This window comes from Kribbella sp. NPDC026596 (assembly GCF_040638415.1).
Lineage (GTDB): Bacteria > Actinomycetota > Actinomycetes > Propionibacteriales > Kribbellaceae > Kribbella.
Map to the genome: position 1 here is coordinate 1 of NZ_JBEZYF010000032.1, position 55432 is coordinate 55432.

The 55432-nt window shown below is 69.2% G+C and carries 57 protein-coding genes (1 of these 57 cut by a window edge); 20 read left to right on the forward strand and 37 right to left on the reverse strand.

The genetic code is table 11. The features are described from left to right. Positions 1-81 precede the first annotated feature (81 nt). A complete protein-coding gene (gene hisI, locus AB0E63_RS25165; protein ID WP_360370877.1) occupies positions 82-411 on the reverse strand; it encodes a phosphoribosyl-AMP cyclohydrolase in 330 nt (109 codons plus the stop codon). Between the two features lie 64 nt (positions 412-475). On the opposite strand from hisI, the gene AB0E63_RS25170 reads away from it, so the two are divergent. Further along, on the forward strand, positions 476-1570 hold the full coding sequence (locus tag AB0E63_RS25170) for a dipeptidase (protein ID WP_360370880.1): 1095 nt from the start codon (positions 476-478) through the stop codon (positions 1568-1570). On the opposite strand, the gene AB0E63_RS25175 is transcribed toward AB0E63_RS25170, so the two are convergent. Continuing rightward, positions 1567-2433 (reverse strand): GNAT family N-acetyltransferase, encoded by an 867-nt coding sequence (locus AB0E63_RS25175; RefSeq protein WP_360370883.1) that lies wholly within the window; start codon positions 2431-2433, stop codon positions 1567-1569. The two genes, AB0E63_RS25170 and AB0E63_RS25175, sit on opposite strands and share 4 nt — an antisense overlap. 172 nt (positions 2434-2605) lie before the next feature. Between AB0E63_RS25175 and AB0E63_RS25180 the strand changes: the two genes are divergently transcribed. Together AB0E63_RS25180 and AB0E63_RS25185 are read left to right on the forward strand one after the other, a co-directional pair. Next, the gene (locus AB0E63_RS25180; RefSeq protein ID WP_360370885.1) at positions 2606-3613 is read left to right on the forward strand and encodes a hypothetical protein; all 1008 of its coding nucleotides are present in this window, start codon (positions 2606-2608) and stop codon (positions 3611-3613) included. A 156-nt stretch (positions 3614-3769) separates the two neighbouring features. Then, complete coding sequence (locus tag AB0E63_RS25185) at positions 3770-4090, forward strand: Fe-S cluster assembly protein HesB (protein ID WP_360370888.1); 321 nt, start codon at positions 3770-3772, stop codon at positions 4088-4090. Positions 4091-4154: 64 nt separating this feature from the next. Here the strand turns inward: AB0E63_RS25185 and AB0E63_RS25190 are convergent, their stop codons facing one another. Both AB0E63_RS25190 and AB0E63_RS25195 read right to left on the reverse strand, forming a co-directional pair. Beyond that, the gene (locus AB0E63_RS25190) at positions 4155-5954 is read right to left on the reverse strand and encodes an ABC transporter ATP-binding protein (protein WP_360370891.1); all 1800 of its coding nucleotides are present in this window, start codon (positions 5952-5954) and stop codon (positions 4155-4157) included. Further along, positions 5951-7798 carry an ABC transporter ATP-binding protein gene (locus AB0E63_RS25195; RefSeq protein ID WP_360370894.1) on the reverse strand — a complete coding sequence of 616 codons (1848 nt, stop codon included), beginning with the start codon at positions 7796-7798 and terminating at the stop codon, positions 5951-5953. Before AB0E63_RS25195 ends, AB0E63_RS25190 begins: the two co-directional genes overlap by 4 nt. A 166-nt stretch (positions 7799-7964) precedes the next feature. On the opposite strand from AB0E63_RS25195, the gene AB0E63_RS25200 reads away from it, so the two are divergent. After that, positions 7965-8606 (forward strand): TIGR03085 family metal-binding protein, encoded by a 642-nt coding sequence (locus tag AB0E63_RS25200; RefSeq protein WP_360370897.1) that lies wholly within the window; start codon positions 7965-7967, stop codon positions 8604-8606. On the opposite strand, the gene AB0E63_RS25205 is transcribed toward AB0E63_RS25200, so the two are convergent. Genes AB0E63_RS25205 through AB0E63_RS25215 form a run of 3 tightly spaced genes read right to left on the reverse strand, consistent with a single transcriptional unit; the run spans position 8592 to position 12068 of the window. Continuing rightward, on the reverse strand, positions 8592-9188 hold the full coding sequence (locus tag AB0E63_RS25205; protein WP_360370900.1) for a VTT domain-containing protein: 597 nt from the start codon (positions 9186-9188) through the stop codon (positions 8592-8594). The two genes, AB0E63_RS25200 and AB0E63_RS25205, sit on opposite strands and share 15 nt — an antisense overlap. After that, positions 9185-9949 carry an MBL fold metallo-hydrolase gene (locus AB0E63_RS25210; protein WP_360370903.1) on the reverse strand — a complete coding sequence of 255 codons (765 nt, stop codon included), beginning with the start codon at positions 9947-9949 and terminating at the stop codon, positions 9185-9187. Before AB0E63_RS25210 ends, AB0E63_RS25205 begins: the two co-directional genes overlap by 4 nt. A 4-nt stretch (positions 9950-9953) precedes the next feature. Then, entirely contained in the window at positions 9954-12068 is a 2115-nt protein-coding gene (locus AB0E63_RS25215; protein WP_360370906.1) for an alkaline phosphatase family protein, read from the reverse strand. Positions 12069-12291: 223 nt separating this feature from the next. On the opposite strand from AB0E63_RS25215, the gene dacB reads away from it, so the two are divergent. Genes dacB through AB0E63_RS25230 form a run of 3 tightly spaced genes read left to right on the forward strand, consistent with a single transcriptional unit; the run spans position 12292 to position 15794 of the window. Further along, positions 12292-13863 carry a D-alanyl-D-alanine carboxypeptidase/D-alanyl-D-alanine-endopeptidase gene (dacB, locus tag AB0E63_RS25220; RefSeq protein WP_360370909.1) on the forward strand — a complete coding sequence of 524 codons (1572 nt, stop codon included), beginning with the start codon at positions 12292-12294 and terminating at the stop codon, positions 13861-13863. Positions 13864-13908: 45 nt separating this feature from the next. Next, positions 13909-14859, forward strand: a complete 951-nt coding sequence (locus tag AB0E63_RS25225; protein ID WP_360370912.1) for a GNAT family N-acetyltransferase — start codon at positions 13909-13911, stop codon at positions 14857-14859. Next, positions 14856-15794: a GNAT family N-acetyltransferase gene (locus tag AB0E63_RS25230; RefSeq protein WP_360370915.1), complete on the forward strand. Its 939-nt coding sequence runs from the start codon at positions 14856-14858 to the stop codon at positions 15792-15794. The genes AB0E63_RS25225 and AB0E63_RS25230 overlap by 4 nt, the downstream gene beginning before the upstream one ends. Here the strand turns inward: AB0E63_RS25230 and AB0E63_RS25235 are convergent. Both AB0E63_RS25235 and AB0E63_RS25240 read right to left on the reverse strand, forming a co-directional pair. Next, positions 15757-16389 (reverse strand): hypothetical protein, encoded by a 633-nt coding sequence (locus AB0E63_RS25235; protein ID WP_360370918.1) that lies wholly within the window; start codon positions 16387-16389, stop codon positions 15757-15759. The genes AB0E63_RS25230 and AB0E63_RS25235 overlap by 38 nt on opposite strands. Then, positions 16382-16882, reverse strand: coding sequence for a sigma-70 family RNA polymerase sigma factor (locus AB0E63_RS25240; RefSeq protein ID WP_360370921.1), 501 nt, complete (start codon positions 16880-16882; stop codon positions 16382-16384). Before AB0E63_RS25240 ends, AB0E63_RS25235 begins: the two co-directional genes overlap by 8 nt. A gap of 89 nt (positions 16883-16971) precedes the next feature. Here AB0E63_RS25240 and AB0E63_RS25245 point away from each other — a divergent pair, with 89 nt between their 5' ends. Beyond that, entirely contained in the window at positions 16972-17556 is a 585-nt protein-coding gene (locus AB0E63_RS25245; protein ID WP_360370924.1) for a helix-turn-helix domain-containing protein, read from the forward strand. Between the two features lie 63 nt (positions 17557-17619). After that, positions 17620-18876, forward strand: a complete 1257-nt coding sequence (locus AB0E63_RS25250; RefSeq protein WP_360370927.1) for an MFS transporter — start codon at positions 17620-17622, stop codon at positions 18874-18876. Here AB0E63_RS25250 and AB0E63_RS25255 read toward each other — a convergent pair. Then, positions 18873-20489, reverse strand: coding sequence for an MFS transporter (locus tag AB0E63_RS25255; protein ID WP_360370929.1), 1617 nt, complete (start codon positions 20487-20489; stop codon positions 18873-18875). The genes AB0E63_RS25250 and AB0E63_RS25255 overlap by 4 nt on opposite strands. Next, positions 20489-20995: a MarR family winged helix-turn-helix transcriptional regulator gene (locus tag AB0E63_RS25260; RefSeq protein WP_360370932.1), complete on the reverse strand. Its 507-nt coding sequence runs from the start codon at positions 20993-20995 to the stop codon at positions 20489-20491. Before AB0E63_RS25260 ends, AB0E63_RS25255 begins: the two co-directional genes overlap by 1 nt. A 184-nt stretch (positions 20996-21179) precedes the next feature. On the opposite strand from AB0E63_RS25260, the gene AB0E63_RS25265 reads away from it, so the two are divergent. From AB0E63_RS25265 to AB0E63_RS25275, 3 genes are read left to right on the forward strand one after another with little or no spacing between them, the layout of a single operon-like run. Further along, positions 21180-22805: an AAA family ATPase gene (locus tag AB0E63_RS25265; RefSeq protein ID WP_360370935.1), complete on the forward strand. Its 1626-nt coding sequence runs from the start codon at positions 21180-21182 to the stop codon at positions 22803-22805. 6 nt (positions 22806-22811) lie between these two features. Then, positions 22812-24194, forward strand: a complete 1383-nt coding sequence (locus tag AB0E63_RS25270) for an O-antigen ligase family protein (RefSeq protein WP_360370938.1) — start codon at positions 22812-22814, stop codon at positions 24192-24194. Next, a complete protein-coding gene (locus AB0E63_RS25275) occupies positions 24191-25747 on the forward strand; it encodes a right-handed parallel beta-helix repeat-containing protein (RefSeq protein WP_360370940.1) in 1557 nt (518 codons plus the stop codon). The genes AB0E63_RS25270 and AB0E63_RS25275 overlap by 4 nt, the downstream gene beginning before the upstream one ends. 32 nt (positions 25748-25779) lie before the next feature. Here AB0E63_RS25275 and AB0E63_RS25280 read toward each other — a convergent pair whose 3' ends face one another. Both AB0E63_RS25280 and hisF read right to left on the reverse strand, forming a co-directional pair. Next, the gene (locus AB0E63_RS25280; RefSeq protein WP_360370943.1) at positions 25780-26256 is read right to left on the reverse strand and encodes a MarR family winged helix-turn-helix transcriptional regulator; all 477 of its coding nucleotides are present in this window, start codon (positions 26254-26256) and stop codon (positions 25780-25782) included. Further along, positions 26253-27014: an imidazole glycerol phosphate synthase subunit HisF gene (gene hisF / locus AB0E63_RS25285; RefSeq protein WP_360370946.1), complete on the reverse strand. Its 762-nt coding sequence runs from the start codon at positions 27012-27014 to the stop codon at positions 26253-26255. Before hisF ends, AB0E63_RS25280 begins: the two co-directional genes overlap by 4 nt. A gap of 90 nt (positions 27015-27104) precedes the next feature. On the opposite strand from hisF, the gene AB0E63_RS25290 reads away from it, so the two are divergent. Continuing rightward, on the forward strand, positions 27105-28298 hold the full coding sequence (locus tag AB0E63_RS25290) for an SGNH/GDSL hydrolase family protein (RefSeq protein WP_360370949.1): 1194 nt from the start codon (positions 27105-27107) through the stop codon (positions 28296-28298). Here the strand turns inward: AB0E63_RS25290 and AB0E63_RS25295 are convergent, their stop codons facing one another. From AB0E63_RS25295 to priA, 5 genes are all read right to left on the reverse strand, one after another. After that, complete coding sequence (locus AB0E63_RS25295; RefSeq protein ID WP_360370952.1) at positions 28299-29231, reverse strand: lysophospholipid acyltransferase family protein; 933 nt, start codon at positions 29229-29231, stop codon at positions 28299-28301. It abuts the gene before it with no gap. Further along, positions 29231-30784 carry a lactate racemase domain-containing protein gene (locus AB0E63_RS25300; RefSeq protein ID WP_360370954.1) on the reverse strand — a complete coding sequence of 518 codons (1554 nt, stop codon included), beginning with the start codon at positions 30782-30784 and terminating at the stop codon, positions 29231-29233. Before AB0E63_RS25300 ends, AB0E63_RS25295 begins: the two co-directional genes overlap by 1 nt. A 72-nt stretch (positions 30785-30856) precedes the next feature. Then, positions 30857-32056 (reverse strand): alcohol dehydrogenase catalytic domain-containing protein, encoded by a 1200-nt coding sequence (locus AB0E63_RS25305; RefSeq protein ID WP_360370957.1) that lies wholly within the window; start codon positions 32054-32056, stop codon positions 30857-30859. After that, positions 32053-34374: an HAD-IB family hydrolase gene (locus AB0E63_RS25310; protein ID WP_360370960.1), complete on the reverse strand. Its 2322-nt coding sequence runs from the start codon at positions 34372-34374 to the stop codon at positions 32053-32055. The genes AB0E63_RS25305 and AB0E63_RS25310 overlap by 4 nt, the downstream gene beginning before the upstream one ends. Beyond that, on the reverse strand, positions 34371-35108 hold the full coding sequence (gene priA, locus AB0E63_RS25315) for a bifunctional 1-(5-phosphoribosyl)-5-((5-phosphoribosylamino)methylideneamino)imidazole-4-carboxamide isomerase/phosphoribosylanthranilate isomerase PriA (protein WP_360370963.1): 738 nt from the start codon (positions 35106-35108) through the stop codon (positions 34371-34373). The genes AB0E63_RS25310 and priA overlap by 4 nt, the downstream gene beginning before the upstream one ends. A 123-nt stretch (positions 35109-35231) precedes the next feature. On the opposite strand from priA, the gene AB0E63_RS25320 reads away from it, so the two are divergent. Then, entirely contained in the window at positions 35232-36350 is a 1119-nt protein-coding gene (locus tag AB0E63_RS25320) for a cytochrome P450 (RefSeq protein WP_360370966.1), read from the forward strand. Here AB0E63_RS25320 and AB0E63_RS25325 read toward each other — a convergent pair. Genes AB0E63_RS25325 through AB0E63_RS25345 form a run of 5 tightly spaced genes read right to left on the reverse strand, consistent with a single transcriptional unit; the run spans position 36328 to position 40765 of the window. After that, positions 36328-37086, reverse strand: a complete 759-nt coding sequence (locus tag AB0E63_RS25325) for an SDR family NAD(P)-dependent oxidoreductase (protein ID WP_360370969.1) — start codon at positions 37084-37086, stop codon at positions 36328-36330. The genes AB0E63_RS25320 and AB0E63_RS25325 overlap by 23 nt on opposite strands. Next, a complete protein-coding gene (locus AB0E63_RS25330) occupies positions 37083-38321 on the reverse strand; it encodes a cyclopropane-fatty-acyl-phospholipid synthase family protein (protein WP_360370972.1) in 1239 nt (412 codons plus the stop codon). The genes AB0E63_RS25325 and AB0E63_RS25330 overlap by 4 nt, the downstream gene beginning before the upstream one ends. Continuing rightward, positions 38318-39070 (reverse strand): DUF1365 domain-containing protein, encoded by a 753-nt coding sequence (locus tag AB0E63_RS25335; protein WP_360370975.1) that lies wholly within the window; start codon positions 39068-39070, stop codon positions 38318-38320. The genes AB0E63_RS25330 and AB0E63_RS25335 overlap by 4 nt, the downstream gene beginning before the upstream one ends. Before the next feature lie 10 nt (positions 39071-39080). After that, complete coding sequence (locus AB0E63_RS25340) at positions 39081-40397, reverse strand: FAD-dependent oxidoreductase (protein ID WP_360370978.1); 1317 nt, start codon at positions 40395-40397, stop codon at positions 39081-39083. After that, positions 40394-40765, reverse strand: a complete 372-nt coding sequence (locus tag AB0E63_RS25345; RefSeq protein ID WP_360370981.1) for a hypothetical protein — start codon at positions 40763-40765, stop codon at positions 40394-40396. Before AB0E63_RS25345 ends, AB0E63_RS25340 begins: the two co-directional genes overlap by 4 nt. Positions 40766-40854: 89 nt before the next feature. Here AB0E63_RS25345 and AB0E63_RS25350 point away from each other — a divergent pair, with 89 nt between their 5' ends. Then, positions 40855-41757 carry a MerR family transcriptional regulator gene (locus AB0E63_RS25350; protein ID WP_360370984.1) on the forward strand — a complete coding sequence of 301 codons (903 nt, stop codon included), beginning with the start codon at positions 40855-40857 and terminating at the stop codon, positions 41755-41757. A 3-nt stretch (positions 41758-41760) separates the two neighbouring features. Here the strand turns inward: AB0E63_RS25350 and AB0E63_RS25355 are convergent, their stop codons facing one another. Beyond that, positions 41761-42522 carry a class I SAM-dependent methyltransferase gene (locus AB0E63_RS25355; RefSeq protein WP_360370987.1) on the reverse strand — a complete coding sequence of 254 codons (762 nt, stop codon included), beginning with the start codon at positions 42520-42522 and terminating at the stop codon, positions 41761-41763. A 45-nt stretch (positions 42523-42567) separates the two neighbouring features. Between AB0E63_RS25355 and AB0E63_RS25360 the strand changes: the two genes are divergently transcribed. Then, a complete protein-coding gene (locus AB0E63_RS25360; protein ID WP_360370989.1) occupies positions 42568-43053 on the forward strand; it encodes a GAF domain-containing protein in 486 nt (161 codons plus the stop codon). On the opposite strand, the gene AB0E63_RS25365 is transcribed toward AB0E63_RS25360, so the two are convergent. Beyond that, positions 43050-43826 (reverse strand): TSUP family transporter, encoded by a 777-nt coding sequence (locus AB0E63_RS25365; protein WP_360370992.1) that lies wholly within the window; start codon positions 43824-43826, stop codon positions 43050-43052. The genes AB0E63_RS25360 and AB0E63_RS25365 overlap by 4 nt on opposite strands. A gap of 107 nt (positions 43827-43933) precedes the next feature. Here AB0E63_RS25365 and AB0E63_RS25370 point away from each other — a divergent pair, with 107 nt between their 5' ends. Next, positions 43934-44734, forward strand: a complete 801-nt coding sequence (locus tag AB0E63_RS25370; protein ID WP_360370995.1) for a hypothetical protein — start codon at positions 43934-43936, stop codon at positions 44732-44734. Positions 44735-44790: 56 nt separating this feature from the next. On the opposite strand, the gene AB0E63_RS25375 is transcribed toward AB0E63_RS25370, so the two are convergent. From AB0E63_RS25375 to AB0E63_RS25400, 6 genes are all read right to left on the reverse strand, one after another. Beyond that, positions 44791-46554, reverse strand: a complete 1764-nt coding sequence (locus AB0E63_RS25375) for a proline--tRNA ligase (RefSeq protein WP_360370998.1) — start codon at positions 46552-46554, stop codon at positions 44791-44793. A 198-nt stretch (positions 46555-46752) separates the two neighbouring features. After that, the gene (locus tag AB0E63_RS25380) at positions 46753-47577 is read right to left on the reverse strand and encodes a GNAT family N-acetyltransferase (RefSeq protein WP_360371001.1); all 825 of its coding nucleotides are present in this window, start codon (positions 47575-47577) and stop codon (positions 46753-46755) included. 48 nt (positions 47578-47625) lie between these two features. Further along, positions 47626-48867: an MFS transporter gene (locus tag AB0E63_RS25385; RefSeq protein WP_360371004.1), complete on the reverse strand. Its 1242-nt coding sequence runs from the start codon at positions 48865-48867 to the stop codon at positions 47626-47628. A 17-nt stretch (positions 48868-48884) separates the two neighbouring features. Beyond that, a complete protein-coding gene (locus tag AB0E63_RS25390; protein WP_360371007.1) occupies positions 48885-49367 on the reverse strand; it encodes a GNAT family N-acetyltransferase in 483 nt (160 codons plus the stop codon). Further along, positions 49364-50008: a VOC family protein gene (locus AB0E63_RS25395; protein ID WP_360371009.1), complete on the reverse strand. Its 645-nt coding sequence runs from the start codon at positions 50006-50008 to the stop codon at positions 49364-49366. The genes AB0E63_RS25390 and AB0E63_RS25395 overlap by 4 nt, the downstream gene beginning before the upstream one ends. Next, positions 50005-50169 carry a CopG family transcriptional regulator gene (locus tag AB0E63_RS25400; protein ID WP_360371012.1) on the reverse strand — a complete coding sequence of 55 codons (165 nt, stop codon included), beginning with the start codon at positions 50167-50169 and terminating at the stop codon, positions 50005-50007. Before AB0E63_RS25400 ends, AB0E63_RS25395 begins: the two co-directional genes overlap by 4 nt. Positions 50170-50222: 53 nt before the next feature. Here AB0E63_RS25400 and AB0E63_RS25405 point away from each other — a divergent pair, with 53 nt between their 5' ends. Both AB0E63_RS25405 and AB0E63_RS25410 read left to right on the forward strand, forming a co-directional pair. Then, positions 50223-50591 carry a VOC family protein gene (locus tag AB0E63_RS25405; protein ID WP_360371015.1) on the forward strand — a complete coding sequence of 123 codons (369 nt, stop codon included), beginning with the start codon at positions 50223-50225 and terminating at the stop codon, positions 50589-50591. Next, positions 50588-50719: a hypothetical protein gene (locus tag AB0E63_RS25410; protein ID WP_360371018.1), complete on the forward strand. Its 132-nt coding sequence runs from the start codon at positions 50588-50590 to the stop codon at positions 50717-50719. The genes AB0E63_RS25405 and AB0E63_RS25410 overlap by 4 nt, the downstream gene beginning before the upstream one ends. An 18-nt stretch (positions 50720-50737) precedes the next feature. Here the strand turns inward: AB0E63_RS25410 and trxA are convergent, their stop codons facing one another. The 4 genes from trxA to AB0E63_RS25430 are packed head-to-tail and all read right to left on the reverse strand — an operon-like array spanning position 50738 to position 53884. Next, positions 50738-51073, reverse strand: coding sequence for a thioredoxin (trxA, locus tag AB0E63_RS25415; protein ID WP_360371021.1), 336 nt, complete (start codon positions 51071-51073; stop codon positions 50738-50740). Then, complete coding sequence (locus AB0E63_RS25420; protein WP_360371024.1) at positions 51070-51438, reverse strand: MerR family transcriptional regulator; 369 nt, start codon at positions 51436-51438, stop codon at positions 51070-51072. The genes trxA and AB0E63_RS25420 overlap by 4 nt, the downstream gene beginning before the upstream one ends. Before the next feature lie 59 nt (positions 51439-51497). Next, complete coding sequence (locus AB0E63_RS25425; protein WP_360371027.1) at positions 51498-53108, reverse strand: thiamine pyrophosphate-binding protein; 1611 nt, start codon at positions 53106-53108, stop codon at positions 51498-51500. Further along, entirely contained in the window at positions 53105-53884 is a 780-nt protein-coding gene (locus AB0E63_RS25430) for a cyclase family protein (protein WP_360371029.1), read from the reverse strand. The genes AB0E63_RS25425 and AB0E63_RS25430 overlap by 4 nt, the downstream gene beginning before the upstream one ends. A gap of 105 nt (positions 53885-53989) precedes the next feature. On the opposite strand from AB0E63_RS25430, the gene AB0E63_RS25435 reads away from it, so the two are divergent. Further along, positions 53990-54346 carry a hypothetical protein gene (locus AB0E63_RS25435; RefSeq protein WP_360371032.1) on the forward strand — a complete coding sequence of 119 codons (357 nt, stop codon included), beginning with the start codon at positions 53990-53992 and terminating at the stop codon, positions 54344-54346. On the opposite strand, the gene AB0E63_RS25440 is transcribed toward AB0E63_RS25435, so the two are convergent. Next, a complete protein-coding gene (locus tag AB0E63_RS25440; RefSeq protein WP_360371035.1) occupies positions 54327-54875 on the reverse strand; it encodes a nucleosidase in 549 nt (182 codons plus the stop codon). The genes AB0E63_RS25435 and AB0E63_RS25440 overlap by 20 nt on opposite strands. Before the next feature lie 8 nt (positions 54876-54883). Beyond that, positions 54884-55432 carry the 3' end of a flavodoxin-dependent (E)-4-hydroxy-3-methylbut-2-enyl-diphosphate synthase gene (ispG, locus tag AB0E63_RS25445; protein WP_360371037.1) on the reverse strand. Its footprint extends 594 nt past the window's final position, so 549 of the gene's 1143 nt are visible here — the last part of the coding sequence; its start codon lies beyond the right edge, outside the window; the stop codon is at positions 54884-54886.

Sequence of the window (55432 nt, forward strand, 5' to 3'; positions counted from 1 at the left end):
CAGGGAGCGCAGCGACTGGAGTGACGAGGGAAGGCCGGGAGCCAAGGCCCCATGACCCTGCCGGCGCCGAAGGCCCGGCCATCAGCTCAGGACCTCGATGTTGCCGTGCTCGAAGCAGGAGCGGGTGCCGGTGTGGCAGGCCGGGCCTTCCTGGTCGACGAGGACCAGCAGCGTGTCGGCGTCGCAGTCGACGAGGATCTGCTTGACGTGCTGTCGATGGCCGCTGGTCTCGCCCTTGACCCAGTACTCCTGCCGGCTGCGGGACCAGAACGTGCTCCGCTTGGTCTCCGCGGTCCGGCGGACCGCCTCGGCGTTCATCCAGCCCACCATCAGGACCTCGCGCGTGTCGTATTGCTGCACCACCGCCGGGATCAGCCCGGCCGCGTCGAAGGTCAGCTCGTCGATACTCACTCACCCATTGTCGCCGATCCCGGGTTGCCTTCTGACCACGCCCTCCAACTGCGAGGATGGCCCGATGACCCGGATCGACGAACTGTTACGTGACCACCCGGTGATCGACGGCCACAACGACCTGCCGATCGCGTTCTACGACCTGGCCAGGTACGACCTGGACGCGCACGACCTGAGCGGCTCGGTGCCCACGCTGAACACGGACCTCCCCCGGCTGAGGAAGGGTCACGTCGGCGCGCAGTTCTGGTCGCTCTGGGTGCCGCAGGACGACCACTCGGTACGGCGTACGTTCGAGCAGCTCGACTTCGTCCGGCGGCTCGTGGAGCGCTTCCCGGAGGATCTGCAGCTGACGTCGTCGGCCGACGAGGTGGAGGCCGCGATCAAGGCCGGGCGGATCGCGTCACTGATGGGCATGGAAGGCGGGCACTCGATCGGTGAGTCGCTGGGCGTGCTGCGGGTGATGCGCTCGCTGGGCGTGCGGTACATGACGCTGACGCACAACAACAACGTGTCCTGGGCGGACTCCGCCACCGATGAACCGGTGCTCGGCGGGCTGAACGACTTCGGCGAGGACGTCGTACGCGAGATGAACCGGATCGGCATGCTGGTCGACCTCTCACACGTCTCCGCGGACACCATGCGGCATGCGCTGCGGGTGACCAGCGCACCGGTGATCTTCAGCCATTCGTCGGCCCGCGCGATCTGCGACGTACCGCGGAACGCCCCGGACGACGTGCTCGAGACGCTGGCGCGGAACGACGGCGTCTGCATGGTGACGTTCGTGCCGTACTTCGTCTCCCAGGCGTACGTCGACTGGGTCGCCGCCGCCCGCGAGGCGGAGCCGGACCTGAATCCGCTCAGCCCGGAAGGCCAGGCCAAGCTGGTCGAGCTGACGGACCTGCCGAAGCCCCTGGCCACTCTGGAGGACGTGGTGGAGCACATCGAGCATGTCCGCGGGATCGCCGGCGTGGACCACATCGGGATCGGCGGTGACTACGACGGCTGCCCGGAGTTCCCCACGGGACTCGCGGACGTTGCGTCGTACCCGGTGCTGTTCGAGGCCCTCGCCGACCGCGGCTGGAACGACACCGAGCTGGCAAAGCTTGCCGGCGGCAACATCCTGCGCGTCCTCCGCGCAGCCGACGAGGTAGCCGCTTAGGCGTTGCGGACCAGGTCTCGGGTCTCGGATTGTGGTTCGAAGCCGGCGGACTGGTAGGTGGCGACGGCGCCGACGTTGAAGGCGGGTGTGCACACGACGGCGCTGGACGACCCCAGCTCCTGCAGGGCGCGGGCGGCGGCGATGGTGATCGCCTGGCCGTAGCCGCGACCGCGGTGCAGCCGGTGGACGCCCATCGGCTCCAGAAGCCCCGGCCTCCCCTCGCCCGCCGACCACACGGTCACGGCTGCCACGGACTCGCCCAGCTCGTTGCGGGCGACGAGACAGCGGGCGTCGGCGTACGGCTCACCGTCGGCCATCGCGTGCCAGCGTGCGTCCGTGAACGTCGACCCGTCGAACGACGCCCGCTGGACGTTGGTCCGCTCGTGCGCCTCCTCCGCGCCGATCACGTCGACCCGGACGCCGGGATCCCGCACCGGCTCGCTCAGATCGCGCCGCAGCGGCACCCACGGCTCGCCGGTCTCCCAGCCGTCCTTGGACAGCAGGTCCTGGACGAGCGCTCCCATCGGCGCCTCGACGTACACCTTGCCCTCGATCAGTACGCCGGTCTCCGGCGCGGACACGTCCTCCATCAGCCGCTGCGCCAACTCCTCATCACGCTGAGCCTCCGGAGCGATCGCGACCCGCAGCAGATCCGGCTCATCAAGCAGCCCGACCGCCAGAATCTCCCCGTCCCGGCTCCAGATCCGGGTAGCCGCCGCCGTCACCTCACCACCGAACCGCCAGAACCACCCCAGATCCCCCGGATGCAGCTGCACCGCCCCCTCATCGGACTGCCACTCCCGCAGCACCCGCACAACCGCCCCCAGCCCGCCAACCCCCGGTGTCACCAACCCAATAGCCATACCCCCGATCCCACACCACCCCACCGACACTCCGCACCCGACTTTCCGGCACTTTGAGCACCAACCAACCAAAATCCGCACCTTCTACTGGTTGACCCGTACCCAAGGTGGCTTTCCACAGGTGGGAGGAAGTGGGGTGCGGGTGTCGGTCGTGAGGCGGCAGGCTGGGGCAGTGGATCGACTCGAGGACGTCGTAAGCAAGCGGCTCGTGGCACTTGTGCAGACTCCGCAGCCTCGGGATGTGTTGCGCGGGCTCGGGGTGGGTGATGCCGATCTCCGACGGCTGGTTCGCCGGCATCACCTGCAGCACCACTACGGGCATTACGTCGACGGACGCATCGACGAGTACTTCGCGGTCGTCGCCTGTGCTCAGGCGGCGTACCCGGGATCGGTTGTCAGTCACTTCAGCGCAGCTCGGCTGGCCGGCCTTCGCCTGTGGACCGACACGGGCCGTTCGTCGGCTCCACCGATCGACGCGGCTTGGCTGACTCGCTCCCCCACCGCCCACCGCAACCAGCGGCGCCCGGACATCGTCGTACGGCGTGCCGGCCTGGCCACCGTCGATGTGTCACGCCACCTGTGGCTGCCGGTCACCAGTACCGCGAGGACGGTTGTCGATCTCGCCCGCGAGTTGCCCCTGCGCGAGGCGGCAGCCACTGTCGACCACGCCTTGCGGACCGGTACGACGCTGACCGAGATGCTCACCGTCGCCGAGCGCCAGCACCATTGGCCCGGAATCCGCGGAGCCTTGGCCGCGCTCGAGTTCGGCGATCCGGGATCGGAGTCGGTGCTTGAGTCGATCGCGCGGGTCCTGTTCGCCGCGGCCGGGTTGCCCGCGCCAGTGCTCCAGGCACAGTTCTTCGACGGCTTCGGCTGGATGCCCGAGCGTCTCGACTTCTGGTGGCCTCGGTTCCGGACCATCGGGGAAGCCGACGGACTGGCGAAGTACGAGGCGGACAGCCCTGAGGAGCGGCGGCGCCGGATCCGGATGCACCATCGCCGTGACCAGCGGCTGGGCGATCGAGGCGTCGAACTGGTGCATTTCGGCTGGGAAGACGTCGTCGCTCCCCGCTCCGATCTGGTCGCCCGTCTCCGAGCCGCCTTCGCCCGAGGCGAGTCGCGTCCCGCCGATCCCCCCACGTGGCGTGTCGCACCGCTCCCCTCCCACCGCGCCGCCTGACCTTGGGCACCCACCAACCACGGTGGCGCCGCTTTCGTGGTTGGTGGGTGCTCAAGGACGGCAGGCGGTACGGCCGGGGAACCGGGCGCGGGGTGTTTGGGCTGGGCGGGATCGGGCACGGGACGGGCTCGATGACACCGAACGTTTGGAGTGGTTGTGCTTACCCTGACTGAGAACGCGACGCTGGTGATCAAGAGCATCACTGGGGTCGAGGGTGCGCCGGAGGGGGCCGGGGTGCGGATCTCGCAGGAAAACCCGGCGGATCCGGCGCTCGCGGTGACGACGACGGAGGCGCCGCGGCCCGGTGACCAGGTGGTCGAGGAAGCCGGTGCGCGGGTTTTCCTCGAGCAGAACGCCGCGAACGCGCTGGACGACAAGATTCTGGACGCGGCGGTCGATGACAAGGGCGGTGTTGAGTTCCTGCTGGTGCCCCAGCCGGGTGCCGGGCATGAGAACGGTGCCGCCCCGACCGTCTGACAGGTGAACCGCGCGCGGCCGGGACCGCCCCTCCCTAGGTCCTGGCCGCCGCGCGCACCTCGCGCTAGACCGCGCTGCGCTGGGCTATCCAGCTGTCGTGGAGGCGGGTGTAGACGCCGCCGGCGCCGACCAGGTCGGCGTGCGGGCCGCGCTCGACGATCTCTCCGTTGTCGAAGACCAGCACCTCGTCGGCCGCTTCCGCGGTCGACAACCGGTGCGCGATGGTGACCGACGTACGCCCGGCCATCAGCCGCTCCAGGGCCGCGTTCACCCGGACCTCCGTGCCGGGGTCGACGGCCGACGTCGCCTCGTCCAGTACAAGCAGATCGGGGTCGGCGATGTTCGCCCGGACGAGCGCGACCAGCTGACGTTCGCCCGCGGACAGCGACTCCCCCCGCTGGCCGACCGGCGACTCCAAGCCGTCCGGCAGCGACTCCAGCCAGTCCGTCAGCCCGAGCGACTCGAACGCGTCGAGCAACTGCGTGTCTGTCACCTCCGGCCGCCCGAACCGCACGTTCTCGGCGAGCGACGAGTCGAACAGATACCCGTCCTGCGGCACCATCACGACCCGCTCCCGCAGCGACTCGAACGAGATCTCCCGCGCGTCCACCCCGTCCAGCCGGACCGAGCCGCCGGTCGGATCCATCAGCCGCGTCAGCAACTTCGCGAACGTCGTCTTGCCCGACCCGGTCTCGCCCACCACCGCGACCCGCCGGTGCGGCTCGAGTTGTACGTCGACATCGCGGAGAACCAGCTCGCCCTCCGGGTACGCGAAGTCCACGTCCGCGAACTCGACCGTGATCGGCCCGCGCGGCTGCTTCACGCCCGACTCCCCCGGGTCGACCACGTCGGCCGGCGTTGCGATCACGCCGAGCACCCGCCGCCACCCGGCGAACGCACTCTGAGCGTCGGTCAGCACCTGGGTCGCGATCTGGACCGGGTCCGAGAACAGCGCGACCAGGAACATGAACGCGAGGAGCTCCCCCAACGAGGCCTGCTTGTCGACACCGAGCAGTACACCGACCGACAGCACACCGGCGTTGGCCAGGCCCGCCGCCAGACCGCCGATCGAGAACGTCAGACCGGTGAGCGCCTGTGCCTTGGTCGCGGTCCGCCGGTAGTCCTCGATCGAGGCGTCGATGCGCTCCTGCGTCCGCTTCTCGACCGCGTACGCGCGGACCACCTGAGCGCCGACCACGGGCTCGGCGATCGCGGACAGCATCTCGCCGACCTTCGCGCGGACCACACCGTAGGCCTTGGACATCGCGCGCTGCAGGTACTTCAGGCTGGCGAACAGCGGGATGAAGCAGACCAGCACCACCAGCGCGAGCTGCCAGGAGTAGAAGAACATCACCACGGTCGCGAGCAGCATCTGCCCGATGCTGACCAGGAAGATGAACCCGCCGAACTGCAGGAACTGCGACACCGTGTCCACATCCGACGTGACCCGGCTGACCAGCGCGCCCCGGCGCTCGGTGCTCTGCGTCAGCACCGGCAGGTCGTGCACGTGGCGGAACGCCTTGATCCGCATCGTCGCGAGCCCGTTCTCGGAGTTGATCGCGAGCCGCACGGTCGTCAGGTACGACGCTCCCGCGGTGACCAGAATGCCGAGCGCGCAGACCAGGCACATCCAGGCGACGTACGACATGTCCGGCCCACCCGGCCCGGACAGGCCCTTGTCGATCGTCTGCTGAACAGCGATCGGTACGACGATCCGCCCACCAGTCATGGTCAACGCGAGCAGCCCGGTCACCAACCACCCGTTGGCCAACTCGGGCGACACCTTCAACCCTTGCCGCAGCGTCTCCAGACCACTCGCGTCGTCAGCGTGGTCCAACCGCGATGATGCCTCAGCCGTACTCACGCGGATGCTCCTTCTGCGTCCAGATCGTCAATTTCCGCGGCCAGCTCCGACTCTTCCTGGCGGCGCTCAGCGTCCTTCTCGTAGGCGTCGACCAGCTCCCGGTAGGCGGCCGACTTCTCCTGCAGCTCGGTGTGGGTGCCCTGTGCCGTGATCCGGCCCTCGTCGAGGAACAGCACCTCGTCGGCGAGCGAGATCGTCGCCTTGCGATACGCGATCACCAGGACGGTCGTGGCGGCTTCGGCCCCCTGAACGGCGGACCGCAGCCCGGCAAGGATCCGTGCCTCGACCTGCGGGTCGACCGCGCTGGTCGCGTCGTCCAGGATCAGCAAGCGGGGACGCCGTACCAGCGCGCGGGCCAGGGCGATGCGTTGCCGCTGACCACCGGACAGCGTCGTACCGCGCTCACCGACCTTGGTGTCCAGACCGTCCGGCAGGGCCTTCACGAAGCCGTCGCCCTGGGCGATCCGGAGCGCGTCCCAGACGTCCTCGTCGCCGAAGTCGGCCCCGAGCGTGATGTTGCCGCGGATCGTGTCGTCGAACAGGAACGCGGTCTGCGCCACCAGCGCGACCGAGTCGGCCAACTGGTCCCGGGCCAGGTCGCGCAGGTCAGTGCCGTCAACCTTGACGGCGCCCTTCTCCGGGTCGACGAGCCGGGTCAGCAGCGTGGTGATCGTGGACTTCCCGGCGCCGGTCGGCCCGACCATCGCGACGGTCCGCCCGGGCTCGATGGTGAAGTCGACCCCGGCCAGCACATCCCGCTCGGGCAGATAGCCGAACCGCACGTCCGACACCTGGAGCCGAGCGGCCTTGGTCGACGTCAGCTCGGCGTCGCCGTACTCCATCCCGCCCTCCGCGGTCAGGACCCGCTGGATTCGATCCCAGCCGACCACCGAACGCGGCAGCTCGCCGAGCACCCAGCCGAGCGCACGGATCGGGAAGCCGATCAGCGTGAACAGGAACGCCACCTGGACCACGTCACCCGCGTCGGCCGCGCCCGACCCCACCCGGGCGACACCGACCAGCAGCACCGCGAGCACACCCAGCCGGGGCAGGCCGTCGATCACCGGGTCGAACAGACCGCGGGCCTTGTTCACCGAGATGTTCGCGTCCCGCAGCGCGTATGTCGGGTCCCGGAAGCGCTCGGTCTCCGCGGCCTCGCGGCCCAGCGTCTTCACCACCAGCGCGCCGTCGAAGGACTCGTGCGCGACCTCGGAGACGTCGGCGCGGAGCTGCTGGGCCCGGGTCGCGAGCGGCTGCAGGTAGCGCTGGAAGATCACGTTCGCGACGAACACCAGCGGGAACACCAGGCAGCCGACCAGCGCGAGCGCGACGTCGGCCGCGAACATCGCGGCGGTCGCGAACCCCAGCATCGCGATCACGCCGATCGCCATCGGCAGCGGCGCGATCACGAACCAGGTCGACTCCACGTCCGCGTTGGCGTTCGACAGCAACATGCCGGTCGAGTGCTGGTGGTGCCACTCCAGCGGAAGCTTCAGGTACTGCCGGGTGACCCGGCGCCGGTACGTCGCCTGCAGCCGGAACTGCATGATGCCGGCCCCGATCCGCCGCCCGACGACGCCGATCGCGTTCAGGATCGCGATCCCGATGAACAGCCCGATCAGCGACGCGATCGCGCCGAAGGTGGTCTCACCGGTCTCGAAGGCCGGCCGGAGCACGTGGTCGGTCGCCCAGCCGAGCGCCCAGCCGCCGGCCACCGTCATCGCGCCGTAGAGCATGGCGGCCAGCACGGACAGGGCGAAGATCCACGGCTCCTCCCAGATCGCCACCCGCAGAACCGCGAACCCTCGCCGAGTGACGCTGCCCTTGTCGGGGACTTTGGGCATGGGCAAGACGCTCTCCAAGACAGTCAGGTGCGAACACCGGGCACAAGCATGACAACGATTGACATTCTGCCATTCCAGCGCCCCCTCCTGTTTTCTTTATTCCTTGCCTCCACCGGTGGAGGCAAGGAAGGGAAGGAAGGTTGGGTTCGCGATTACGATCGACTATGTGACCGACTACAGCCGGGTAGAACGACTCGCTCTGTGTGATCTGTTCGACCAGTTGGGGCCTGATCAGCCCACGCTGTGTGAAGGCTGGTCGACGTACGATCTCGCCGTTCATCTGTATGTCCGGGAGGCCGATCCGATGGCCGGGCCGGGCATCATGATCTCCGCCTTCGCCGACACCACCGAGCGGCGGATGCGGCGGGCCAAGGAGCGCTACAGCTTCGCCGAGGTGGTCGACAAGGTCCGCAACGGACCGCCCCCGGTCTCGATCTACGCACTCCCGAAGCTGGGTCACCAGCTCAACACGACCGAGTACTTCGTGCACCACGAGGACGTCCGGCGGGCGCAACCGTCGTACGACGTCCGCACCCTGCCGGACGACCAGCAGGCCGGCCTGTGGAAGGCGGTCCGGCTCGCCTCGAAGACGATGACCCGGAAGGCCCCGAGCGGTCTGGTGCTCAGGCTCCCGGACGGTACGACGTCCGTCGCGAAGCGGCCGACCGAGCTCGGATCGGTGACGGTGACCGGTGAGCCGGCCGAGCTGGTGCTGTTCTGCTTCGGCCGTCAGCAGGTGGCCGACGTTCGGTTGGAGGGCGACGCGGAGCTGATCGAGCGGCTCCGCAGCGCATCATTCGGCGTCTGACTTCCGGGTGGCCCGGGTGCGCCGGACACGCTGGACCAGGCTGCTGCTCACGGTCACGAGTACGACGAGCAGGACCGCGGCGAGCACGCCCTGCCACGGCTCGTCGAACAGCGCGTACCCGAGCAGCCCGATCGCCATGTAGACGGCGGCCCACAGCGACGATGCCGTCAGGTCGACCAGCGCGAACCGTTCCCACGGGTACCCGGCCAGGCCGGCCGCGAGCAGCACCGGCACCCGGCCGCCCGGGATCAGCCTGGAGGTCAGCAGGACGCCGATCTCGTGCTCGGACAGCCTGAGCCGCAGGGCGTCGAGGGACGCGTTGTCGCGCAACCACCCGACCCGCTTGGCCAGCCGTTCACCACCGAACCGGCAGCCGGCGTACACGATCAGGTCGCCGATGTACGCGCCGGCCGCGCCGGCGATCAACACCCCGAAGAGCCCGATCGGGTTGCTGTGCGACGCGAGTACGGCGCCCGCCGACACCGCGGCGCCGGTCGGCAGAACCGGCAGGACCGCGCCCAGCAGAACGGCGCCCGCGAGCGCGAAGAGGTACCAGAGGTCGAACCTCGTGTCGCCCGTCATGCGGCCACCTCGGTCGACTCGCCGGGCTGCAGGACCTCCACGTTCACCGCGGGAGCCACCTCGGCCATCGCGGCCTTGAAGCGGTCCCCTGGTGGCAGGAACAGTTCCGGCTTCAGCCAGTCGCACCCGATCGGCCAGAACGTCCCGAAATGGACCGGTATCGCCATCCGCGCACCGACGCGCCGAACCGCTTCCGCCGCGCGCTCCGGATCCAGGTGTCCCGGTCCGAGTGACGGACCCCAACCGCCGACCGGGATCAGCGCCAGGTCGACCGGACCGGCTTCCGCGGCCAAGCCGTCGAACAGATCGGTGTCGCCCGCGAACCACACGCTCGGCGAGCCCTCCACCCGGTACCCGAGGGCCGGGCCGGCGTGCGACGACCACGGCAGCCGGCGGCCGTCGTGATGGGCCGTGATCGCGGTGATGTCGAGCGAGCCGATCCGCACCTGGTTGCCCGGGGCAACCTCGATGCAGCGCTCCGAGACGGCGGCACCACTGTCCTGGTGGATCAACTTGGCGGCACCGCGCGGGACCACCAGCGCGGCCTCCGGATCGACCATCGGCAGCGAGGTCAGGTGCAGGTGGTCGGCGTGCATGTGCGAGATCAGGACGGCGTCACACTTCCCCGCCTCGGGCAGCGGGGACGGTCCGCGGCGGCGGCGCAGATGCGCGATCCGCGACGTCAGCACCGGATCCGTCAGGAGCCGCGTGCCGGCCGCTTCGATCGTGGTGGTGGCATGCCCCCACCAGGTGATCCGCACGCTTTCAGGCCTCCACACTCGACTCGACCGGTTTCCGCAGGTCCTTGCGGCGGCCCAGCTTTTCCAGCCAGCTGATCAGCAGTGCGTGGACCGCGTCGGAGCCTACGGGAGGCTCGTCCAGGACCCAACGACTCGGATGCACGAGGACCGCCTCGGTCTGCCAGCCGCCGATCCCGCCGTGGCAGCCGACCAGTTCCTCGAACGCCGCCACCTCGTGGGTGTACTCGTCCAGCCGGCTCACCACCACGACGTCGCCGTTGTGCGGCATCTCCGCCTGCCGCAGCATCGACGCCGCCGCGAACGGCCCGTACGGCGTCAGCGGGTCCTCTCCCTCGACCCGGCCGGACCGCAGCACCCGGACTCCGGCCCGGCCGATCGCGACCGGTCCCTCGGCCAGCGAGTCGACCACTACGAAACCGACGCCGGGATGGGTCGCCAGACCAGGGATCAGCTTCGGATGCAGCAGCTCGATCTCTTCCAGTGGCACCCGGCCGGGCGTGGTCGCGAGGTAGAGCAGCGCGAGGTTGCCTGAGGCGGTCACCACCATCTGCTCGTCGGCGGCGATCGGCGGCTCGCACTCCTTCGGCCCGAGTTCCACCTCGCCGCTCTTGGCCTTCCCGTGCAGCGCCTTCCGGGTCACCGTCCCGGTCACGCTGCGGCGCAGCGACAGCTCGGTCAGGAACGTGTTGACCGGACCCCAACCCTCGGACCTGCCGACCGCGGCCACTGGCTCCTTCGTGGTGTCGACCAGGTCGTCGACCACCTCGGTGAGGGTGCGCCCGTACCGCTGCAGGAAGGTGGAACCCTGGCTCTGCCCGTGGTCGGACAGGACGACGATCTCGTACGAGTGCGGCAGGGTGTCGATGATCCGCTGCAACGCTCCCAGCACCCGGTCCAGACCCTCCAGCGTTTGCAGCGACTCCGCTCGGGTCGGGCCCGCGTGGTGCGCGACCTCGTCGTAGTCGACGAAGTCGCAGTAGATCACCGGGGTGCCCTTGATCAGCTCGTCGGTGACCAGCGAGACGTTCAGGTCGCGGAGCAGCACGTTGGTGATCGCGCGCAGAAAGATGTAGCCGCCGCCCCGCTTGACCCGCGGGACCAGATGCCGGACCCGCTGACGACGGGCCTGGTGCAGTTCCTTGACCATCTCGGCGAAGCACAGCACCAGACCGCGGGCGGCACCCTGCGGGCTGGAGAAGAACCGAACGTAACCCCGGCTGCGGCTGTTCGGCAGGGCGGCCCGGCTGAAGACCAGCTCGCACCGGTCCGCGTCTCCGGACCAGTTGTTGCTGATGCTGACGCCGCCGTCGGCGAGCAGCCCGCGCCCGGTCGACATCCGGTCCTCGATCTCGGCGGCGTCCCGGCCACGGTTGGTGACCATCACCCGGCCGGTCTCCTTCTCGTACCACCGGAACGCCGGAATGTGCTTCGAGCCGCCGTGCAGGATGCCGGCCTGGCTGGCCGGGGTGGTCGCCGGTACGCCGGTGTGCCAGCCGACCATCGAGTGCTTGCCGTCCCGGATCCAGCCGCCCAGGTTCGGCAGGTTGCCGGCCAGGACCATCCAGTTCAGCAGTGGTTCTGACAGTCCGTCGATCTGGATGATCAGCATCCCGGTCTTCGGCGCCGCCTCGATCTTGCGCGCTCTGCGGTGCACGACCCGCATCACCTCGGCGACGTACGCGTCGTCGCTGCCGGCGTACGCGACCCAGCCGACGAAGGCGCTCACCGCCGCCATCCAGACCGCGACCACAACCGGCGCCTCGACACCGCCGTGCAGGGTCACGCCCGGATCCACGGTGATGCCGATGTAGACGACGCCGAACTGCGACAGCAGTCCCCCGACGAGGACGCCGATCGAGCCGATCAGGATCGCGACCCCGGCCAGCACCCAGCGCATCAGCATGCTGAAGACCGCGAGCAGCACGACCAGCCGGAGGATCGGCAGCCGGCCGTCACTGCTGATCTGCGGCAGCGTCCAGAACGTGATGATGAGCGAGATCAGCGAGGCGAGGCCGCCGTACAGCATCGCCTGCAGGCCCCGGCCGGTACGGCGCAGGTCCAGCCAGACCGGGCGTCGTCGCCGCCGGGTCCCGGACACCTGCTCTGGTGGTTTCGCCATCGCCTGCTTCGTGCTCCCCGTTCGTCTCGCTGTGCTCTACGAGAGTACGAGGCAGGTTGCAGCGCTGTAGCACCACGCCACGCACCGGACGGGTGGTTCCCGGGTCAGGGCCGGGGTCTCCCCCGGCGATTCCCTGACCCGGAAGCGCTGATCACTGGACCCGGAGGCTCGGGGGGTGGAGACTCCCGCTAGTTGGATTCCGCCTGGGTTGAGGGAGTTTCTCGTGAAGTATTTACCGAGAGTGTCGGGGCGCGCGATGGTCGCCTCTGTCGCCGCAGTCGCGGCGGCCGTCGGTGGGGTGGTCACACAGTCGGCCGGTGCGCCGACCGCAGTACAGCCGACAGCGCTGCAGACGCGGTTGGACAGCCTGCTGAACGACAGCCGGTACGACGGTTCGCAGGTCGCGCTCGTAGTCCGGGACGCGACCACCGGCGAGACGCTGTACGACCGGAACGGCGATCAGCGGATGCTGCCCGCCTCGAACACCAAGCTCTTCACATCGACGGCCGCGATGCACACGCTCGGCCCGTCGTACCGCTTCCACACCGACGTACTGGCGACCGCGTCCGTCCGCGGCGGCAAGCTGAACGGCGACCTGTACCTCAAGGGGTACGGCGACCCGACCGCACTCGAGTCCGATTACGCCGGACTCGCCAAGCAACTCCGCGCGGCCGGCGTCCGTCGCGTCGAGGGTGACCTGGTCGCCGACGACACCTACTTCGACCACGTCCGCCTCGGCGACACCTGGTCCTGGGACGACGAGCCGTTCTACTACAGCGCCCAGATCTCCGCCCTCACGCTCGCCCCGAACACCGACTACGACTCGGGTACGGCGATCGTCGAGAGCCTGCCCGGAGCGACGGCCGGAGCACCGGCGAAGCTCTCGCTCGTGCCGGCGAACGGCGTGATCAAGCTGGTCAGCACTGCGACGACGGGCGCGGCAGGATCGGCCAACACGCTGAGCATCGAGCGCGACCACGGCACCAACATCGTCCGGGTGACCGGTTCGGTGCCGCTCGGCGCCTCGGTCGGGCAGGAGTGGGTGACGGTCTGGGAGCCGGAGCTCTACGCGGCCGACGTCTTCCGGCGCGCGCTCGCCGCCCAGGGCATCCAGGTCGACGGCCGGATCAAGAACGCCGCCACCCCGACGACCGCCCGGCAGCTCGCTCGGGACGAGTCGATGACGGTCGGCGAACTGATGACGCCGTTCCTGAAGCTGTCCAACAACATGCACGCCGAGACCCTGGTGAAGGCGATGGGCGCCGTCGTCGAAGCCGAAGGCAGCTGGTCGGCCGGACTGGGCGTCGTCACCGACTACGCGCAGAGCATCGGGGTCAACACCAGCCGGATCCGCCTCTCCGACGGCTCGGGCCTGTCCCGCAAGGTCAACGTCACCGCCGACAGCGTCACCGACGTACTGATCGGGGCGCAGAAGGAGCCGTGGTGGCAGCAGTGGTACGACGCTCTGCCGATCGCCGGCAACCCGCAACGGTTCGTCGGCGGCACACTGCGCAGCCGGATGCTCAACACACCGGCCGCCAACAACCTGCATGGCAAGACCGGCTCGCTGACCGGCGTGACGGCACTGTCCGGCTACGTGACGAACAAGGACGGCCGCAAGCTGGTCTTCTCGATGATCAGCAACAACTACCTGGTCAGCCCGCGCTCGATCGAGGACGCGGTCGGCGTCACGCTGGCTTCCTGGTCCGACCAGGCGCCTCCGGCCGCAGTCGCGCCGAACACCCTCAGGACGACGCAGACCACCTGCGATCTCGAATGGCAGAAGGCCTGCTGACCTAATCCGCTCGACAGTACGGCGGTCGTTCACCACGATGTCTGAATGACCGCCGTACTTCCTGCCACGCACACCGTCCGCCCACCGACGAAGGACGACGCGAAGGCTGTCTTCGACCTGGTGGCGGCGTACAACACCGCGGTGATCGGGGTCGCCGACTACACCCTCGACGACATGGTCGACGAGCTCACCGATCCCGGGTTCGCGCCGGAGACCGACGGCTGGCTCGTCTTCGACGGCGACCGGTTGACCGGCTACGGCTCGGTCTTCGGCAAGGGCGATCACCACCAGCTCGACATCGACGTCATCACCGCGGACGCGGAAGTCGCGGCCTACCTGCTCGCCGAGATCACCCGTCGGGCGCGCGAGATCGCGACGGCGTTCGGGCATTCGTCCGTACTGCTGGACATCGGGGTCTACCGTGCCGACGAGACTCGCCGGGCCTGGTTGTCCGAGTCCGGCTTCACGTCCGGTACGACGTACCACCGGATGCGGATCGACCACCACGGACCGGTGGCCGCGCCCGAGGTCCCGGCCGGGATCACCGTGCGCCGGGGTGCTCCCCACGAGGCCGATCGGCGGGCGGCGCAGGGCGTCCTGAACGCGTCGTTCGACGGGCAGTTCGGCTTCACTCCGCGTTCGTACGAGGAGTGGCACGCGGCGCACGAGAACCAGTCGACGTTCGACTGGTCGCAGATCACGCTGCTCGAACTGGACGGGCGGGCAGTGGCGTTCCGGGAGTGCACGGATCAGTTCGTCGACGACGAGAACTGCAACTACATCGGGCGACTGGGCGTGGTCGCGGAGGCGCGCGGGCGCGGCCTGGCGAAGTTCCTGCTGCGCGACCAGTTCACCCTCGACGCCGCGGCCGGACGGACCGGCACGATCCTGCACGTGGACACGAACAATCCGACGCCCGCGCTCGACCTGTATCTGTCCGTCGGCATGACCGCCACGCTGGTGATCGACGTCTGGCAACTGCGGGTGGACGCATGAATCTGCCTGCCGGGTACACCGTCCGGCCGATGCGGCTCGAGGACGCCGGGATGATCGCCGAGCGGTCCGGCGACTACACGCGCGCGTTGCTCGGGTTCGCGAAGCACAGTCCCGAGGACGTCGCGAACTATCTACGTGATCCCGGCTTCACCCCGGAGACGGACGGTTGGGTGGTGCTCGACGCGGCCGGTGAGTTCGCCGGGTCGGCCACCGCGATGGCGCACAACGACGGCACCCGAATGACCCTTGAAGCACTGAGCGAGGACCCGGCGATTGTCGAGTGGTTGCTCGAGCGCGGGATGCAGCGTGCCACTCGAGGTGGATCCGGCGAGGTCGTCGTGAGCGTCGGCGTCATCCGGCAGGACGAACGGATGCCGGAGATCCTCGCCGCCCGCGGTTTCACGATCGATACGTCGATTCACCGCATGCGGATCACCTTCGACGGTCCGGTGGAACCACCCGCGGTGCCTGTCGGTGCCGTCGTACGGCGTGGTGCCTTGGACGAGACGAGTCGCCGGACGGCGCACGCCGTACTCGTCGAGGCGTTCCGTGGACAGCCTTCGGCCGAACCGCGGCCGTTCCCGGAGTGGGCGGCGGCACGAGAGAGCCGGTCCACGTTCGACTGGTCGCAGCTGACCACCGTCGAGCTCGACGGCCGGGCGGTCGCTGTCACCGAGTGCAACGACAACTTCGTCAGCACCGACAACTGCGGGTACGTCGGCCGGCTCGCCGTCATAAAGCAGGCTCGCGGTCGAGGCCTCGCCAAGTTCCTCCTGCACGACGCCTTCGCGGTCGATGCCGCCGCCGGACGCTCGGGCACCATCCTGCACGTCGACAGCAGCAACCCCACCCCGGCCGTCGCCCTCTACACCGCCGTCGGCATGCGCGCTGACCTGATCAGCGACATCTGGCGGCGAACGATCCAGCCGGCCTGAGGCAGCCGCGTCCCTTCAGCACGACTCGGTCACCGGTGCTTCCGGCGTACACCGTGCGGTTCGCGAGCGCGCTCTGCAGGTCGAGGTCGAGAGTGGTCGGCGCGGGGCCGGGGTTCGTGCATTGGTGGCCCTCGTTCTGGTCCGGGCCGACGCCGTACCGGTACGCCGCGATCCGGACCGAGTACGCGTCCTGGGACAGGATCCGGACGACCGTGTTCGGCAGGCACGGCTCGATGGCGACCTCGTCGGGTTCGACCGCCACGGTCAGCACTGACAGGTGGTCCGGATCCAGCCGCACCGAGGTGACCACGATCTCGCCCCGCAGCAGGATCAGCGTCGTACCGATCTTGTAGTGCTGTGGCGCCGGCCCGCCGACCAGGTACCGAACCACCTCGGGGCCGAACGTCGGCTCGCGCTCAGCCCTCGGGAGGCCGACGCCGGCGGCGATCCCGGCCACGACCACGACCGCCGCGACCGCGGCGGACACGACGTAACGCCGCCGGCGCCGCTCTCGGACGGCCCGTTGCACATCCTCGAACGGCGGCGCCTCTTCCGGCGTCCGCGCCTCGACGTACTCGACCAGCAGCTCACGCATTCTCAGTCACCGCCGACACCGGCGCGAGTGCCCGCCGGGCCCGGGCCAGCCGGGACTTCACCGCACCGGGCGCGAGTTGCAGATCCACGGCGATCTGCTCGATCGGCAACTCCAGGACGTCATGCAGTACGGCGATCGCCCGCTGCTCCGGCGTGATCCGGGCCAGCGCGGCCGCCACGTCCAGCGCGGCACCATCCGTCCCACGCGCGGTGTCCGGGCGGCCCGTGAGCCTGGCCAGTGCCCGGGTCGCCACCTGCCGCCGGCGTACCCGGCTGATCATCGTCCGCACGGCGACCGCACGCACCCAGGTCTCCGGGTCGTCGAACCGGCGGATCGCGTCCCAGCGGGCGAGCAGCTTCACGTACGCGTCCTGGGCGACCTCCTCGGCGTCCGCGCGCGATCCGCCGATCGACACCAGTACGCCGATCAGCCGCGGCCAGGTCTGCCGGTAGAGGGCGGCCATGTCCGCCACCGGATCACTGTCGTCCCGCACCCGGTCACACCTCCCCGCCCAGTGTCCCGCCGGACCCGGACCGGCGACAGGGGTTGCTTCCAGGAGATCTGAGAGATTACTCTCGAAACATGTCTCTCAGAAATCCGTACGGCGATTTCGAGATCACCGACCCGCAGGCGATGCGGGCTCTGGCGCATCCCGTCCGGCTCGCCGCGCTCAGCTGGTTGCAGAAGAACGGACCGGCGACGGCGACTCAGTTGTCCGAGCACGTCGGCGCGTCTCCGTCCGTCACCAGCTGGCACCTGCGGCACCTGGCGTCGTTCGGCCTGGTGGTCGACGGCCCGCCGCCGGAAGGGTCGGACCGGCGGCAGCGCTGGTGGAACGCGGTCGCCCGTGGGTTCCGGGTCACGATGCCGGACACCCCGGAAGGCGTCGAGGCCGGCCGGCTGCTCCTGGCCGAGATGATGAGCCAGGCCCTGGAGCAGGCACAGCACTGGCTCGCCGAGATCGAGCCCGGGCTGGATCCCGAGTGGCGCCGCGTGGCCGGGTCCGCGAATACCCGCCTGATCGTCACCGTCGACGAGGCCGACGCGATCGAGCAGGAGATCGAGCAGGTACTCGCGCCGTACGTCCAGCGCGGCGAGGAGGGCGCACCGCCGGACGCCCGCTCGGTCCGCCACCTCCGCATGTCCTTGCCTGAAGCAACCGCCTGAGCCGGACCCGTTCGTCTTTTCTTGCCCAAAGCAACAACTTGAACCTGCCCTGGGGGAACCATCGTGAGCACACTTACCACCACCAGTCTGTGGCGCGACCGGCGGTTCCGGACCTTCTGGTCCGCGCAGACCGTGTCCGAGTTCGGCGACCGGATCACCGAGCTCGCCCTGCCACTGATCGCCGTCACCCTGCTGGACGCCTCCCCCGCCCAGGTCGGCTTCCTGACCGCGGCCGTCTGGCTGCCGAACATCGCCTCGCTGTTCATCGGCACCTGGGTCGACCATCGCCGCGACAAGCGCCCGCTGATGATCGCGGCCGACCTGGCTCGCACCGTCCTGCTGCTCACACTGCCCGTGGCGTACTGGCTGGACCTGCTGGGACTCGGCCAGCTTTACGCGATCGCGATCCTGGCCGGTACGGCGCACGTCCTCTTCAACACCGCCTACGCCTCCTTCTTCGTCCGGCTGGTCGACCGCGACCAGTTCCTCGAGGCCAACAGCAAGCTCTCCGCGACCCGGTCGGTCTCCTTCATGGGTGGCCCGGCCGTGGCCGGTCTGCTCGTGCAGTGGCTGACGGCACCGGTCGCGATCGTCGTGGACGCGTTGTCGTTCGTGTTCTCGGCGATCCAGCTCAGCCGGCTCAAGACGACACCCGGCGAGGCCGACGAGACATCGGAACCGTTGCTCACCCGAGCCCGCGAAGGCATGCGCTATCTGCTCAAGCACCCGTACTTGCGCCGCAGTCTCGGCTGCGCCACCACGGTCAACTTCTTCAACCTGATGGCCATGGCGCTGCTGGTGCTCTTCGCCAGCCGCGAACTCGGGCTCTCGGCCGGAACGATCGGCCTGGCCTTCGGGATCGGCTCCGCCGGCGGTCTACTCGGCGCGGTCGCGGCCGCACCGCTGAGCCGGATCTTCGGGGCCGGCCGGGTGATCGCGGCCGGATCGGTCGTCTTCCCCGGCGCGATGGCGCTCGTGGTCCTGGCCGACGGTCCGGTCTGGGTCCGCGCCACTGCGCTGGCCGGCGCCGAGTTCGTCGCGAGCTTCGCCGTGATGTGTTTCGACGTACCGCTGAACTCACTGCAGGCCGCGGTCATCCACGACCACATGCGCAGCCGGGTCGCGGGTGCGTTCACCAGCATCAACTACGGCGTCAGGCCGCTCGGCGCGGTCGTCGGCGGGTTCCTCGGCACCTGGATCGGTGTCCGCGAAACCCTCCTCGTCTCCGCCGCCGGCGGCCTGCTGTCCGTCCTGTGGCTGGTCGGCTCACCGATCATCCGCACCCGCGAACTGACCGGCCTGGAGCCACCTGAGCTCTAGTCGTGCACGCTGCTGTCGACGAGGTCCTCGACGTCGACCTTGGCGACGGTCTTCCGGAGCGGGACCTCCTTGATGAAGAACGCCGCGACCAGACCCACCAGGGCACACGCGGCCGCGATCAGGAAGATCCGTCCGGTCGCATCGCCGTACGACATCCGCACCAGCTCCGCCAGCTGCGGCGGCAGGTGATTGACATCCAGCAAGCTCGTGCTGTCGGAGCCACCCTCCTGCAGCTTCCGCGCCGCCTCCGCACCACCTGGGCCGGACAGCACCCCTTCGATGATCAGGTCCTTCACGCGCGTCGCGAGTACGGCGCCGAGTACGGCCACGCCCACCGCACCACCAAGGCTGCGGAAGAAGCTGACCGTCGCACTCGACGCGCCGATCTCGCGGACGTCCACGGTGTTCTGAACGGCGAGGACCAGGTTCTGCATCATCATGCCCATGCCGAGACCCATGGCCAGCATGCCGAGACCGACGTACCAGTACGGGCTGGTGTGGTCGATCGTCCCGAGCAGTGTCAGCCCGAGCACGAGCAGGATGCCGCCGGACACCAGGTACCGCTTCCACTTGCCGTAGCGGGTGATCATCTGTCCCGAGCCGACCGACCCGAGGAACGAGCCGAGCATCATCGGGATCGTCAGCAGACCGGCCTCGGTCGGGCTGTAGCCGCGGGCGATCTGGAAGTACTGCCCGAGGAACAGCGCGCTGCCGAACATCGCGACACCGACCGCCAGGCTGGCCACGATCGCCAGCGCGGTGGTCCGCTGCCGGACGACCTTCAGCGGGACCAGCGGCTCCGCGACCTTGGACTCGACCAGTACGGCGAGGATGCCGACGAGCACCGTGCCGCCGACGAACAGCGCCGACTGCCAGGAGATCCAGGCGAAGTCCTGACCGGCGAACGTGACCCAGAGCAGCGGCAGGCTCGCGGCGATGCTGATCAGGATCGCGCCGAAGTAGTCGATCCGGACCTCACGCTTGATCAGTGGGAGGTGCAGGTACTTCTGCAGAATCACCAGGCTGACCAGGGCGAGCGGGACGCACACGTAGAAGCACCAGCGCCAGCCGAGCCAGGAGGTGTCGACGATGACTCCGCCGATGAGCGGGCCGCTGACGGTCGCGACCGCCATCACCGCACCCATGTAGCCGGAGTACCGGCCGCGGCTGCGGGGTGGGATGGCCGCGCCGATGATGGCCTGCGCCAGCGCCATCAGGCCGCCCATCGCGAGGCCCTGCAGGACGCGGGCGCCGATCAGGAACGGCACGGTGTGGGACAGGCCGGCCAGCGCGGAGCCGACCACGAACAACGAGATCGCCAGCTGCACCAGCAGCTTCTTGCTCATCAGGTCGGCGAGCTTGCCCCAGATCGGGGTGGACACCGTGGTGGCCAGCAGGCTCGCGGTCAGCACCCAGGTGTACTGCGTCTGGGAGCCTTCGAGGTCGGCGATGATCGTCGGCAGGGCATTGCTGACGATGGTCGAGCTCAGCATCGCTGTGAACAGCGCGGCGAGCAGGCCGATCAGGATCTCGAGGATCTCGCGATGGGTGAGTTCCGGTGCGGCGGGCCCAGCGTTGGGCACTACCTGCTGCCGGGTCTCCGTGACAGTCATCAGTCTCCAGTCGAGTTGGTGCGCCTCACGACCTGGTTGACCTCCGTGATGGCCTGCGCGAGCCGCTGCATGGTCTCCGCAGCGGCGAGCAGCATGTCGTCGTCGAGGTCCGCCAGGGCGGCACGAAGATGCTGGGTGTAGGACGAGTAGAGGGCCTCCAGCTGAGCCCTTCCGCGGGGTGCCAGGCTGACCAGCCCGACCCGGGCATCGGCCGGGTCAGGCCGACGGCTCACCAGTCCGTCGGCCTCCAGGGCGGTCACTTGCCGGCTCACCACGGAGGCGTCGACGCCGAGCTTGGCGGCGATCTCACCGCCGCGCTGCTCGCCGCCCTTGAGGAGGACCTTGAGCACACTCGCGTCGGATCGTCGCAGCCCGCTGTCGGGCATCAGGTGCCGGTGCTCCACACAGCGCACCGCCCGGATCAGCGAACTGACTCCGTCGAGCAGCTCCTGGGCCGGCGCGTCCCGCTCCACCCCCGGGACGAGGGCTTCCTGAGCTAGTTGCATAACCCAACTATATACCCAATTAGTTGGTTTCTGCAACCATATGGCAGACCGGGGGGTTCCGTTTACGGAGAGTCAGTTATTGGTTGAAACCGAGCTATTTTGACGACTCTCCGTCTATCATCCTGCAAGGGGGCATTTGCTGCGGCGGTGCACCGAAGTCCAGGGGCGCGACTGAGGTGAGGCCATGAAGGCCACCAGGATCGATCAAGCACGGTTTGAACCGACTGTCTTCAGTGCCGTACGCCGGCACTGGATCATGGTCGTGGTCATCGCTGTGCTGACGTCCGGGGCCGCGATGGCGTACGCGTCGGCGCAGACCGAGCTCTACCGCGCGTACGGGACGGTCACGGTGCCGCAGAGCACGCTGGCCGAGGGCGAGGACCGCACCCAGTACTTCGATAGTCAGGTTCTGCTACTGCAATCCCAGGAGGTGGCCGATCGCGCGGCCACCATCGCCAACACGGCGCTGAACGACAACGTGCTGACCCAGGACGACTTCGCGGGCGACCACAAGTCGTTGGAGATCACCCCGCCGGAGCAGGCCACGCCGGGCAGCTTCGGCTCCAGCATCGTCGCCCTCACCTTCACCTGGCCGGACGCCAGGGTGGCCCGGGCCGGTGTCAACGCGGCGCTCCAGGCCTTCGACGACGCACGATCCGCTGCCACCGCCGCGCAAGGTGCCGCCGACGTCGCCGCGGTCGAGCGAGCCATCAACGACGCTCGGACAGCGGGCCAGCTGGCCGACCTGAAGAACCAGCGGACGAAGACCCTGGTCGACCTGGAGCTCGACCTGGCCACCCATCCGAGCGCCGTCTGGGCGGCCGAACCCCAGGTGCCGATCAACGGCAACGTGAAGCGATCCGGTGCCATCGGGCTGGTGGCCGGATTCGTCCTGGGCGCCGCGGTGGCGTACCTGCGGGCCGGCCGCAAGCGGTGCCTCGACGACCGGCTCGACCCGGTCGCGATCTACGACGCGCCTCTCATCGGGGACATCCCGTCGACCGGGAACCATGGGATCCGGACCGCCTTGTCGGCCGCCGCCCACCCGCTGCCGATGGCCGTCGATCCGCAGTCGCCGACCGCCGAGGCCTTCCGGTTCACCGCGGGGTCGGTCGAGCGGATGCGCGCTGCCCGCGACCACCGGCTGGCCGTGGTCTTCGTCTCGGCGGACAGCGGCACCGATCGGAGTACGGTCGTGGCGAACCTTGCGCTCGCAGTCGCCGAGAGCGGAACGCCGGTCCTGGCGGTGGACGCCGATGCCACCGGGAGCGCCCTCACCGACCTCCTCCTCCCGGGCAGCTCGGGGGCCGACGGTTTCGAGCAGGTCGTGGCCGGGTGCTGTCCGGTGTCGGAGTGCATCGAGCCGAGCCCGCTCAACGCCGATGTCACCGTCCTCCGGGCCGGCACCGTCCGGGTCCGGCGGACCAGTGGCACGGCGTACGCCGAGGCGGTGGAGAAGCTGATCGCCGAGGCCAAGGAGTCCTTCGAGCTCGTGCTGATCGACAGTCCCGCGGTGCTGAAAGCGGCGAACGCGGTCGAGTTGGTGCAGGACTCCGACGCGACCGTGATCGTCCTCGGCCCCGGCGAGCCGGTGCGGGACCACGTCACCGTGGTCGAGCGTCTCGAACACGTCGAGCCGGATGTGGCGGGTTACGTTTTCCGGCGGACCGGTCGTGGGCCGAAGTTCGTCCGCCGGATGCGGGAGCGGACCGCCCGCCGGATCGGCCAGGAGTCGGTGGAGGCCGGCGAACTCCTCGCCTTCCGGCCCGCCAGGAACCGTCGAACGTCGGCACGCCTACCGCAGGGCTGATGCGGGATGTCGTCCGCCGCCGGTAGCCGACGCGAGCGCGGCACGGTTCTGGGCGCTCTGCCGCCGCAGGCATCGGGCCGGCTCTGGGTCCTGTACGGCCGCGTGCTCGGGCCACTCCTGGGCGGCTACCTGCTGTTCGACCGGGCCTTCGCCTACCTCCATCTGCCCGGCAGTCCGTTGTTCGTCGGCGAGATGGTGCTGGGGGTCGGCGCGGCTGCCACGGTCATGGCCACCCGCTACCTCAAGATGCCGATCAGGGACGAGTCCATCCTCGCGCTGCTCGTGGCGTTCGCCGGCTGGGGACTGATCCGGACGATTCCCGGCGTCGGCACCTACCACCTGGATGCGGTGCGGGACGCCGCCCTCTGGTTCTACTGCCTGTTCGGGTTCTTCGTGACCGCGGTGCTGGCCAGATCACCGGAACTCATCGACCGGTGGATCACCCAACTGACGCGGTTGACTCCATGGCTGCTGCTGTGGCTGCCGTTCGCCGTCGTGCTCTATCCCCTGTCCGACAGCTTCCCGACGGTGCCGTTCTCGACGGTCTCGGTGCTGTCGCACAAATCTGGGAGCGCGGCCATCGCGGCGCTCCTCGTGCTCGGGTGCATGTGGCTCTTTCCCGGTACGCGCAGCGCACGCAGTCGGACGGGCTGGAGCGTGCTGGCTCTGGTGGTGGTCGCCCTCGCCGCCACCCAGAACCGGGGTGGCCTGATCGGCGTGATGGCCGGCGGCGCGGTCGGGCTGGCGTTCCTCCGCAACCGCGTGGGTCTTGCCGCCCGCGTCGTACTCGTGATGACCGTCGGTCTGGGAGTGGCTTCGCTGCTGTCGCTCAAGATTCCGCTCGGCGGACTGCAGGGCCGGGAGTTCTCGGCCACCCAGCTGATCGACAACGTCGTGAGCCTCGGCGGGAAGAACGAACCCGGCAACCTCGGCGGCACCGTCGAGGGGCGTCAGCAACTCTGGTCGCGGATCCTGGCCAAACAGATCAACGACGGCCACCTCGTCGACGGGTCCGGGTTCGGCCAGAACCTGGCCAGCGAGGTCGGCGTGCTCGACGCCGGCAAGGACACCTTGCGGAGCCCGCACAACTCGCACCTGCACATCCTGGCGAGGTTGGGGGTGGTCGGAATCTCGTTGTGGATCGCCTTGTGGGTGGGCTGGTATTGGCGCATGGTCGCCGGCTGCCGTCGGCTGGCGCGCGAAGGGCTGCACACCAGACGCCAGGTGGGTGTCCTCACGCTGATGGTGTGCACGGCTGTTCTGGTGTCCTGCTTCTTCGATCCCCAGTTGGAGGGGCCGCAGGTCGCGGCGCTGCTGTGGACCGCGTTCGGGATCGGGGTGACGGTGACGACGGTCCGGCCCTGGTTCGGTGGCGGGACGTCGTCGTGAGACCGGCACCGGGTCGGGGGCGCTGGATCGTGGCCGGCTGCGCGGTGGCGGGTTTGCTCGCACTGGCGTGGCCTTTCGACGCAGGCGGCGGATCGACCCCCGCCAGCCCGTCCGGCCTGGCCCGCGTCACCGGCTCTGTCGGTCCCACCGGCGCCGTTGGCCCGGTTCCGAGAGCCTGTGACGGCGTCGCAGTCAGTCCCGCGGAGGATCTTCACTCGGTCATCGCCGCGCATCCGGCGGGTACGACGTACTGCCTCTCCCACGGCACGTACCGGCTGGAACAACCCCTGGAGCCGAAGGAGGGTGACGCGTTCATCGGTGCTTCGGGGGCGGTCATCAGTGGGTCGAAAGTGCTGACCGGCTGGCGGCAGACCGGCGGCGTCTGGTCGGCCACGGGATTCCTGCCGCCGGCACCGGCCGACCACGGCGAGTGCATGGAACCCGTACCGACCTGCACGTACGCCGAGGACGTTTTCGTGGACAAGCAGCGGCTGACACGCGTCGACTCCGCGGCGGCCGTGACCGCCGGCACCGTCCACGCCGACTACCGCACGAACACGATCACGATCGGCGACGATCCGCGGCTCCATCTGGTCGAGCAGGCCGTCGCGCCCAGCCTCATCCGTGCGACCGTCGACCACGTCACCGTCGCCAACCTCGTGCTCGAGCAGGCCGCGAACGAGGCTCAGGTCGCCGCCGTCGAGTCCCGCCGGACGACGCCGTACGGGATGGGGTCGGGCTGGCAGATCCTGCACAACGAGGTGCGCCTCAACCACGGCGTCGGCCTCGGCCTGGCCGACGGAGCCGTCGTCCGCGCGAACTTCGTGCACCACCAGGGCCAGCTCGGTTTCGGTGCCTGGGGCAACGGATCGGTGGTGAGCGGCAATGAGATCTCGTTCAACGGGATGGCCGGCTACTCGCCGGACTGGGAGGCCGGCGGGAGCAAGAGCTGGCAGACCGGCCGGCACACGGTCACGCACAACTACGTCCACGACAACCACGGTCCCGGGCTGTGGACCGACGGCGGCAACATCCACACGGAGTACTCGGCCAACAGGATCACCGCGAACTGGGGAGCCGGCATCCAGCACGAGATGAGTTATGACGCCGTCATCCGGGACAACGAGATCTCCGGGAACGGCCTGCAGCACAAGGGCTGGGCCTGGGAGGCCGGTATCCAGATCCAGTCCTCGGGAGGGACGACGGGACTCATCGAGATTGCCGGGAACACCCTCGGCGACAACGCGAACGGGATCGCCCTGATCGAGAGCGGCGGCCGGGCCGACGAGAGGCCGGCGCCGTACGGGCCGCACGTCGTCCGGAACGTGTGGGTCCACGACAATCGCGTCACACTGGCCGACGGCCAGGTCAGCGGCGCCGTCCAGGACATCGGCGACACCGCCGTCTACACCCGGAACAACAACCGCTTCGAGAACAACACGTACGTCGTCCCGTCACTCGCCCAGCCGTACTTCGCCTGGAACGACAACGACCTGACCTGGTCCCAGTGGCGCGCCGCAGGCAACGACTACGGCGGCCGCGCCGTCAGCTGAGGTCGTCCTTCGGGCCGGCCGGCCCGAGGTCGTCAGCCGAGGTCGTCGTTCAGGCGGGCGAGGAGGCGGCCGAGGTCGGCCAGGTCGGTGGGGTTCCAGCGGTCGAGGATGGCGCGGAACTCGGTCTGGCGCTGGGCGCGCATCGCGCCGAAGCTCTCGGCGCCGGTCGCGGTGAGGCGGAGCAGGCGGGCGCGGCCGTCGTCGGGGTCTCCGACGCGTTCGATCAGGCCGAGGCTTTCGAGCTGGGTGATCCCGCGACTGACCGTGGACTTGTCCAGGCCGAGCGCCTGGGCCACGTCCGACGCGCGGACGCCGGCCCCGCCGCTCGGCGTACCGAGCTCGATCTGGGAGATCAGCGCGTAGCCGGCCGCGTCGATGTCCGGGTGGACCCGGCGGGCCAGCCGCAGCGACGCCGAGCGGGACCGCCGGAACAGCGCCGACAGTTCCTGCTCGATGTCGGCGACCAGCTGCTCGCTCTGCTCGGGCCGGTCGGTCACCGGCGAGCTCACCTGACCACGATCCCGGCGTCGCGCAACGCCTTCTTGACGTCGGCGATGCGGAAGTCACCGAAGTGGAACACGCTGGCCGCGAGCACCGCGTCCGCGCCGGCCTCGACGGCGGGCGGGAAGTGCTCCGGCGCCCCCGCTCCCCCGCTGGCGATCAGTGGTACGTCGACCACCGCCCGCACCGCCTTGATCAGCTCGAGGTCGAACCCCTGCTTGGTCCCGTCGGCGTCCATCGAGTTGAGCAGGATCTCCCCCGCACCCAGCTCACAGCCGCGCTGGGCCCACTCGATCGCGTCCAGCCCGGCCGACTTCCGGCCGCCGTGCGTGGTCACCTCGAACCCACTCGGCTGATCCGCGGCCCGCCGTACGTCGAGGGACAGCACGAGCACCTGGTTGCCGAAGCGGTGGGCGATCTCGCGGATCACCTCCGGACGGGCGATCGCACCGGTGTTGATGCCGACCTTGTCCGCCCCGGCACGCAGCAGCCGGTCCACGTCCGTCACCTCGCGGACCCCGCCGCCCACGGTGAGCGGGATGAACACCTGCTCGGCGGTCCGCCCGACCACGTCGTACGTCGTCTCTCGCGAACCGGACGACGCGGTGATGTCGAGGAAGGTGAGCTCGTCGGCGCCCTCCGCGTCGTACACCTGGGCCATCTCGACCGGGTCGCCGGCGTCCCGCAGTCCGGTGAAGTTCACGCCCTTGACCACCCGCCCGGCGTCGACGTCCAGGCAGGGGATCACACGCACGGCAAGGGTCACGCGGAAAGGGTACCGACTCGGACCCCGCGATCCGGCACTCTTGAGAAATCTAGTTGCATTGCAACTAGATGCCCTGCAACTATCGCGTTCATGAAAACCACTCTGCTTGCCGCACTCGCGCTGGCCGCCTCCTCCGTCCTGCCGGCCTCGGCCGCGACGCACGACGGCTGGTCTGCCGCCTGGGCGACCGCGATGCAACGACCCACCGCCAACACTGCGAACTGGTCCACCACGGGCTTCGAACACCAGACGATCCGGCAGACGATCCGGCTCAGCACCGGCGGTCGCTCGCTGCGGATCCGGCTCTCCAACGAGTACGGCACCAAGCCGCTCCACCTCACCGGCGTGACCGTGGGCGAACGACACCTCACCGCGCCCTTCCACGGCTCGCCGCGCACCACCATCGCCCCCGGCCGGACGATCACCTCGGATCCGGTCAAGATCCCGACCGTCGCCGGCGAACAACTCACCATCTCCTTGTACGTCGAGGGCTCCACCGGGCCGGCCACCTTCCACGAGGACGGGCTGACGACGACGTACGCGACACCTGGAGGCCACCTGCACGACGACGTGGTCGGAGGCGAGACCAGCCACTCGGTCTACTACCTCACCGGCGTCGACGTGACCGGTGCGACGGGCACGGTCGTGACGTTCGGCGACTCGATCACCAACGGGCACAACTCGACGGTCGGTGCCGATCGCCGGTACTCGGATGCCCTCGCCGAGCGGCTGCGGTCGCGCCGGCTCGGGGTGGCCAACGTCGGCATCAGCGGGAATCTGCTGCTCCACGAACTGCCGTGCTTCGGTGCGCAGGGAACGTCCCGGTTCGAAAGCGACGCGCTCGGCCAGCCGGGTGTCCGCACAGTCGTCGTCGAGGAAGGCGAGAACGACATCTGGGACAGCGAGTTCAACTTCGGCTGTGGCAGTACGCCGAGGGTCACCGCGGACCAGATCGTGGCCGGCTACCGCAGCATGATCAGGTCCGCGCACGCACACGGTGTCCGGATCGTCGGGGCGACGATCACGCCGTTCAAGGCCGACTACATGCAACCGGCCGACTTCGCGCGGGCGGAGGCGATCCGCGACCAGGTCAACACCTGGATCCGCACGTCAGGTCAGTACGACGCGGTCGCCGACTTCGCGCGGGCCGTCGGGGATCCCGCGGACGAGCAGCGGCTCAACCCGGCGTACGACTCGGGCGACCACCTGCACCCGAACGACGCGGGATACCAGGCACTGGCTGTGGTTGCGTCCGAAGCAATCTCCGGACGCAACCAGCGGTGACTACTTCCAGGCCTTGCGCCTGCTACCGGCAGGCTTGATCGGGGCGGTCGATGCCCACACCCGGCGCCAGCGCGCGGCGTCGGGACCGGACTGGGACGGGGACGCGCCGATCGCCACGCGGCGGCGCGCCTCGTACCAGGTGGTCGACTCCTCGTCGAGGAGCGCCGACACCGCGGCGGAGATGCGGGGCGCGAAGTCGCGGGCGCTCTCCCCCTCGGCCGGTCGCAGCGGGTCGCCGTACCGGACCGCGACCGTCGGGCGACCGGGCACCGGCCAGCCGCGGCCGCGCGGCATCGCGGCGAACGAGCCCTTGATACCGACCGGGATGACCGGGACACCGTGCTCGACGGCCAGGTACGCCGCACCCATCCGGAACCGCTCCATCCAGCCGTCCGGCGAGCGCGTCCCCTCCGGGAACACGACCACGTTCCAGCCGTCCGCGAGCAGATCACCCGGCGTCGAACTGAGCTTGCCGCCGCGGCGCTCGATCGGGAACGTGTTGAACACGATCGCCGACGCGGTCGCCCGCCACCAGGTGTCGAAGAAGTAGTCCGCCGCCGCGGCGACCGCGGTCTTGCGCCGCATCTCGTCCGGCAGCGTGCACAGCAGCAACGGCGTGTCCAGGTGCGACGAGTGGTTCGCCACGATCAGCGCCGGACCGTGCAGCTTGAGCAGCGAGTCCAGACCGCTCACCTGCGGGTTCACCTCGAACCGCAGTACCGAGTTGAGCGCGCCCTTCTGCAGCACCTCACGGACCGCGATCGCGGCCGGCGTACGAGCCCACTTCGTCGGGAAGACCGAGGTCTCCTTCGGGATCACGTACGGCTCGGCCGACCGCGGCACCTGCGGCCGCCGGCCCCACCGCCACCCACGCGCGACCTGCTTGACGTCACGCGCGGTGTCGCGGCTGAACTTGACGAGGCTGGTACCCATCAGCGCACGTCCGCGAGCAGGTGCGGCGGGTTGTGCAGGTAGGTGATCGACGGCGACCGGCCGACCGAGTGACTGACCATCTCCAGCGCGTCCTGCAGCGTCGACGCGGACCGGAAGCCCATCCGCTCGACCGTCTTGCGGTTCGCGCCGACCCAGACGATGTCGCCGCAGTGGTCCAGGGCGTGGGAGATCCAGTACCACATGTAGAACGGGTGCACGCCGTGGTAGGCGTACGACGTCCGGTACAGGTGGATGTACCACGGGTCCTCGGCGTACTGCTTCTCGAACTTCGCCTCGATCGTGGCCGGATCGGTGCTCTCGGAGAGCACCTCCTCGAAGAAGTCGACGTACGACGGGTGGTGCAGCTGGCTGAACTCGTCCGGCACCGGGTGGTAGAGGATCACCGCACCGTCCTTGCGGACCACGGGGTTGCCCCGGTACGAGTTGAAGTAGTAGCCGAGCCCCATGCAGGCGGCCAGGATCGGGTTCATCACCGAGTTCACGTTGTACGGGCCGACGAACGGCACGCCCATGATCGCGACGTCGGACTGGCCCTGCACCTCGACCAGGTGCTGGCGGTGCACGTTCTCGATCGTCTTCTCGTGCACCGGCTCGATCGACCCCGCGTGGATCCCGGTCAGCCCGTAGTTCGACCGGACGTCGGTGAAGATCTTGTGCCGCAGCTTGCCCGGCGCCGCCGCGAGCGCCCGCTTGGTGCCGAGCATCGAGGCCTGGTCCTTGATCGACCACTCCCACTCGCGCTTCTGCAGGAACTCCAGCGCGCCGCCGAAGATGTCGTTGTTCAGCGTGGTCTCGATCTGGAAGACCTTGACGTGCTCGGTCAGCACCGCGCCCATCCGCCAGGCCGAGTGGTGCATCCTCGAGGCCTTGTGGTCCATGAAGGACCGCGAGTGGATCATCGTGTGGCTGTTGTGGTGGTGCTTCAGCGACTTGTACGACGCCAGCCCGATCGACGTCGACTTGTGGCCGCCGTCCATCGCCACCAGGTTCACGTTCACGTAGACCAGCAGGTCGGACTCGGCCGCCCGCTTGGAGATCTCGACGTCCTCGCCGTGCTTGGTCTGGCCCAGGTGGGTCAGGTTCGCGGCGTCCTCGGCGTCGAAGTTGTAGAGCTTGCCGTCGGGGAAGAACGACCGGAAGACCCGCTCGCCGACGATGTCGCGCAACTCGTTCGGGGTCAGCCGGCGGTGCAGCGCGTTCGCCGAGATCAGCTCGACGTCGTCGACACCGGCGTCGGCGGCCATCGTCAGGACGGCCTCGATGACCCGCTGGCGGATGTCCGGCTTCTTCATCGGCGGCAGCGGCAGCGAGATGTCGTCGAACGCGATCGTCAGCCGCATCCCGGGCCGCAGCAGCTCCGGCAGCGGCTCGGAGTCGATCGGGTTCAGCAGCGCGTTCTGGATCGACTCCTCGACGTCCCGGACCGGCGGCAGCGCCTCCGGCGGGTACACCACCCGGGTACCGAGCGGGAACCGCTCCAGCAGGAAGCCCTCACCGTTGTGCACCAGCAGCGGCGGTGTCCGGTCGTCCACCTCAAGCACAAAACCTGGCCGAGACATGTCAGAAACCCTCTCGTCGTACGTACTGCGCCTGTGTCACGGCCCTCATGAGGCCCTCACATCGAAAGCAACCTTGACCGTGCCCAGTCGGCCGGCCGAATGCGCGTGGTCGATCGCCTCACGCCAGCGGTACAGCGGGTACTTCGCCCCGACGATCCCGTCGAGCGGGGCCTTGGCGGCCAGCTCCAGCGCGGTCTCGAACGCGGGTTGTTCGTTCGGCTCCTGCCGCGCGGAGGCGTAGGTGCCGGTCAGCTCCAGCTCCCGGAACCAGATCGGCGACAGGTCGGCGCCGCTGGCCGGCATCCCGGACAGGACGACCCGGCCGCCGGCCTTGGTCACCCGGAGCACGGTGTCGATCGAGTCCTTGCTGCCGACCGCGTCGAGGGCGATGTCGACACCGCCGAGCAGGAACTCCTTCGCGCCGAGCTCGGGCTTGAGCCGGAACGCGCCCGTCGACCGGCGAACGCCGCGGAACACCTCGTCGGGCGCGACGACGTCGCTGGCACCGAACGCCCGGGCGAGCTCGCGCTGCCTGGCGTGCTTCGCGACCACGGTGATCCGGCCCGCCTGGGTCAGCTCACGCAGGGCGAGCGTCGCGAACAGGCCGACCGCACCAGCACCGCTGACGAGGACCGACTGGCCCGGCTGGACCTTGGCTCGCAACGCGGCGTGCACAGCACCGGCCAGCGGCTCCACGAGCACAGCGCGCTCGTCGGCCAGCCCGTCCGGCACGGCGTACAGCTGGCTGCGGTGCGCGACCATCAGCTTGCCCCAGCCACCACCGGTGTCGCTGCAGAAGCCGGTCTGCAGACCGGGCGTCACGTGGCCCACCGTGATCCGGTCGCAGCGGTTGGTGGAGCCGGACGAGCAGTTCTCGCACGGCTCGACGCCACGGGCAGCGCAGGTCAGTACCGAGTCCATCACCACACGGGTGCCCTTGGGCAGGTCCTCGCAGTCGTCGAGCAACTCGCCGACGATCTCGTGGCCCGGGACGAAAGGCATCGAGACGAGCGCGGAGAAGTACATCTTGGTACTGCCGGTCACCATGCCGAGGTCGGAACCGCAGATACCGGACAGGATCGGACGGATCCGCGCCCAACCCTCCCGCTCCGCCTTCGGCTCGTCGATGGTGACGAGGCGCAGCGGCGCGGCCGGACCGGTCAGGATGCCGGGGATGCGGCCGCCGACCGCCTTGGCCGCCAGCAACTTGGCCGGCGACCGGTACATCTCGAGCGCGAGCATCATCGGGCCACACCTCCGGAGAAACGCTGCACCCCAGGGAGCTCCAGTCGGGACGAAGTGGACGGGGTCTTCCAGTCGACGATCTGCCAGCGCGCGGCCCGGGCGGCCCGGAACAGCGACACGTCCGGCGAGACGGCGACCGGATTGCCGACGGTCATCAGCATCGGCAGGTCCGAGTGGCTGTCGGCGTAGGCGTAGGACTTCGACAGGTCGATGTTCGTACCGCGGGCACGGTGCTTGATCCACGCCGCCCGGGACTCACCGACCAGCGGTGGCCCGGACAGGAAGCCGGTGCAGCGGCCACGGTCGTCCACGGCCAGTTCGGCCGCGACGATCTCGTCGAACAGCGGCTCGAGCGGCCGGGTCAGCGGCCGGATCGCGCCGGTGATCAGGATCGTCTTGTGCCCGGCCGCGCGGTGCTCGCGGATCCGTCGGACAGCGGCGCCGCTCAAGCGTTCGAGCACGTGCTCGGCGAGGACCTCGTCGACGATCTGGTTCAGCTGCTCCAGGTCGGCGCCTTCGTAGCGGCGGTAGATCGTCCGCAGGAACGTGCCCCGGTCCTTGCGCTCGGCCGAGATCAGCTTCGGCAGCCGGCGCAGCATCTGGCCGATCTCCCCGACCCGCTGGTGACTGTCCAGCTCGGGCAGCCGCATCCACAGGTAGGTCTCGATCACGTTCGACGACAGCAGCGTGCCGTCCATGTCGAACGCGGCGATGATCTCCGCATCCTGCGACGGCTCCACCTTCTTGAGAACACCGGCCGACTCGGCCAGCGCCTTGTTCCGCTTCTTCCGTACGACGTCCAGCCGGCGAAGCGAGTCGGTGACACTCGGGCAGTGCACTTCCTGCAGGTAGTGCTGCCAGTCCACGATCGACGTGTCGCACCAGAACTTCTCCTGGTCGTCACCCTCGAGCGCGTTGTGCAGCGCGAGGACGTTGTCGTCGATGAACTGCAGCTCCGCCTGGGCGTACTCGGAGTACAGATCCATGTAGCGCCGGAGGAAGTCGAGCCGGCGCTTCTGGACGTCCAGCTCGCGGGCGTACTTCCGGGTCCGCTCGCTGCGCGGAACGCGGGTGATCACGGCGTCGGCCAGCTTGTGCGCGCGTTCGCCGTACCGGAGCATGCTCTCGACCGAGTCGCCGCCGGGGAACTTCCACACCGGCAGCCGGACCGCTCCGCGCTCGCCCAGGTCGAACGGGTGCTTGGAGAAGTACGCGCGGACTCCGGCGTACAACTGCTCGAAGGTCAGCGGGTTCCGGGCGCCGGAGCTGACGTGGTAGTACTCCGGCTTCGAGAGCTCCGGCTCGGTCGCCATCACGGCGCAGATCGCACCGACGACGTGGTCGACCGGGATGATCTCGACCACGGAGTCCGGGCTGGCCGGGAACTCGGGCAGCTCACCGCGGCCGTAGGCCAGGATCAGCGGCTCGGCCATCTTGAAGCCCTCGATCCAGCCCGGGTGCGGGCTCTGCACCGCGGACTCGATGATGGCCGGCCGGACGATCGACGTCGGCAGGGTCTTGGCGAACTCCTCGACCACGCGCTCGCCGAGCGCCTTGGTGAAGGTGTAGCAGTCGGTCCAGCCGAGGCTGCGGGCCCGCTCGGTGCCGGTCTCGACCAGCTTCTTCGCGACCCACTCGGTCCGGCGGCGCTCTGTGTCGGCCGCCGCGGTCAGGTGACCGGCACGGCGGTGCAGCTTCTCGGCGTCCTTGCGGAACTTGGCCAGCATCGGCGCGGACCGGGACTGCTCCTCGATCCGGGCCTTCATCGCCATTCCGGCCTCGGCCTCGGTCCGCCAGTCGACAGTGTGCTCGACCGGCGCCTCCGGGATCGCGCCCCGGCGACGGCCGGCCGTGTAGGCGGTGCTGATGTGGACGTAATGAATACGACGCCCGGTCCCTGCGCGGCTTTCATCGATCCGCTCGAGCAGACTCTTGGTGCCGAGCACGTTGGTCGTGAACGCCTCGTGGATCGGCGGGTCGAAGCTGACGTCGCCGGCGCAGTGCACCACGATGTCGAGATCCTTCGGCAGCGCCGGTACGTCGGCCAGATCACCGTCGATCACCTGGATCCGGGCCGCCGACAGCGCCTCGGCATCGGCGTACTCGGTGCCCTCGCCGTAGAACGGCTTGAAGATGTCCTTCTTCAGCAGCTGCGCCATCCGGTCGGTGCCGGTCAGCGAGCCCTTCGGACGGATGATCGCGACCACGGTCGTGCCGGGCAGGTCACCGATGATCCGGTGCAGCAGCGCTTCACCGACGAATCCGGTGACGCCGGTGACCAGGACCTTCTTGTCCTTGAGCTTGTCGGCCAGACTCACTTGTCGCCTCCACGCGTGAGTTCGAGTGCCTCGGTCAGGGTGAATGCCCCGGCGTACAGGGCCTTCCCCACGATGACGCCCTCCACGCCGTCGGAGACCAGGGTGCTGAGCGCCTTGAGGTCGTCCAGGCTGGAGACGCCGCCGGAAGCGATGATGGGCTTGTCGGTGCGCGCGCAGAGATCGCGGTACAGGTCCAGGTTCGGGCCCTGCAGCATGCCGTCCTTGGTGACGTCGGTGACCACGTACCGCTCGCAGCCGGCCGCTTCCAGCCGCTCGAGCACCTCGTACAGGTCGCCGCCTTCCTTGGTCCATCCCCGGGCCGCCAGGGTCCGGCCGCGGACGTCGAGCCCGATCGCGATCCGGTCGCCGTACTGCTGGATGATCCGGTCGCACCACTCGGGGTCCTCGAGCGCCGCGGTGCCGATGTTGACCCGGCGCGCGCCGGTCGCCAGCGCCGCTGCCAGGGAGTCGTCGTCGCGGATGCCGCCGGACAGCTCGACCTGGACGTCGAGCTTGCCGGTCACCTCGGCGAGCAGTTCCCGATTGCTGCCGCGGCCGAACGCCGCGTCCAGGTCGACCAGGTGGATCCAGTCCGCGCCGGCCTCCTGCCAGGCCATCGCGGCCGTCAGCGGATCGCCGTACGACGTCTCGCTTCCGGCCTCGCCCTGCACCAGCCGGACCGCCTGACCGTCCGCCACATCGACGGCAGGCAGCAGCACCAGGTTCTCTGACATGGCCCACACCCTAGAGGGCGTTCGGGAAGGATCCGTAACCCGGACGCCCGCTGAGTCGTTGAGATCCAATCTGTCTCAGCAATACCAGTCTAGTCGGTGGTCTCATCGATTTAAGGTGGCCCCGTGACCACCTTGGAGGAACTCGAGACAGATCCGCATGCGGCCCTCGCCGCGCTCCGGCCGATCGGCTGGGTGGATGCGCTCGGTGGTTGGGTGGTGGCTTCGCGGGCTCTGGTGATGGCGGTGCTGCGGGATCCGGAGACGTTTACCGTCGACGATCCGCGGTTTTCCACGGCGCAGGTCGTCGGGCCCTCGATGCTCTCGCTGGACGGTGCCGCGCATACCGCGCACCGCGACCCGTTCGAGGCGCCGTTCGGACTGGCTGAGACGCGGCGCCGGTTCACCGGGCTGGTGGAGCAGACCGTCGAGGAGTTGATGGGCGCCATCCGCGACGATGGGTCGGCTGACCTTCGGACGACGCTGGCTGGGCCGCTGTCCGTTGCGGTCGTCGCCCTCTCGCTGGGGTTGCCGCCGGCCTCGGCCTCGACGGTGCTGGCCTGGTACACCGCGATCTCCGACTCGGTGTCGGGAGTCTCGGCCGGACGGCCGGTCACCGCCGAAGGAGCAGCCGCCTTCGCGGAACTGCACAAACACGTTGCCTCGGGCATCGATTCGCCGGACGCGCTGATCGCCGCGGCGGCGCAGGCCGGGCTCGGCGTCGATGAGGTGGTCGCGAACGCGGCGGTGCTGATGTTCGGCGGGATCGAGACGACCGAGGGGATGATCACCAACGCGCTCTGGCACCTGCTGAATCATCCGGACCAGCTCGACGCGGTGCTCGCCGACCGTTCGTTACTGCCGAATGCGATCGAAGAGTCGCTCCGCCTGGAGCCGGCCGCCGCCGTGGTCGACCGCTACGCCACCCGCGATGTCGAGTTGGCCGGAGCGTCGATCCGCCGCGGCGACTTCGTCACCGTGTCGCTGGCCGGCGCGGGCCGTGATCCCGAGGTCTTCGAGTCGCCCGACGACTTCGACGTACGCCGGTCCAACGCCCGGCGCCACCTCGCCTTCGCCAGCGGACCGCATATCTGCCTCGGCATGCACCTCACCCGGCTGGAGACGCTGACCGCCGTCGACGCCGTACTGCGGCTGCCGGGCCTGCGACTCGCGCCGGGCTCTCCCCCACCGCGCGGTCTCGTCTTTCGCAAGCCCTCTGCCCTCAACGTCCTTTGGGACGCGTGAACTGTTGCATCGCGGCCGCCCAGAGGCGGACCGGGAGCAGGCGGGCGAGCTTCATCAGGACCGCCATCGGCAGCGGGAAGACGATCTCGGCCCGGCCCTGCTCCAGTCCGTCGCAGATCGACCGGGCGGCCTGGTCCGCCTCGATCATGAACGGCATCGGGAACGAGTTCGCCTCCGTCAGCTCGGTCCGGACGAATCCGGGACAAACGGTGATCACGTCGACACCCCTCCGGCCGACTGCGATCCGCAACGCCTCCAGCAGATTGATCTGCGCGGCCTTCGTGGCGCCGTACGCCTCGGCGCCGGCCAGACCCCGATAGCCGGCGACGGACGCCAGCCCGACGATCCCGCCCTGGCCCCGCTCGAGCATCGGTGGCAGCACCGCGCCGAGGACGTTGTTCAGGCCGAGCAGATTGACCTCGATCTGCCGGGCGAACCGATCCCGGTCCCAGGCGGTGGCATCCAGCTGCTCCCACGCACCCGCGCTGAACACGACCAGGTCCGGCCCGCTGATCTCGTCGGCGACTCGCCGGGAGGCCTCGTCCACCGCGTCCCGATCGGTCACATCCAGCGGTACGGCGGACATCCGGTCGCCGGCCACTTCCTCGAGTCGATCAGCTCTCCGTGCCGAGATCGCCACCCGCGCACCCCGCGTGACGAGCTCGTCGGCCAGGGCGGCGCCGATCCCGCTGGACGCGCCGACCACCCAGACGGCCTTACCTGCGAGGGCGCTCATTCCGGCCCCCTCGTGAGCTGCAGTTGACCGACATCGAGGTAACCCGACGCGAAGCCGGCCTCGCTGTAGGCCAGGTAGAGCTCCCACATCCGGCGGAAGGTCTCGTCGAAGCCGAGCGGCCGGATCCGCGGCCACTGCTCGTCGAAGCGCTGCCTCCAGCGGCGCAGCGTCTCCGCGTAGTGCGGGCCGAAGCGATCATCGGCGACGATCCGGAGCCGGGTGTTCGCCGCGAGGCTTTCCTCGATCGCTTGCCGGGACGGGATCAGTCCGCCCGGGAAGATGTACTTCTGGATCCAGCTGAACGAGTTCCTGGTCGCCAGCAGGCGGTCGTGGTCCATCAGGATCGCCTGCACCGCGATCCTGCCGCCGGGAGCCAACAGGCGGTCGAGCGTGGAGAAGTACTCCGGCCAGTACTCCTCCCCCACGGCCTCGATCATCTCCACGCTGACGATCGCGTCGTACTCGCCTCGTACGGAGCGGTAGTCCTGCAGCCGCAGGTCGACGCGGTCGTCGAGGTCGGCCTCAGCCACCCAGCTTTTTGCGAACCCGAGTTGTTCGTGCGACAAGGTGACGCCGGTGACCTGTGCGCCGCGGCGGGCGGCGGCGATCGCGAGCGCGCCCCAGCCGGTGCCGATCTCGAGCAGGCGGGTGCCCTCGGTCACGCCGGCCAGGTCGAGGATCCGGTCGATCTTGCGACGCTGCGCTTCCTCGAGACTCTGCCCGGCGTACGGCGGTGCACCGTCGAACAGCGCACTGCTGTAGCTCATCGTCGGATCGAGGAAGCGGGCGAAGAGGTCATTGCTCAGGTCGTAGTGTGCGCTGACATTGGCCCGTGCGCCGGACACCGTGTTGCGCAGCCGCCGCGGAATCCGCTGGTCCACCACGCCACGCAACCGGGTCAGCGGGCGCGGCAGCAAGGTGGGGAGCCGGGCCGCGAACGGCGTCAGCAACTCGCCGAGATCGGTGCCCTCGGCAACAGTCCAGTCTCCGGCCATGTAGGCCTCGCCCAGGCCCATTTTCGGATTGCGGCCGAGGTGGTCGAAGAAGGACGCCGGCCGGACGATCCGCACAGCTGGATCGTCCGGGCCGCCGACTCCCCGGACCTCGCCGTCCGGATACAGCACCCGGACCGGCAGACCTGCGACGGCGCGGTCGACCAGGGCCCGGGTGAGCCAGGCCCGAGGACGTAACGGGCCTGGCAGATCGTGAACGCGCGCGGTGGTGATCGAGGTCATCGGACGCCTTCCGGTGGGTGGTGGACTGGTCGGGACACCACCGGCAGCCGGCGCAGCCACAGCCAGATCCCGTGCGCGCGGATCAGGATCGAGACGCGCTGCGGCATCGCCGGCCGTGTGAGTACCGTTCGAGCCACCGAGCCGGCTGTCGCGGAGCGGATCCGGCCACCGAAGCCGGCCTCGAAGACCGGTTGGCCTTGGCGCTTCAGCGTGATGGAGATCGTGAGGCGGTCTGGTGCGACGACGAACTTGAAGTCGTAGCGGCCGGAGACATCGTTGAACGGCGATACGTAGAACTCCTTGCCGACTTCCGCCGTACCGTCTGCCTCGGGCTGGAGGAGGTAGGCGTGGCGCTCGCCGTAGGTGTTGTGCACCTCGGCGACCACGCACCGCAGCGAGCCATCGGCGGCGAAGCACCAGAACACGGTGAGCGGGTCGAACACGTAGCCGAGGAACCTGGCGTTCGCGAGCATCACGACCCGGTCGGCGGATCCGAGGGCGATGCCCTGATGAGCCAGGTAGCGCTTGACAGCGGCTTTGATCCCGGCCGGCTCGATGGCGCCCAGGTGGTCGCTCGCGTCGAACTTGGCGAGCGGTCGTAACCAGGGCGGGAGTTGCGGCAGATCGTCAAGATCGACGAGCCACTGATAGGTACGGTGCCGGAACGCGTGCCGGACGGGGATCCGGCGCCGGTGCCAGACCTGTCCGACGACGAGCGCGGGCGTCGTCGGCAGGCCGCTCAATGTCATCACTTGATCGTCACCACGTGGCTCCGAAGGCGGCCGCGGCTGCGACGCCCGCGCGGCAGCCGTCCTCGTGGAAACCCCAGCCGTGATACGCCCCGGCGAAGGCGGTGCGGTCGGTGTTCAAGGCCGCGAGCCTTGTTTGGGCGGCGACCGCAGCGGCGTCGTACACCGGGTGGCGGTAGTCCATCACCGCGAGGATCGCTGCCGGATCGATCCGCTCGCGGGCGTTCAGCGTGACCAGGAACTGGGTGTCGCTGTCGAGGCCGTGCAGCCGGTTCATCCAGTAGCTCACGACTGCCGGTCGATCGTCGCCGGTCGGCTCGGAGGTCAGGAAGTTCCACGATGCTCGGGCACGGGGCGTCCGCGGCAGCAACGACGCGTCGGTGTGCAGCACTGTCTCGTTGCGCGCGTACTGAAAGGCGGACAGCACCTCCTTCTCCGCTGGATCCGCGTCGTCCAGCAAGTCGAGCGCGGTGTCGGCGTGGGTGGCGATGACTGCCCGATCGAAGGAGGCCGTGTCGCCGGCGGCGTCTGTCACGCGTACGTCGTCGACTCCGCGAGTGATCCCGCGGATCGGCCGGCCCGTCCGGATGTGGTCGAGGCGGTCGGCGATGGCTGCGACGTACTTCTGGGAGCCGCCGACGACCGTGAACCAGCGCGGCGAGTCCCGGAACGACAACATGCCGTGCCGCTCGAGGAAGCTGAACAGATAGCGGGCCGGGTACTGCAGTGAGGACTGCGATCCGGTGGACCAGACACAGGACACGAGCGGTACGGCGTACAACCGCTGGAACTCCTGCGTGAAGCCCTCGTCGTCCAGGAACTCGCCGAGGCTGGTCAGGTCTGCGTCATCGGTCGCGGCCAGGAACGCTGTCGCACGACGGTGGAAGCGGGCGATCTGGCCGAGGACGCTCAGGAACCGCGGGTCGGCGATCCGGCGACGCTGGGCGAAGACGCCGGCCGCACCGCGACCTCCGGCGTACTCGATGCCGGTAGCTCGATCGCTGATGCTCATGCTCATCTCGGTCGGCCGGGTCGCGATGCCGAGCTCGCCGAACAGCCTGCGGAGCAAGGGGTAGGTGCGGTCGTTGTGAACGATGAAGCCGGTGTCGATCGGCACTGCAACCCCGGCTGCGTCGCTGACCACCTGGGTGTGCGCGTGGCCGCCGAGCCTGGGCTCTGCCTCGAACAAGGTGACCGCGTGCGACCGCGACAACAGGTACGCCGCGGTGAGGCCGGCCACCCCAGCCCCGACAACCGCAACCGTCGGCCGGTGGTTGGCGTGGGCCATCGGCAGGCCCGCGCGGCCGCGAGTATCGAGGTGGGTCATCGGCGGGCCCGGGTGGCTGCGAGGGAGGAAGCGCAGAGCAGGCCCCAGCCGGCAGCGATGCCGGCGACCTTGGCTCGGGTTCGTGGTGGTCCGGCGAGGCCGAAGCCGGCCATGTCGCTGAGGTCGCAGGCGACCCGGGCGACGATCGCGGCCTGCAGCGGGGCGCCCGCCGGCGCGACGACCATCGCCGTACCGGACAGCAGATCCCGGACCCCGATCACCGTGCCGAGCACCCGCCCGGACCGGCAGTCCGGCAGCTCGTCCGTCAGCCCCGCGGCCCGGACGAGCGACTCCGGGCGGGCCGCGGTGTAGGCGCCGTACCCGAGCGTGAGCAGGCCGAGGAGACGCGGCAGGAGCTGAACTCTCATCGGTGGATCCCTCCACGGCTTGTCTAAGGTTTGTCTAGGAACCCTAGCAGGTCTGTCTAATATTCGTCTAAGGAATGTAGAGTGTCCGCATGGATTCGGTCCCGGGGCTGCTCCGGATCGGTGAGCTGAGCCGCCGGGTCGGCGTCAGCGACCACGTGCTGCGGGCGTGGGAGAACCGGTACGGACTGCTGTCCCCGGTCCGGTCGGCCGGCGGCTTCCGGCTGTACTCCGGGAACGACGAGCGCCGCGTACGGCGAATGCAGGCAGAGCTGGCCAAAGGCCTCTCAGCAGCCCAGGCCGCACGCGTAGCCCTCGCCGAGGACTTGTCGATCGCCCCTCTCGACCTGCCGGACACGCGTGCGGTGCCAGGCGGATCGGCGTACTCGGGTCCTGGACCTGGTGATGCGGCAGCGTTTGGGGCGGCGCTCGATGCGATGGACGAGCCGGGCGCGCAGGGTGCGCTGGATCAGCTGCTGAACGAGTTCACCGTCGAGACCGTGCTGCGCGATGTCGTGATCCCGTACCTGCACGATCTGGGCGAACGCGTCGCGCAGGGTGTCGTCGGGGTCGGCCAGGAGCATTTCGCGAGCCACGTGATCCGCGGGCGCCTCGCCGGGCTGGCCCGCGGCTGGGGCGGTGGGCGCGGACCGCTGGCGATCATCGCGTGCCCGCCGGATGAGCTCCACGACCTGGCGCCGATGGCGTTCGGCATCGTGCTCGCCCGCAACGGCTGGCGGATCGGCTACCTCGGCGCCAACACCCCGATCGCCGATCTGATCCGGATCGCCGCGGACACCGGACCCCAACTGGTGGTCATCGCCGCCACCGTCCCGGAACGCCTGACCCCGATCGTCGACGAACTCCGCGAACTCGCGTCCACCGCGCCACTCGCCCTGGCCGGGGCAGGCGCGAGCCAAGCGATCGCCGACGAGGTCGGAGCCCGTCTACTCTCCGGCGATCCGGTCACCGAAGCCCTGCGCGTAACCCTGTAGCTGTCAGCTCGGGCGGGTCATTACCAGCATTGCGGCGGAGTAGACGGGCATCACGCGGTCCGGATCGCGGGCTACATCGGCGGCGAAGCGCTCGAAGCCGGACTCGATCTCGTCCGCCGGCAGGTACTCGAACGTCGACAGCGCGCGCAGGCTGAGCCGCTCGTAGCTCTCGCGCAGCGTCCGCGAGGTTTCCGTGGTCACGTGGACAACGTCCTCGGCCGGCTCGAGCCCCGCCTCACGGGCGAGGGCCTTGACCTCGGCGACAGAGCGGTACATACCGGCGTCGACCACCTGGGCGGACGGGAAGTAGTCATACCAGAACAAGTCCGGCATCAGGTCCGAGAACTGGCTCCGCAGGAACGCCACTCCCCCGGGCCGCAACACCCGGCGTACCTCCTGGAGCGCCTTCAACTGGTCAGGGAAGTGATGGAAGGACAGGAACATCAGTACGCCGTCGACCGTTGCCTCAGGCAAGGGAATGTCCTCGGCGCTGCCCTTCAGATAGGTCACCGACGGGTGCACCGCGGACTGCTCAGCCGTCTCCCGCATCCGGTCCGACGGCTCGACGCCGTACACCGGGCCCTGGAACTCCTCGGCCAGCCCAGGCGTGAGGCGGCCGCTACCACTGCCGAGATCGAGGATCTGAACTGGTCGTTTCTCAGGGAGGTACGCCGCGAGTGCCGCGGACCACCGTCGGACTTCTTCGGGGGCCATCCTCCGGCCGGCGACGTACACACTGCCCATCCGACCGTTGTAGTCGACCATGCCGTGACCCTATCGCGACGCGCGGAACCGCCGCAGAATGGCGGCATGACGGAACTGCTGGGACTCGAAACGACCCGCACTCTCGAGGAGGTCGGAGAGGTCGTGCGGGTCGAGGCGAGACGTCGTACCGGCGCGCACGGAGCGACCTTCGTGCTCCGCGAGGGAGACCGCTGCTTCTACGCCGACGAGGACGCGATCGCTCCGCTCTGGAAGGGACAGCGGTTCCCGATCGCCACGTGCATCAGCGGCTGGGCGATGCTCCACGACGACACCGCCGTCGTCCCCGACATCACCGTCGACGAGCGCATCCCGCTCGAGGCCTACCTCCCGACGTTCGTCCGCAGTCTCGTCATGGTCCCGGTCGGCTCGCCGGCCCCCGTCGCCGCGATCGGTGCGTACTGGTCCCACCACTACCGCGCCACCCCGGGCGAGATCGCCGCGCTGCAGGACCTCGCGGCCCAGACCGCGACCGCGATCCAGCGCATCGGTCTCGACAACGCTCCGTGGGCCCCCACGTTCAGCAAGCACTAACCGTGGAAGACGTCGTACGCCAAGCGGAGGATCAGGGCCGAGACGACGACCAGGAAGATGACGCGGACGAAGCGGCTGCCCCGGGCCACTGCGGTACGGGCGCCGAGCAGGCCGCCGAGCATGTTGGCGGCGCCCATGATCAGGCCGAGCTTCCAGAGCGGGGCGCCGTGCAGCGCGAAGATGACGATCGCGCCGAGGTTGGTGGCGACGTTGGCGATCTTGGCCTTCGCGCTGGCCTGGAGGAAGTTGTAACCGAGGAAGCCGACCAGCGCGAAGATCAGGAACGACCCCGTGCCCGGTCCGACCGCGCCGTCGTAGAAGCCGATCAGTACGCCGACCGCACTCGCCGCGACGTAGTGGTCGCGACCGTCGAAGCGGAGCGCCGTCCGCGCACCGAGTGACGGTTTGAACGCGGTGTAGATCGCAACGCCGATCAGCAGCACCAGCACGATCGGCTTGAACCACGACATCGGGATCTTCGTCGCCACCAGCGCCCCGGCCGCGGCTCCCAGTCCGGCCAGGATGGCCATCGGTACGACGGTCTTCCGATCGGGGCGGACTTTCACACCGAACGTCACCGCGCTGGTCGCCGTACCGCACAACGACGAGATCTTGTTGGTCGACAGGATCTGCGCGGGGGTCGCGTTCGGCAGGCCGAGCAGCATCGCGGGCAACTGCAGCAGCCCACCTCCGCCGACCACCGCATCGATCCAGCCGGCCGCGAAGGCCGCGATCACCAGGAAAAGCAGGGTCCACAACGAAACATCAGGCACAGCGGCAAGTCCTCACGCACCCGATGATCGGGTAAGGGCATTGTTCTGCTCAACCCTTACACGGTGGAATGAGAGACAAACCACGTCGCCGGTGCGACAGTGGGCCCATGGCGTCGTCGATCCTGCCACCCGAGGGCGAGACCCTCGCCACCGGTTGGGAACCGGACCTCGATCCCGCTGACTCGCTCGTCCGCCGGGCTGTCCTCGCGCACGCGTCCTGGGCGGTCGACGCCCCACGCCGCGCCGGTAAGCCGTGGTACGACGGCGACACCTGGGCCGGCGGGATTCTCGGCGACCGCGGTCCGCTGACGAACTGGGTCGTCCCCAAGCAACCCGTCGATCCGGCCGACGTCATCGCCGACGCCGCCCGTGAGCTGCCGAACAACGTGCCATACCTGTTCGTCAGCGCCTGGCCGACCCGCGACCTCCGCGAACACGGCCTGGCCCTGGCCGGCCACCCACCGCTGATGGTCCGCCTCCCGGTCAGCACCACCACTCCCCCGGTCACGGATCTCGAGATCCGCCAGGTCACCGACGCCGCCGGCCTCGCCGACGCCGAACGCGTCCTCGTCGAGGGCTACCCGCTCCCCGAGCTCCAGCCGTTCCAGGCCGGCGCGGTCTACTCCACGTCCTTCCTCGAAGGCTCCACGGTCTGGGTCGGGTACGACGGCGACGTACCCCTCGCGACGTCGACCGGCCACCACGCCGCCGGCCTCACCATCGTCGAGAACGTCGCCGTCATGCCCGCCGCCCGCGGCCGCGGGGCCGGCGCCGCCGTCACCTGGGCCGCCACCACCCACCACCCCGACGAACCCGCTGCCCTGATCGCCTCCGACGACGGCCAACCCGTCTACCAACGCCTCGACTACCTCCGCCTGGAACGCTGGACAGTCTGGGTCCGCCCCTGACCCACCTGCGGACGTGACGCGGCCCCGCTCCCAGAGGAAGCGGGGCCGGAGCCTGGTCAGCCGCGGACGGTCGTGACCAGGTGGTCGACTACCTCGGCGACGGGTACGTCGGTGCGGTCGCCGGAGCGGCGGTCCTTGACCTCGATGGTGCCGTCGGCGAGACCCTTGCCGACGACGGCGATGGTCGGGACGCCGAGCAGTTCGGCGTCCTTGAACTTGACGCCCGGGGAGACCTTCTCCCGGTCGTCGTAGATCACGCTCAGACCGCGGGACTCGAGCTCGGCCGCGATCTCGGCCGCCTTCTCGAAGACCTCACTGTCCTTGCCGGTGGCAACGAGGTGGATATCCGCGGGCGCGATCTCGCGCGGCCAGACCAGGCCGAGCTCGTCGTGGTTGCCCTCGGCGATCGCGGCCACCGCGCGGGTGACACCGACGCCGTACGAACCCATCGTGACCGTGACGAGCTTGCCGTTCTGGTCGAGCACCTTGAGGTCGAGCGCCTCGGCGTACTTCTTGCCGAGCTGGAAGATGTGTCCCATCTCGATCCCGCGCGCGCTCGACAGCGGACCCGAACCGTCCGGCGCCTCGTCACCGTCGCGCACCTCGGCGGCCTGGATCGTGCCGTCGGCGGTGAAGTCACGGCCGTGCACCAGGTTCATCACGTGGAAGCCGGACCTGTCGGCCCCGGTCACCCACGCGGACCCCTCGGCGATCCGGGGGTCGAGCAGGTAGCGAATGCCGGACGTGTTCTCCGAACCCAGCACCCCCGGCCCGATGTAGCCCTTCGCGAGCGACGGGTGCTTCTCGAAGTCCGCCTCCTCGAACGCGACCACCTCGGCCGGCTCCACCTGCGCACCAAGCCGCTTCTCGTCGATCGCCCGGTCCCCCGGGACGCCGATCGCGAGCGGCTCACGCGTGCCGTCAGGGTTCACCAGCATCACGAGCACGTTCTTCAACGTGTCCGCGGCGGTCCACTCACGCCCGTCGGTGCGCGCGTGCTTCGCGTTCATCGCGTCCACGACGGTGTCGATGGTCGGCGTGTCCGGAGTGTCGACCACCTCGGCCGCGGGCATGGCGGACGCGTCGACCGGCGCCGCCTGCGGGACCACGACGGCCTCGACGTTGGCGGCGTACCCGCCGGCCGAGCGGACGAAGGTGTCCTCACCGTTCTCGGCGATCGCGAGGAACTCCTCCGAGCGCGAGCCACCCATCGCACCGGACATCGCCTTGACGATCACGTAGTCGAAGCCGAGCCGGTCGAAGATCTTGATGTACGCCTCGCGGTGCAGCTCGTACGACGCTTCCAGGCCCTCGTCGTCGACGTCGAACGAGTACGAGTCCTTCATCACGAACTCGCGTCCGCGCAGCACGCCGGCCCGCGGCCGCGCCTCGTCGCGGTACTTGTTCTGGATCTGGTAGATCGACAGCGGCAGGTCCTTGTACGACGAGTAGAGGTCCTTCACGACCAGCGTGAACATCTCCTCGTGCGTCGGCCCGAGCAGCATGTCGGCGCCCTTGCGGTCCTTCAGGCGGAAGATGTTCGGCCCGTACTCCGTCCAGCGGCCGGTCGCCTCGTAGGGCTCGCGGGGCAGCAGCGCCGGGAACACGAGCTCCTGCGCGCCGATCGCGTCCATCTCCTCGCGCACGATCCGCTCGACGTTGCGCAGCACCCGCAGCCCCAGCGGCAGCCAGGTGTAGATGCCGGGCGCGGCCCGCCGGATGTACCCCGCGCGGACGAGCAGTTTGTGGCTCGGGACCTCCGCGTCCGCCGGATCCTCGCGAAGGGTGCGAAGGAACAGCGACGACATGCGCAGAATCACGGGAGTCTCCAAGCGTGCAGGGTCAGGAATACAACATCGGACGGGACAGAGAATATCGGCCCGGCGGTAATGCTCTCACCACGTTATCCACAGGTTCACCCCGCCCGGCCCAAGCGATCGCTTGAGCCGACCCGGATCCCTCACGCTGCAGGTCGGCGGCCACCTGGAGCCTACTCGCCGGTACTAGAACGACCGCCGTCAGAACAGAATCGTCGCGAACGTCTCGATCGTCCGGAACCCGACCCGCTCGTACGCCGCCCGCGCCGGCAGGTTGAACGCATTCACATACAGCGTCACCACCGGCGCGATCTGCCGGGCCAACTCCACCACCGCCGCCATTCCAGGCGCCGCCAACCCGCGCCCGCGGAACTCCGGATCCACCCACACCCCTTGGATCTGGCAGACCCCGGTCCCGACCGACCCGACCTCGGCCTTGAACACCACCCGGTTGTCCTCGATCCGCGCGAACGCCCGCCCGGCCCGGATCAGCTCGGCCACACGTGACCGGTAGAACGTCCCGTCCGGCCCGGTCTGCGGCGGTACGCCGACCTCCTCGGTGTACATCGCCACACACGCCGGGTACAGCACCGGCAGCTCCACCGGCTCGACCGCACGGACCAACGGATCCGGCTCGATCAGCGGCGAGCCCTCGATCACCATGAACGGCTGATCGTCGCGCACCTCGCGGGCCGGTCCCCAGTGTGGTTCGAGGATGCGCCACAACTGGTCGACCGCATGCGCCTGGCCGAGGATCTGGAAACAGTTCCGCCCCCGGCGCAGCGCGTACGCCGCGAACGCGCGCAAAGCGGGATCGTCCGCGCCGACCGGCACCATGTTGCCGCCGGCGTGACACAGCGCCTCCAGCGCGCCTTTCTCGACGTACCCCCAGACCTCCGCACCGCGGCGCGGATCGAGTCCGGACGCCTGCACAAGGCTGTCGACGAAGACGTTCACGACAGGGTCGCGGGCGATGACCGCACGCGCCGCCGCGAGGTCACGAGGACCGAGAACCCGTACACCCACGCGCAGAACCTAGCGGATGATTGCCGCCTGAGCATGCGAGGGGCCGGATCAGACCGCCGCCGGATCGTGTGTCGCCGCGATCCGGCGCAGCGGCGAGGTCCACGCGACCACCACCCCGATGAAGATGGTCAGGCCCATCAGCACCATGCCGCTCCGGATCCCGACCGCCTTGCCGAGCACGCCGCCGACCACCGCGCCGAAGGTCCAGCCCACACCCCACGACAGCATCCGCCCGGCCGTGTTGACGCGGCCGAGCAGATGCTCCGGCGTCACCTGCTGGCGATAGGACACGGCGTTGACGATCACCAGCACATACGCGGAACCCCACACCAGCAACGCGATCGCGGCCGTGACCCAGTCCGGCGACAGCGGCGTGAGGACCCCGAGGAGCGCCGAGACCGGAAGCGCGTAGAGCGTGATCGCCGCCGGCGAGAACCGTTTCAGCAACCGCGGCAACCCGAGCGCGGCGATCAGCCCACCGATCCCCCACGTGCCCCACACGAGTCCGAACCGGAGTCCCGACGTACCCACGTCCAGGACCCGGTCGCACCAGACCACGATCAGCGCCATGAATCCACCGCCGCCGAACGACTGCAGGCTCCCGACGATCGTCATCGTCCGGACGCCTGGATGCCGGATCAGGAAGCGGAGTCCCTCGGCAATGTCGGCGAAGACCACTCGCGGCCGGAGCGGCGGCAATCCTTCGCGCCGCTCGGACATCGCTCGCACGATCCCGCGCACCGCCAGCGCGGACGCGACGAAGCTCAACGCGTCGACGGCGAGCAGTGTGGCCGGATTCAGTGCCGCGAGGATCAGGCCGGTCAGCGGTGGGACGAACAACTCGATCAGACTCGAGGCCGTCCACACCGCCGAGTTCGCCTGCGCGACGCGGGCTCGGCCGACCAGGACGGGCAGGGCGCCGAAGTTCGCACCGTCGAAGAAGGTGTAGACGCCCTGGACGGTGAACGCCACCACCAGCACCTGAACGACGGTCAGTACGCCGAGCAGGTGCGCGACCGGGATCGAACCGACCAGGACCGCGTTGACCAGATCCGCGGTCACCATCGTCCGGCGCCGGTTCCAGCGATCGGCGAGCGCACCGGCGAACAGCCCGGTCAGGAGGTACGGCGCCGCCTCGAGAGCGGTCACCATCGCCGTCAGGACGGTGGAACCGCTCAGCCGGTAGACGAGCACCGGCAGCGCGATCGCGGTGACCATCGACCCGGTGATCGACAGCGCCCGGGCCAGCCAGTACCGGCGGAAGTCCGGGTCATCGCGCAGCCTCGTCATGGCGGAATCTTGCAACCTCACGTGCGGTGCAGGTCAACGACCATCCACATCAGGTCGTCGCCGAGGTCCCGGTCCGGCGTCACCCGGGCCTCGGTGAACCCGTGGGCCCGGTAGAAGCCGATCGCCTTCTCGTTGGTGACCAGGACGTCCAGCCGCAGTTCCGTCGTACCGTCCGGAAGCGCGGCGATCGCGGCCTCGAGCAGGGCCCTGCCGACGCCTTTGCCCTGGTGATCGGGCAGCACGTACAGCTTCCACATCACCCAGAGGTCACCCTCGCGTCCGAGGCTGGCCATCCCGACCAGCTCATCGCCTTCGGCCGCGACCAGGGTGATCCCGTGGTGGATGACGTGCTCGATCACTTCCGGTGACCACCACTGCGCGAGACCGTCGGCGATGAACTCCTCCGACGCGAGACCGGCGTACGCCACCGGCCAGGTCGTCAGCCCGATCTGCCGAACCGCGTCGACCTCGGAGAGCTCCGCTCTGCGTACCTCGATCATCCACGCACCACCACAAGTTGCCCGTCAGGATCCACGATCTCCAGTCCCGCATCTGTCCGCGTCACTTGCAACCCGCCGAGCCGGCCCCGGACGTCATCCAGGTCCTCGGTGGTGGTCAGCTCCAGCCGTACGGCGAACTCCGCATCGGCCGGCCCGAACCGAACCGACGGACCCGAGCCGATCGCCTCGAGGAATCCCAGCCAAGCAGCCTCGTCCGCTCCGGTCAGGTACGGCGTGACCGACCAGCGGTCGTCCGGGCTGGCGTCGTGCAGCTTGTAGCCGTAGAGATCCTCACTCCGCTCGTCCACCCAGATCACCACCTCGCCGGGCGCGGTGACCGAGAGGACCCGGCCGTACGCCTCGTCGAAGACGGTCGCGTCCGGGAACCCTGCCTGCTCCAGCCGGTCCTTCAGGTCGTCGATCTTGTCTGCCTCGAAGGACAGATTCGTCTGCCCCGGCTGCCCGCCGGTGCTGCTGCTGGCCGTGTCGTGCAGCGCGACCATCCCGCGACCGGTCAGCATGTCCACCCAGCCGCCCCGCTCGGACTCGATCCGCGACCGCAGCCCCAGGGTCTCCAGGAACCCGCGCATCGCCTCCACATCCGCCGTGAACCGCAGCGGCCGGATCTGTACGTCGTTCATCCTCGCGCCTCCCCGTGCTTGTCCAGGTACTCGGTCAGGGCCTGCTCGACCAGCGCGGACAGACTCGCCGTCTCGTCGATCGCCTTGTGCTTCACCCGCCGCACCAACTCCGGCGGCAGATACACGTTGAACTGCACCTTCTTGCCACCCTCAACTGCCATGGCTATATTGCTAGCATCCTAGACACCTACCAGTCAACAGAGGAGAACCGACGATGAACCTCCGCTTCGACCACCTGGGCCTGCTCAGCGACACCACGCAGAAGAACCAGGATCTGGCCGACTTCTTCGCCGGCATGCTCGGCCTGGAGCTCTCAGGCAACGCCGGCGAGGGGTACGCCGAGGTGAAGGCCGGCGCGATGACGATCGCCCTCCACACCGGCGCGATCATCGACGACTTCGGGCCGCATGGCGGCACGTTGCTGCAGTTCAGCAGCGACGACGTACGGGCCGACATCGAGGAGATCCGCGGCCGCGGCGGCAAGATCGTCCTCGAGCCTGTCGACACCGACTGGGGCACAACCTCGGCGTACGTCGCCGGCCCGCACGGCGTCCTGGTCGAGCTCTACAAGTTCAACCAATGAGAACGGTGTTCAGGGTGCTGGCACTGATCTGGCAGCGGCAGACGACGAAGCCGTCCGAGCCGAAGAGCCCGGGCTGGCTCAGCGCCACCGCAAGCCTGTCCTGGCGATCCCCGGACCGCAGGTACTGATCCGCAGTCTTCTCGAAGTTAGACGGCGGCGAGGAGGGCGTCGTCTAGTTCCTTCAGGAGTTTGTGTTTGGGGCGGGCGCCGACGACGGACCAGATGACCTCGCCGCGGTGGAAGAGCATCAGGGTGGGGAGCGCCATCACGCGGTAGCGGGCCGAGACGGCCGGGTTCTCGTCGGAGTTCAGTTTCAGGACGGTCAGCTGATCGTTGCGCTCGGCACCGATCTGGGCGAGCACCGGCGCGATCTGGTGGCAGGGCGGGCACCACTGGGCCCAGAAGTCCACCAGCACCGGCTTGTCCGCGCGCAGTACCAGTTCGTCGAAGGTCGACTCGTCGACCGTCCGCAGATCACTCATCGTTGGTTCATCCTCCAGCTCTCGGCATCGGTCAGGAGGTCGGTCAGCCGGGCCCGCAGGTCGGTGAGTTCCGCGATCCGCCGGTCCACGTCGGCGATCCGGGTCCGGTAGGCCGTCAGCGACGCCGGGCAGACATCCGCCCGCTCGTTGCCGGCCCGCAGGCACTCGATGAACGGGTACGTCTGCTCCGCGGTCAGCCCGAGACTCAGCAGCGCCTTCACCTCGCGTACGACGACCACGTCCTCAGCCTCGTACGAGCGGTACCCGTTGGCCTCCCGCCGTGGCTTGAGCAGCCCCTGCGACTCGTAGTACCGAACAGCTTTGACCGTCACTCCGGCCTCGGCCGCCAGATCACTGATCCGCATCCCGCCTCCTTCACCCCGACGCTAAACCTTGCCCCCAGGGTCAAGGTCAAGCCAGCCTATCAATGCCCGCGGAACGCCTCCTCCAACCACCACGACGGCTGGTCCGCGACGACCTTCGCGTCCACGAGCATCGGCGCCGACCGCGGCCCGTTCAGCCAGTCCGTGACCGCCGCGAGGTCGCCGACGGTACGTACGGTCGCGGCCTCGAAACCGTAGCCCCGGCCGATCGCGGCGAGGTCGGTCGGCGGGAACGTCACCGTGTCCAACGGGTGCCCGCCGGGACCGAAGTGGTGCACCTCGGCGCCGTACGCCTCGTCGTTGTACACGACCACGAGCATCGGCAGGCCGAGCCGACGTACGGTGTCGAGCTCCGCGGCGCTCATCAGCGCACCGCCGTCGCCGAGGGCGGCGACGGGCAGCCGGTCCGGCTGCGCCAGCGCGGCACCGATCGCGGTGGCAAGCCCCAGCCCGATCGACTGGAACGCCTGAGTGAAGCAGAGGCCGTTCTCGTCCGGCACCGACAGATATGCGCTCGGGTAGCCCATGAAGTTGCCGGAGTCGACGGCGACCACGCGTTCGGCCGGCAGCAGGTCGTCGAGCGCGATGCTCAACGTCCGTGGGTCGATCCGCTCCGCCGTACTCGTGTCGTCGTACGCGACGTCCCGCCACCGCACGCTCCCGAGCTCGGCCGTGCGCCAGCCGACCCGCTGCTCGCCGTACGCCTCGAGCGCCATCGTGGCGGTGAGCTCGACGTCACCGGTGACGCCCAACTGGATCTCGCGATGGACGCCGAGTGCCGATGCGTCGTCGTCGACCTGCACCACCGTCGCGTCGGGTCCGATCAGCTGACCGTGCCGCATCGTCCACATGTTCAGCGCGCATCCCCACCCCACGATGAGGTCGGCGCCGCAGATCAGCTCGGCGGTCCGTGGCGAGGCGAAGCCTCCCGAGATCCCGAGCGACCAGGGGTTGCCGCGGAACAGACCGTGCGCGACGGCCGACGTCGCGAGGAGTGCGCCACAGCGTTCCGCCAGCAGTTCAAGGGCCTGCCGACGTCCACGGGATCCGCGTCCCGCGACGAACACCGGTCGCTCGGCACGCCGCAGCAGATCGGTCAGGGCGGCGACCTCGGCGGCATCCGGCACCACCGCGTCCCGCGCAGGCGGCGTCGTGAGAGCCGATGCGCCGGCGTCCAACGCCTGCACAGGAAGCGGAACGTTGAGCAACACCGTTCGGCGATCGCGCACCGCCGTCGTGACCGCACCCAGCGCCTCCGCGACTGCGGTCTCCGCCGAAGTGATCCGCACCGGCACCGCGCCCACGGAACGGGCCAGCGCCTCCTGGTCGACGTAGAAGTTCGACCGTGGCTCGGTGACTTCGGCCGCCACGACGACCATCGGCGTCCGGCTCTTGGCCGCCTCGGCGATCCCGGTCATCGCGTTCGTCAGGCCACAGCCCTGATGGACCGAGACCGCGGCGACCGTCCCGCTCATCCGCGCGTACGCGTCTGCCATCGTGGCCGCGCCGCCCTCGTGCCGCGCGGCGACGAACCGCGCGCCGCCGGCCACCATCGCGTTCGTCAGGTGGAAGTTGCCCGACCCGATCACGCCGAACACCTGGCGGACGCCCGCGGCCGCCAACGCGCGACCGACAGCGACCGCGACGTTCATGGACGTTCGACCAGTGCGAGCACCCGTGCGGGAGCGCCGGAGCCGCTGACGATCGGCAACGGTCCGGCGATGACGACGGCGCCGGTCGGCGGCAGCATGGCGAGGTTCTGCAACTGCGTCAGCCCGTACTTGTCGCTGCCCATCAGGTTGGCGTGGCACGGGAACGGCGGGTCGAACGAGTGCGCTTTCCCGGCGTCCGTACCGACGGTCTCGACGCCGAGACCGAGTACGGGCGTCTCCTTTGCGACCCAGCGCGCGCACTCCGGCGACAGGCCCGGTGTGTGCGGCCCGTTCTCGTCGGCGTTGAGGAACGCCTCTTGCGAGTGTGACCGCGCGTCCCACCCGGTGCGCACGAACAGCCAGCCACCGTCGGGCAGCGGTCCGTTGTCCGCCTCCCAGGCCTTGATGTGGTCGACCTCGACGAGGAAGTCGGAGTTCTTCTCGACCTCGGCGGTGAAGTCGAGCACGACCGCCGGCGCGATCAGCCGGTTGGCCGGGACCGAGGCCACGTCGGCGAGATCCTTGCCGGTGACCCAGTGGTTCGGTGCGTCGAAGTGGGTGCCGGTGTGCTCGCCACTGGTGAAGTTGTTCCAGTACCACGCCGGCCCGCGGTCGTCGTACCTGCTGATCTCCTCGAGTGCGAACGGCGCCGTCTGCCCGAACTCCGGTGGCAGCTGGATCACTGGCGTCGACGCGGACAGCGGCGACGTCAGGTCCACCACCTCGACCGACCCGTCGGCGAGTGCTGCGACGAGTACCGACAAAGCCGACGTCATACGGACCTCCAGGGAGTGTGGCGTGCGAGAACCCCGACGCTAGGGCGACGACCGTCACCACGTCCAGGATTCCGTCCAGGTCGAGGTTCGGCGAGCATAGGTCGCATGCTGCTGGGGACCTTTCGTTCACCCGAACTCTCGCCTGGCGGACGGCTGGTCGAGCGGACCGCCGTCCGAGGTGCGCTCTTCCGCGGGCGGGAGTTGCTGCTGCTCGCCTCGCGGCACGGCGACTACAAGTTCCCCGGCGGCGGCGTCGAGCCCGGCGAGTGCTCGGGCGGGTCGCCCGTCGGTGGACAGCAACTCGAGGGGTACGAGGCGGAGCTGGAGCTAACGCCGCAGTGGGTGACGGTCGACGAGGCACTCGCAGCCAATCAGGCCGTGCTGAACAGTGGAGTCGGCGTGATGCGGTGGCTCGTCCGGGAGATCGCCGTACTGACCTGGCTCAGCGCACGTAGTCGCTGACCCACTCCCCCAGCACCTTCGCGCTCGTATCTACGAGAGCCGGCCAGTCGAGCGCGGCCTCATCGGCGGAGTCGGAGACGTGCTTCACGACCCGCACAGGCACGCCGTACTCACGGCACGCGTAGACGACGCCGTACGCCTCCATGTCCACCAAATGCGCCCGCTCGGCGAGCCGCGCCCGTACGACGGGATCCGTCACGAACACATCCCCCGACGCCAGCACCGTCCCGTCCCCACCCTCGACGTGTAACTCCTCCTGCGGATCCAGCCCGATCGCCCGAATAGCCTCCGCATTCACATCGTGATTGATGACGATGCTCGGCAAATACACCCCCGACAACCCATCCCTGAGCGCCCCCGTAGTCCCCACATTCAGCACCACGAGGTCCGCAGTGTCGCGCTCCGTGAAGGCCCGGCTGACCGCCACTGCCGCAGCGGTCTTGCCGACGCCGGTGATCAGCACCGAAATCCCCTCCGGCACGTACCGCGCCTCCCCAGCGACCGCACTAACCACCAGGAATTCGGTCACAGCCCGGGTCAGCTGACGGTGACGGTGGGTTCGCCGGTTTCGCCCATTTCTTCGGCGATGCGCATCGCTTCTTCGATCAGGGTTTCTACGATGGCGGATTCCGGGACGGTTTTGATGACCTCGCCCTTGACGAAGATCTGGCCCTTGCCGTTGCCGGAGGCGACGCCGAGGTCGGCTTCGCGGGCCTCGCCGGGGCCGTTCACGACGCAGCCCATGACGGCGACGCGGAGCGGGACCTCCATGCCTTCGAGGCCGGCGGTGACCTGCTCGGCGAGGGTGTAGACATCCACCTGGGCGCGACCGCAGGACGGGCAGGAGACGATCTCGAGCTTGCGCTCGCGCAGGTTCAGCGACTGCAGGATCTGCAGGCCGACCTTGACCTCCTCGACCGGCGGCGCGGACAGCGAGACGCGGATGGTGTCGCCGATGCCCTTCGACAGCAGCGCGCCGAACGCGACCGACGACTTGATCGTGCCCTGGAACGCCGGCCCGGCCTCGGTCACGCCGAGGTGCAGCGGCCAGTCCCCCGCCTCGGACAGCAGTTCGTACGCGCGGAC

Bases quoted from the DNA above. Each gene is read 5' to 3' on its own strand.
- AB0E63_RS25170 (WP_360370880.1), top strand. From the start codon at position 476: ATGACCCGGATCGACGAACTGTTACGTGACCACCCGGTGATCGACGGC.
- AB0E63_RS25175 (WP_360370883.1), bottom strand. From the start codon at position 2,433: ATGGCTATTGGGTTGGTGACACCGGGGGTTGGCGGGCTGGGGGCGGTT.
- AB0E63_RS25195 (WP_360370894.1), bottom strand. From the start codon at position 7,798: ATGCCCAAAGTCCCCGACAAGGGCAGCGTCACTCGGCGAGGGTTCGCG.
- AB0E63_RS25205 (WP_360370900.1), bottom strand. From the start codon at position 9,188: ATGACGGGCGACACGAGGTTCGACCTCTGGTACCTCTTCGCGCTCGCG.
- AB0E63_RS25215 (WP_360370906.1), bottom strand. From the start codon at position 12,068: ATGGCGAAACCACCAGAGCAGGTGTCCGGGACCCGGCGGCGACGACGC.
- AB0E63_RS25225 (WP_360370912.1), top strand. From the start codon at position 13,909: ATGACCGCCGTACTTCCTGCCACGCACACCGTCCGCCCACCGACGAAG.
- AB0E63_RS25230 (WP_360370915.1), top strand. From the start codon at position 14,856: ATGAATCTGCCTGCCGGGTACACCGTCCGGCCGATGCGGCTCGAGGAC.
- AB0E63_RS25235 (WP_360370918.1), bottom strand. From the start codon at position 16,389: ATGCGTGAGCTGCTGGTCGAGTACGTCGAGGCGCGGACGCCGGAAGAG.
- AB0E63_RS25245 (WP_360370924.1), top strand. From the start codon at position 16,972: ATGTCTCTCAGAAATCCGTACGGCGATTTCGAGATCACCGACCCGCAG.
- AB0E63_RS25255 (WP_360370929.1), bottom strand. From the start codon at position 20,489: ATGACTGTCACGGAGACCCGGCAGCAGGTAGTGCCCAACGCTGGGCCC.
- AB0E63_RS25260 (WP_360370932.1), bottom strand. From the start codon at position 20,995: ATGCAACTAGCTCAGGAAGCCCTCGTCCCGGGGGTGGAGCGGGACGCG.
- AB0E63_RS25265 (WP_360370935.1), top strand. From the start codon at position 21,180: ATGAAGGCCACCAGGATCGATCAAGCACGGTTTGAACCGACTGTCTTC.
- AB0E63_RS25270 (WP_360370938.1), top strand. From the start codon at position 22,812: ATGTCGTCCGCCGCCGGTAGCCGACGCGAGCGCGGCACGGTTCTGGGC.
- AB0E63_RS25290 (WP_360370949.1), top strand. From the start codon at position 27,105: ATGAAAACCACTCTGCTTGCCGCACTCGCGCTGGCCGCCTCCTCCGTC.
- AB0E63_RS25295 (WP_360370952.1), bottom strand. From the start codon at position 29,231: ATGGGTACCAGCCTCGTCAAGTTCAGCCGCGACACCGCGCGTGACGTC.
- AB0E63_RS25305 (WP_360370957.1), bottom strand. From the start codon at position 32,056: ATGATGCTCGCGCTCGAGATGTACCGGTCGCCGGCCAAGTTGCTGGCG.
- priA (WP_360370963.1), bottom strand. From the start codon at position 35,108: ATGTCAGAGAACCTGGTGCTGCTGCCTGCCGTCGATGTGGCGGACGGT.
- AB0E63_RS25325 (WP_360370969.1), bottom strand. From the start codon at position 37,086: ATGAGCGCCCTCGCAGGTAAGGCCGTCTGGGTGGTCGGCGCGTCCAGC.
- AB0E63_RS25330 (WP_360370972.1), bottom strand. From the start codon at position 38,321: ATGACCTCGATCACCACCGCGCGCGTTCACGATCTGCCAGGCCCGTTA.
- AB0E63_RS25335 (WP_360370975.1), bottom strand. From the start codon at position 39,070: ATGACATTGAGCGGCCTGCCGACGACGCCCGCGCTCGTCGTCGGACAG.
- AB0E63_RS25340 (WP_360370978.1), bottom strand. From the start codon at position 40,397: ATGACCCACCTCGATACTCGCGGCCGCGCGGGCCTGCCGATGGCCCAC.
- AB0E63_RS25345 (WP_360370981.1), bottom strand. From the start codon at position 40,765: ATGAGAGTTCAGCTCCTGCCGCGTCTCCTCGGCCTGCTCACGCTCGGG.
- AB0E63_RS25350 (WP_360370984.1), top strand. From the start codon at position 40,855: ATGGATTCGGTCCCGGGGCTGCTCCGGATCGGTGAGCTGAGCCGCCGG.
- AB0E63_RS25355 (WP_360370987.1), bottom strand. From the start codon at position 42,522: ATGGTCGACTACAACGGTCGGATGGGCAGTGTGTACGTCGCCGGCCGG.
- AB0E63_RS25360 (WP_360370989.1), top strand. From the start codon at position 42,568: ATGACGGAACTGCTGGGACTCGAAACGACCCGCACTCTCGAGGAGGTC.
- AB0E63_RS25370 (WP_360370995.1), top strand. From the start codon at position 43,934: ATGGCGTCGTCGATCCTGCCACCCGAGGGCGAGACCCTCGCCACCGGT.
- AB0E63_RS25385 (WP_360371004.1), bottom strand. From the start codon at position 48,867: ATGACGAGGCTGCGCGATGACCCGGACTTCCGCCGGTACTGGCTGGCC.
- AB0E63_RS25390 (WP_360371007.1), bottom strand. From the start codon at position 49,367: ATGATCGAGGTACGCAGAGCGGAGCTCTCCGAGGTCGACGCGGTTCGG.
- AB0E63_RS25395 (WP_360371009.1), bottom strand. From the start codon at position 50,008: ATGAACGACGTACAGATCCGGCCGCTGCGGTTCACGGCGGATGTGGAG.
- AB0E63_RS25400 (WP_360371012.1), bottom strand. From the start codon at position 50,169: ATGGCAGTTGAGGGTGGCAAGAAGGTGCAGTTCAACGTGTATCTGCCG.
- AB0E63_RS25405 (WP_360371015.1), top strand. From the start codon at position 50,223: ATGAACCTCCGCTTCGACCACCTGGGCCTGCTCAGCGACACCACGCAG.
- AB0E63_RS25410 (WP_360371018.1), top strand. From the start codon at position 50,588: ATGAGAACGGTGTTCAGGGTGCTGGCACTGATCTGGCAGCGGCAGACG.
- trxA (WP_360371021.1), bottom strand. From the start codon at position 51,073: ATGAGTGATCTGCGGACGGTCGACGAGTCGACCTTCGACGAACTGGTA.
- AB0E63_RS25420 (WP_360371024.1), bottom strand. From the start codon at position 51,438: ATGCGGATCAGTGATCTGGCGGCCGAGGCCGGAGTGACGGTCAAAGCT.
- AB0E63_RS25425 (WP_360371027.1), bottom strand. From the start codon at position 53,108: ATGAACGTCGCGGTCGCTGTCGGTCGCGCGTTGGCGGCCGCGGGCGTC.
- AB0E63_RS25430 (WP_360371029.1), bottom strand. From the start codon at position 53,884: ATGACGTCGGCTTTGTCGGTACTCGTCGCAGCACTCGCCGACGGGTCG.
- AB0E63_RS25435 (WP_360371032.1), top strand. From the start codon at position 53,990: ATGCTGCTGGGGACCTTTCGTTCACCCGAACTCTCGCCTGGCGGACGG.